At 66.0% G+C, this 57,186-nt stretch carries 53 protein-coding genes and 3 tRNA genes (1 of these 56 only partly in view); 32 read left to right on the top strand and 24 right to left on the bottom strand.

From position 1 onward, the window contains the following. The 10 genes from KF715_14970 to rfaD all read left to right on the top strand — a co-directional run. The coding region (locus tag KF715_14970) for a hypothetical protein (protein MBX3737996.1) at positions 1-465 on the top strand (465 nt) is incomplete at its 5' end. 144 nt (positions 466-609) lie between these two features. Further along, positions 610-858 carry a hypothetical protein gene (locus tag KF715_14975; protein ID MBX3737997.1) on the top strand — a complete coding sequence of 83 codons (249 nt, stop codon included), beginning with the start codon at positions 610-612 and terminating at the stop codon, positions 856-858. A gap of 194 nt (positions 859-1,052) precedes the next feature. Continuing rightward, positions 1,053-1,358, top strand: a complete 306-nt coding sequence (locus KF715_14980) for a hypothetical protein (GenBank protein ID MBX3737998.1) — start codon at positions 1,053-1,055, stop codon at positions 1,356-1,358. 148 nt (positions 1,359-1,506) lie between these two features. Further along, positions 1,507-1,851: a hypothetical protein gene (locus KF715_14985; GenBank protein MBX3737999.1), complete on the top strand. Its 345-nt coding sequence runs from the start codon at positions 1,507-1,509 to the stop codon at positions 1,849-1,851. A gap of 168 nt (positions 1,852-2,019) precedes the next feature. Beyond that, complete coding sequence (locus KF715_14990) at positions 2,020-2,745, top strand: ABC transporter ATP-binding protein (GenBank protein ID MBX3738000.1); 726 nt, start codon at positions 2,020-2,022, stop codon at positions 2,743-2,745. Positions 2,746-2,952: 207 nt separating this feature from the next. Further along, a complete protein-coding gene (locus KF715_14995; GenBank protein MBX3738001.1) occupies positions 2,953-5,316 on the top strand; it encodes an FtsX-like permease family protein in 2,364 nt (787 codons plus the stop codon). Between the two features lie 128 nt (positions 5,317-5,444). After that, positions 5,445-6,665: an HlyD family efflux transporter periplasmic adaptor subunit gene (locus KF715_15000; GenBank protein ID MBX3738002.1), complete on the top strand. Its 1,221-nt coding sequence runs from the start codon at positions 5,445-5,447 to the stop codon at positions 6,663-6,665. A 303-nt stretch (positions 6,666-6,968) separates the two neighbouring features. After that, positions 6,969-7,385 carry a hypothetical protein gene (locus KF715_15005; protein ID MBX3738003.1) on the top strand — a complete coding sequence of 139 codons (417 nt, stop codon included), beginning with the start codon at positions 6,969-6,971 and terminating at the stop codon, positions 7,383-7,385. 125 nt (positions 7,386-7,510) lie between these two features. Beyond that, positions 7,511-8,317, top strand: a complete 807-nt coding sequence (gene proC, locus KF715_15010) for a pyrroline-5-carboxylate reductase (GenBank protein MBX3738004.1) — start codon at positions 7,511-7,513, stop codon at positions 8,315-8,317. A gap of 149 nt (positions 8,318-8,466) precedes the next feature. After that, positions 8,467-9,468 (top strand): ADP-glyceromanno-heptose 6-epimerase, encoded by a 1,002-nt coding sequence (gene rfaD / locus KF715_15015; protein MBX3738005.1) that lies wholly within the window; start codon positions 8,467-8,469, stop codon positions 9,466-9,468. Positions 9,469-9,489: 21 nt separating this feature from the next. Here the strand turns inward: rfaD and KF715_15020 are convergent, their stop codons facing one another. From KF715_15020 to KF715_15030, 3 genes are all read right to left on the bottom strand, one after another. Next, positions 9,490-10,275 carry a hypothetical protein gene (locus KF715_15020; GenBank protein MBX3738006.1) on the bottom strand — a complete coding sequence of 262 codons (786 nt, stop codon included), beginning with the start codon at positions 10,273-10,275 and terminating at the stop codon, positions 9,490-9,492. Between the two features lie 121 nt (positions 10,276-10,396). Next, a complete protein-coding gene (locus KF715_15025) occupies positions 10,397-11,203 on the bottom strand; it encodes an inositol monophosphatase (protein ID MBX3738007.1) in 807 nt (268 codons plus the stop codon). A gap of 71 nt (positions 11,204-11,274) precedes the next feature. Continuing rightward, the gene (locus tag KF715_15030) at positions 11,275-11,928 is read right to left on the bottom strand and encodes a hypothetical protein (GenBank protein MBX3738008.1); all 654 of its coding nucleotides are present in this window, start codon (positions 11,926-11,928) and stop codon (positions 11,275-11,277) included. A 143-nt stretch (positions 11,929-12,071) separates the two neighbouring features. Here KF715_15030 and KF715_15035 point away from each other — a divergent pair. Together KF715_15035 and KF715_15040 are read left to right on the top strand one after the other, a co-directional pair. Beyond that, a tRNA-Arg gene (locus KF715_15035) sits at positions 12,072-12,148 on the top strand. A gap of 96 nt (positions 12,149-12,244) precedes the next feature. After that, positions 12,245-12,321 (top strand) — tRNA-Pro (locus KF715_15040). 59 nt (positions 12,322-12,380) lie between these two features. On the opposite strand, the gene KF715_15045 is transcribed toward KF715_15040, so the two are convergent. From KF715_15045 to KF715_15060, 4 genes are all read right to left on the bottom strand, one after another. Next, positions 12,381-13,214: a tyrosine-type recombinase/integrase gene (locus KF715_15045; protein MBX3738009.1), complete on the bottom strand. Its 834-nt coding sequence runs from the start codon at positions 13,212-13,214 to the stop codon at positions 12,381-12,383. A 357-nt stretch (positions 13,215-13,571) separates the two neighbouring features. Further along, positions 13,572-13,775 carry a helix-turn-helix domain-containing protein gene (locus KF715_15050; GenBank protein MBX3738010.1) on the bottom strand — a complete coding sequence of 68 codons (204 nt, stop codon included), beginning with the start codon at positions 13,773-13,775 and terminating at the stop codon, positions 13,572-13,574. 509 nt (positions 13,776-14,284) lie between these two features. Further along, positions 14,285-14,815 carry a hypothetical protein gene (locus KF715_15055; GenBank protein MBX3738011.1) on the bottom strand — a complete coding sequence of 177 codons (531 nt, stop codon included), beginning with the start codon at positions 14,813-14,815 and terminating at the stop codon, positions 14,285-14,287. After that, a complete protein-coding gene (locus KF715_15060) occupies positions 14,815-15,060 on the bottom strand; it encodes a hypothetical protein (protein ID MBX3738012.1) in 246 nt (81 codons plus the stop codon). Before KF715_15060 ends, KF715_15055 begins: the two co-directional genes overlap by 1 nt. A 306-nt stretch (positions 15,061-15,366) precedes the next feature. Between KF715_15060 and KF715_15065 the strand changes: the two genes are divergently transcribed. Further along, complete coding sequence (locus KF715_15065) at positions 15,367-17,466, top strand: sensor histidine kinase (protein MBX3738013.1); 2,100 nt, start codon at positions 15,367-15,369, stop codon at positions 17,464-17,466. After that, a complete protein-coding gene (locus KF715_15070) occupies positions 17,463-18,098 on the top strand; it encodes a response regulator transcription factor (protein MBX3738014.1) in 636 nt (211 codons plus the stop codon). Before KF715_15065 ends, KF715_15070 begins: the two co-directional genes overlap by 4 nt. A gap of 155 nt (positions 18,099-18,253) precedes the next feature. Here KF715_15070 and KF715_15075 read toward each other — a convergent pair whose 3' ends face one another. From KF715_15075 to KF715_15090, 4 genes are read right to left on the bottom strand one after another with little or no spacing between them, the layout of a single operon-like run. Beyond that, positions 18,254-19,684, bottom strand: a complete 1,431-nt coding sequence (locus KF715_15075; protein ID MBX3738015.1) for a glycoside hydrolase family 30 protein — start codon at positions 19,682-19,684, stop codon at positions 18,254-18,256. A 4-nt stretch (positions 19,685-19,688) separates the two neighbouring features. Beyond that, positions 19,689-20,600 (bottom strand): DUF1501 domain-containing protein, encoded by a 912-nt coding sequence (locus tag KF715_15080; GenBank protein MBX3738016.1) that lies wholly within the window; start codon positions 20,598-20,600, stop codon positions 19,689-19,691. Then, positions 20,587-21,957, bottom strand: coding sequence for a beta-glucosidase (locus tag KF715_15085; protein MBX3738017.1), 1,371 nt, complete (start codon positions 21,955-21,957; stop codon positions 20,587-20,589). The genes KF715_15080 and KF715_15085 overlap by 14 nt, the downstream gene beginning before the upstream one ends. Then, positions 21,954-24,044 carry a glycoside hydrolase family 2 protein gene (locus tag KF715_15090; GenBank protein MBX3738018.1) on the bottom strand — a complete coding sequence of 697 codons (2,091 nt, stop codon included), beginning with the start codon at positions 24,042-24,044 and terminating at the stop codon, positions 21,954-21,956. The genes KF715_15085 and KF715_15090 overlap by 4 nt, the downstream gene beginning before the upstream one ends. A gap of 241 nt (positions 24,045-24,285) precedes the next feature. Here KF715_15090 and KF715_15095 point away from each other — a divergent pair, with 241 nt between their 5' ends. Beyond that, positions 24,286-27,357, top strand: a complete 3,072-nt coding sequence (locus KF715_15095; protein ID MBX3738019.1) for a TonB-dependent receptor — start codon at positions 24,286-24,288, stop codon at positions 27,355-27,357. 638 nt (positions 27,358-27,995) lie between these two features. Continuing rightward, positions 27,996-29,456 (top strand): hypothetical protein, encoded by a 1,461-nt coding sequence (locus KF715_15100; protein MBX3738020.1) that lies wholly within the window; start codon positions 27,996-27,998, stop codon positions 29,454-29,456. A gap of 31 nt (positions 29,457-29,487) precedes the next feature. Here KF715_15100 and KF715_15105 read toward each other — a convergent pair. Further along, positions 29,488-29,563 (bottom strand) — tRNA-Ala (locus KF715_15105). A gap of 183 nt (positions 29,564-29,746) precedes the next feature. On the opposite strand from KF715_15105, the gene KF715_15110 reads away from it, so the two are divergent. Next, a complete protein-coding gene (locus tag KF715_15110; protein MBX3738021.1) occupies positions 29,747-30,148 on the top strand; it encodes a hypothetical protein in 402 nt (133 codons plus the stop codon). A 27-nt stretch (positions 30,149-30,175) separates the two neighbouring features. Here the strand turns inward: KF715_15110 and KF715_15115 are convergent, their stop codons facing one another. After that, complete coding sequence (locus KF715_15115) at positions 30,176-30,814, bottom strand: DUF374 domain-containing protein (protein ID MBX3738022.1); 639 nt, start codon at positions 30,812-30,814, stop codon at positions 30,176-30,178. Between the two features lie 236 nt (positions 30,815-31,050). On the opposite strand from KF715_15115, the gene KF715_15120 reads away from it, so the two are divergent. After that, entirely contained in the window at positions 31,051-31,536 is a 486-nt protein-coding gene (locus KF715_15120; protein MBX3738023.1) for a hypothetical protein, read from the top strand. 176 nt (positions 31,537-31,712) lie between these two features. Here the strand turns inward: KF715_15120 and KF715_15125 are convergent, their stop codons facing one another. Continuing rightward, positions 31,713-31,946, bottom strand: a complete 234-nt coding sequence (locus KF715_15125; GenBank protein MBX3738024.1) for a ferredoxin — start codon at positions 31,944-31,946, stop codon at positions 31,713-31,715. Between the two features lie 221 nt (positions 31,947-32,167). Here KF715_15125 and KF715_15130 point away from each other — a divergent pair, with 221 nt between their 5' ends. From KF715_15130 to KF715_15185, 12 genes are all read left to right on the top strand, one after another. Beyond that, positions 32,168-32,539 (top strand): NADH-quinone oxidoreductase subunit A, encoded by a 372-nt coding sequence (locus KF715_15130; GenBank protein MBX3738025.1) that lies wholly within the window; start codon positions 32,168-32,170, stop codon positions 32,537-32,539. Next, on the top strand, positions 32,536-33,204 hold the full coding sequence (locus tag KF715_15135) for an NADH-quinone oxidoreductase subunit B (protein ID MBX3738026.1): 669 nt from the start codon (positions 32,536-32,538) through the stop codon (positions 33,202-33,204). Before KF715_15130 ends, KF715_15135 begins: the two co-directional genes overlap by 4 nt. 3 nt (positions 33,205-33,207) lie before the next feature. Then, positions 33,208-33,879, top strand: a complete 672-nt coding sequence (locus KF715_15140; GenBank protein MBX3738027.1) for an NADH-quinone oxidoreductase subunit C — start codon at positions 33,208-33,210, stop codon at positions 33,877-33,879. Beyond that, a complete protein-coding gene (locus KF715_15145) occupies positions 33,876-35,048 on the top strand; it encodes an NADH-quinone oxidoreductase subunit D (GenBank protein MBX3738028.1) in 1,173 nt (390 codons plus the stop codon). The genes KF715_15140 and KF715_15145 overlap by 4 nt, the downstream gene beginning before the upstream one ends. Positions 35,049-35,050: 2 nt before the next feature. After that, positions 35,051-35,776 carry a 4Fe-4S dicluster domain-containing protein gene (locus KF715_15150; protein ID MBX3738029.1) on the top strand — a complete coding sequence of 242 codons (726 nt, stop codon included), beginning with the start codon at positions 35,051-35,053 and terminating at the stop codon, positions 35,774-35,776. After that, the gene (locus KF715_15155) at positions 35,773-37,077 is read left to right on the top strand and encodes an NADH-quinone oxidoreductase subunit H (protein ID MBX3738030.1); all 1,305 of its coding nucleotides are present in this window, start codon (positions 35,773-35,775) and stop codon (positions 37,075-37,077) included. Before KF715_15150 ends, KF715_15155 begins: the two co-directional genes overlap by 4 nt. Further along, positions 37,074-37,577 (top strand): NADH-quinone oxidoreductase subunit J, encoded by a 504-nt coding sequence (locus tag KF715_15160; GenBank protein ID MBX3738031.1) that lies wholly within the window; start codon positions 37,074-37,076, stop codon positions 37,575-37,577. The genes KF715_15155 and KF715_15160 overlap by 4 nt, the downstream gene beginning before the upstream one ends. A gap of 121 nt (positions 37,578-37,698) precedes the next feature. Further along, a complete protein-coding gene (gene nuoK / locus KF715_15165) occupies positions 37,699-38,010 on the top strand; it encodes an NADH-quinone oxidoreductase subunit NuoK (GenBank protein MBX3738032.1) in 312 nt (103 codons plus the stop codon). Positions 38,011-38,013: 3 nt separating this feature from the next. After that, on the top strand, positions 38,014-40,047 hold the full coding sequence (gene nuoL / locus KF715_15170) for an NADH-quinone oxidoreductase subunit L (protein MBX3738033.1): 2,034 nt from the start codon (positions 38,014-38,016) through the stop codon (positions 40,045-40,047). Between the two features lie 121 nt (positions 40,048-40,168). Next, complete coding sequence (locus KF715_15175; GenBank protein ID MBX3738034.1) at positions 40,169-41,686, top strand: NADH-quinone oxidoreductase subunit M; 1,518 nt, start codon at positions 40,169-40,171, stop codon at positions 41,684-41,686. Next, the gene (locus KF715_15180) at positions 41,686-43,206 is read left to right on the top strand and encodes an NADH-quinone oxidoreductase subunit M (GenBank protein ID MBX3738035.1); all 1,521 of its coding nucleotides are present in this window, start codon (positions 41,686-41,688) and stop codon (positions 43,204-43,206) included. Before KF715_15175 ends, KF715_15180 begins: the two co-directional genes overlap by 1 nt. Then, entirely contained in the window at positions 43,203-44,678 is a 1,476-nt protein-coding gene (locus tag KF715_15185; protein MBX3738036.1) for an NADH-quinone oxidoreductase subunit N, read from the top strand. The genes KF715_15180 and KF715_15185 overlap by 4 nt, the downstream gene beginning before the upstream one ends. A 10-nt stretch (positions 44,679-44,688) precedes the next feature. Here the strand turns inward: KF715_15185 and KF715_15190 are convergent, their stop codons facing one another. Both KF715_15190 and KF715_15195 read right to left on the bottom strand, forming a co-directional pair. Further along, positions 44,689-46,227 carry a hemolysin III family protein gene (locus KF715_15190; GenBank protein ID MBX3738037.1) on the bottom strand — a complete coding sequence of 513 codons (1,539 nt, stop codon included), beginning with the start codon at positions 46,225-46,227 and terminating at the stop codon, positions 44,689-44,691. A 467-nt stretch (positions 46,228-46,694) separates the two neighbouring features. Continuing rightward, positions 46,695-46,925, bottom strand: coding sequence for a DUF2934 domain-containing protein (locus tag KF715_15195; protein MBX3738038.1), 231 nt, complete (start codon positions 46,923-46,925; stop codon positions 46,695-46,697). 125 nt (positions 46,926-47,050) lie between these two features. Between KF715_15195 and KF715_15200 the strand changes: the two genes are divergently transcribed. Beyond that, positions 47,051-47,572: a peptidylprolyl isomerase gene (locus KF715_15200; GenBank protein ID MBX3738039.1), complete on the top strand. Its 522-nt coding sequence runs from the start codon at positions 47,051-47,053 to the stop codon at positions 47,570-47,572. A gap of 86 nt (positions 47,573-47,658) precedes the next feature. Here KF715_15200 and KF715_15205 read toward each other — a convergent pair whose 3' ends face one another. The 3 genes from KF715_15205 to ald all read right to left on the bottom strand — a co-directional run bounded on the left by KF715_15205 (position 47,659) and on the right by ald (position 52,378). Next, positions 47,659-49,533: a hypothetical protein gene (locus KF715_15205; GenBank protein MBX3738040.1), complete on the bottom strand. Its 1,875-nt coding sequence runs from the start codon at positions 49,531-49,533 to the stop codon at positions 47,659-47,661. After that, positions 49,530-51,128 carry a hypothetical protein gene (locus KF715_15210; GenBank protein MBX3738041.1) on the bottom strand — a complete coding sequence of 533 codons (1,599 nt, stop codon included), beginning with the start codon at positions 51,126-51,128 and terminating at the stop codon, positions 49,530-49,532. Before KF715_15210 ends, KF715_15205 begins: the two co-directional genes overlap by 4 nt. Before the next feature lie 155 nt (positions 51,129-51,283). After that, positions 51,284-52,378 (bottom strand): alanine dehydrogenase, encoded by a 1,095-nt coding sequence (ald, locus tag KF715_15215; GenBank protein MBX3738042.1) that lies wholly within the window; start codon positions 52,376-52,378, stop codon positions 51,284-51,286. Between the two features lie 151 nt (positions 52,379-52,529). Between ald and KF715_15220 the strand changes: the two genes are divergently transcribed. Beyond that, positions 52,530-53,021 carry a dihydrofolate reductase gene (locus KF715_15220; protein MBX3738043.1) on the top strand — a complete coding sequence of 164 codons (492 nt, stop codon included), beginning with the start codon at positions 52,530-52,532 and terminating at the stop codon, positions 53,019-53,021. Here KF715_15220 and KF715_15225 read toward each other — a convergent pair. The 5 genes from KF715_15225 to floA all read right to left on the bottom strand — a co-directional run. Then, positions 53,018-53,218 (bottom strand): DUF2892 domain-containing protein, encoded by a 201-nt coding sequence (locus KF715_15225; GenBank protein ID MBX3738044.1) that lies wholly within the window; start codon positions 53,216-53,218, stop codon positions 53,018-53,020. The two genes, KF715_15220 and KF715_15225, sit on opposite strands and share 4 nt — an antisense overlap. A gap of 98 nt (positions 53,219-53,316) precedes the next feature. Beyond that, entirely contained in the window at positions 53,317-53,859 is a 543-nt protein-coding gene (locus KF715_15230; protein ID MBX3738045.1) for a gamma carbonic anhydrase family protein, read from the bottom strand. Between the two features lie 317 nt (positions 53,860-54,176). Then, a complete protein-coding gene (locus KF715_15235) occupies positions 54,177-55,436 on the bottom strand; it encodes a hypothetical protein (protein MBX3738046.1) in 1,260 nt (419 codons plus the stop codon). A gap of 128 nt (positions 55,437-55,564) precedes the next feature. After that, complete coding sequence (locus KF715_15240; protein MBX3738047.1) at positions 55,565-56,179, bottom strand: hypothetical protein; 615 nt, start codon at positions 56,177-56,179, stop codon at positions 55,565-55,567. A 21-nt stretch (positions 56,180-56,200) separates the two neighbouring features. Then, positions 56,201-57,186: the 3' portion of a flotillin-like protein FloA gene (gene floA, locus KF715_15245; GenBank protein MBX3738048.1), read on the bottom strand. 19 nt of this gene lie beyond the right edge of the window; 986 of the gene's 1,005 nt are visible here — the last part of the coding sequence; the start codon falls outside the window, past its right edge; its stop codon occupies positions 56,201-56,203.

Raw genomic sequence — 57,186 nt, forward strand, 5'->3', positions numbered from 1 at the left:
GGGCAAAACATGAAGCCACCGTTTCCAACAAAGGAAGACTTCATCGAAGCGTGGATCACGATGTCGAAGTTCCAGCATGAGTCGCCCGAACACAAAGAGGCGTTTTGGGCATTTCAGCACATGTATGACCTCATCCACGAGCAGCCGGACGTCGCGTTCGGGTTGATCCTGGAGATTTGGTCACGTGATCAGTCGTGGACAGTGATCCAGAATCTGTCGGCTGGCCCACTCGAGGATCTGCTCACCACCCACGGACCCGAGATGATCGGTCGTGTGGAAGAAGAAGCGGCGAGGAATTCTAGCTTCAGAAAGCTGCTCGGGGGCGTCTGGAAGAATGCCATGCACGATTCAGTATGGGCGAAAGTCCAAGAGATTTGGGATCGGCGCGGCTGGGATGGAATTCCGGAAGATGAAGCCCAACCAGACGGCACAGACAACTCCGGGGCTGCGTCCCGTCGTGTCTGACCTGAACCGATCGGCGGAAGAAATGAGCACACCGACATCTTCAGAAAAAGGAAGAGCCGTCATGTCCGCGCTGATAGCGGCGGTGGTAACGAGCGAGATCTATTCGCTGGCGATAGATCACCTTTAACGATCGCCGGAAGAAAGATGAGCACCCTCGAGCCTCCCAAGTTTCGCCTACTCGCTGGAAGCCTATGGAAGAAGATCGTCGGCAGCGGGGCACTCGCGGTTTTCGGATATTCTGTGTGGGAGGTGATTGCCTTGAAGAGCGGAGATCGCGTTGCCGCGATTCTGTTGCTCGTCTCTTTCGGCGTTATCTTTGCCCTCAGCCTTTCGGATGCTTTTCGTCATCGTCGCGAGACTCGCGAGTGGATGAAGAGCCGATCCAGCCACTAGAGACAACGCGCGGGAAGTGACCGTAATTCGCATGGCCCAGCTCCGCTCAGCATCTCCCGTTTTTCAGAAGGGCTCACTGCACGCTCGCCCGCGCGTGTCTCACCGTTAACGTTGGGCGAAACATGGCATCGGAAGTAATATCTCTAACGCCGCGAGGTTCGCTGTTCCGCGCTCTCTCTTATGATCTTCGCTGCATGCGGCAGCGTCCGATCGAGACAAAAGAAGGAAGAGAAGCTTGGTATTTCGAGATTCAGCAGTTTCGAGTGAAGCTTGGGACGACCTACGCGAGCATCTACGATTCGCTACCGCACGAGTTGGAGCACTATTTGGACGACGCTGATATTCGAGCCAAGGATGCCGGCTATCGGAAGAAGCAGGAAGAATTCATGGATGATTTTCTCGATTTCATCTCTGCCGAGATTCGGAAAGAAGTTCTGAAAGAGCCCAACCAGGCATCAGAGCCAACGTCCGGGCTGGCGCCCGGCCGTGGCTCACTTTGAACGTTCGGCAAATGTCACGTATCCGCAGCCTACTTGTCGCGACAGCCATCATCCTGCCGATTGGCGGTTGCGCTTGGCTCATCAAGGAAGCGCTCGACCCGAATATGCGCGGTCCTCGCGGCTATTATACCCGGCAGCGACGATCATCATGGAGACCGGCACGCATTCGCCGTGGGTCTCGCGCCTGCTCGATCAGCAGGGCCATCGCGTGATCGTCGCCAACGCCCGCAAGCTCCGCGCCATCTGCTCGCCGTTCCGCCCGCAATGGCGGGCACCCGGACCGGCTCGCCCTTCGCTTCGGGCTGCGCCCTCTCCGCGCTGCCGCGCTCCGTCCGCCAGCCACACCAAGAACGACGCCGAGGACGCCCGCATGCTCGCCCGCCTCGGCCGCGCCGATCCCGCCTTGCTCAGTCCGATCCAGCACCGCAGCGAACAAGGCCAGCGCGCGCTCGTGCGCCTCAAAGTCCGCGAAGCCCTCGTGCGCTCCCACTGAGCGCACCCGCCGGGAGGACCGCGGTTTTCGCGCCGACTGACGATCGAACGGGCCAGAAACCGTCACCCGCCGGCCTGCTATTAGCCGCGACCCCGTTAGCCGATAAGTCGCGCGGCCCCGCCCCCGCGCCTTTGACTTCACCGCCGCGCGCCGCACGATGCAGCCCGCATGTCGCCCGTCGCTGCCTCTGCCGAACAAGTCTTCCACGTGCGCGGCCTCACCAAGGTCTACGGCGAAGGCGCCGCGCAAGTCCGTGCCCTCGACGGCGTCGACCTCGACCTCCGCGCCGGCGAACTCGTCGTGCTCCTCGGCCCATCCGGTTCCGGCAAGACCACGCTCCTGAACCAGCTCGGCGGCCTCGACCTCCCGACCTCCGGCGAGCTCCGCTACCGCGATGTCGATCTCACGCACGCCACCGAAGAGCGCCTGACGCTCTACCGCCGCGCGTCCGTTGGTTTCATTTTTCAATTCTACAACCTCATCCCGAGCCTCACCGCCCGCGAGAACGTCGCCCTCATCACCGAGATCGCCGCGCAGCCGCTCGCCCCCGAGACCGCGCTCGAGATGGTCGGTCTCGCCGCGCGCATGGACCATTTTCCCGCGCAACTCTCCGGTGGCGAACAACAGCGCGTGGCCATCGCCCGCGCCATCGCCAAGCGCCCCGAGGTTCTCCTCTGCGACGAACCCACCGGCGCGCTCGACGTGAAGACCGGCATCGTCGTCCTCGAAGCCATCCAGCGCGTGAACCGCGAACTCGGCACCCTCACCGTCATCATCACCCACAACGCCGTCATGGCCGACATGGCCGACCGCGTGATCCACTTCATGGACGGCAAAGTCCAGAGCGAACACCGCAACGCCACCCGCGCCGCGCCGAGCACTTTGCGGTGGTGATCGCCCACGGAACACACGGAAGACACGGAACCACGCCGCCATGAATTTCCCTCTCCCGGCATTTCACTCCGAAAGTAGGGCGCGGGCTCCGCTCCGCGCCGCCCTTTCGTGTGCTTCGCGTGTTTCGTGGGCCGCCGCTTCCGTGTTTTCCGTTTATTCCGTGGGCCGCCCGTCCTCCGCTCTCCGCTCTCGATCCTCCGCCTCGTGATCAGCCACCTCGACCGCAAGCTCCTCCGCGACCTGCGCCGCCTCAAGGGTCAGGCGACCGCGGTGACGCTGGTCATGGCCTGCGGTCTCGCGATGCTCATCATGGCGCGCAGCCTCATCGCCTCGCTCGACGGCACGCGCGCCGACTATTACCGGACCAATCGCTTCGCCGAGGTGTTCGCCTCGCTCAAACGCGCGCCCAACTACCTCGCCTCGCGCATCGCCGACATCCCGGGCGTCGCCTCGGTGCAGACCGACATCGCCGTGCAAGTCACGCTCGATCTGCCCGGCCTCGACGAACCCGCCAGCGGCCTCGTCCGCTCCGTGCCGGACCACACCGACGCCGAACTGAACCGCCTCTTCCTCCGCCGCGGCCGCTGGCTCTCGCCCGGCGCACGCGGCGAAGTGCTCGTGGGCGAGGCCTTCGCGGACGCCAACAAGCTCCAACCCGGCGACACGCTCGCGATGCTCCTCAACGGCCGCCGCCACGAGTTCCGCGTCGTCGGCATCGTCCTCTCGCCCGAATACATCTTCGAATCGCGCCCCGGTGCCGCGCTCCCCGACAACCGCACCTACGGCATCTTCTGGATGCCCTACAAGGAAGTCGCCACCGCGTGGGACCTCTACGGCGCCTTCAACCGCGTCTCCCTCACGCTCGAGCCCGGCGCACGCGAAACCGCCGTCATCGCGGACCTCGACGCGCTGCTGAAACCCTATGGCGGCTTCGGTGGCTTCGGCCGCAAGGACCACCCATCGCACATCCGCGTGACCGACGAGATCCGCGTGCTCGCGATCCTCTCGATCGGATTTCCGGCCGTGTTTCTCAGCGTGGCCGCGTTCATGACCAACTCGGTCCTCACGCGCCTGCTCGCCCTGCAACGCGAACAGATCGCCATCCTCAAGGCCTTCGGCTTCACCAACGCCCAGATCGTCGTGCACTACCTGAAATTCGCCGCCGTGATCGCCATCGGCGGCGCCGTGCTCGGCACGCTCGGCGGCATCGCGCTCGGGACCAAGCTCGTGCACATGTATACGCTGTTCTTCCGGTTTCCCTCGCTCGCGTTTCAGCTCGATCGGGACGCCGTGCTGATCGCCGTGAGTGTCGGCGTCGGCGCCGTCGTGCTGGGCGTGTTCGGCGCCGTGCGCCGCGCCGCGAAGCTCCCGCCCGCCGAGGCGATGCGTCCCGAGCCGCCGGCCAACTACCGCCCCTCGCTGCTCGAGCGCGCCGGCATCGGCCGGTTGTTCGGCACGTCGTTCCGCATCGCCGTCCGCAACATCGAGCGCCGTCCCATCCAGGCGCTGTTCACCGTGGTGGGCCTCGCACTCGCCACCGCCCTGCTGATCCTGCCCAACACCTTCAAGGCCGGCATCGCCGACATCATCGATTTCCAATGGGACGTCGTGCAGCGCCAGGACCTGAATCTCGGCCTCGCCGAGCCGTCGAGCGGACGCATCGTCCACGAATTCGAACGCCTGCCCGGTGTGGTGAACGTCGAGCCTTCGCGCTCCGCCGCCGTGCGCGTCCACTTCCAGGGGCGCAGCCGCCAGATCGGACTGCGCAGCCTCGAAGTCGGCGGACAACACAGCCGCGCCGTGGACGTGCACCAGCGCGAAATCGTCCCGCCCACCGAAGGACTCATCGTCTCCGCCAAACTCGCCCAGGTCCTCGGCGCCCGCCCCGGCGACGAACTCATCGTCGAAGCCCTCGAAGGCAAGCGCCCGATCCGCGCCGTGAAACTCGTCGCGCTCGCCGAGGATTTCACCGGCATCGCCGCCTACATGGAGCGGCACGCCCTGAACCGTTTCCTCGAGGAAGGCGACGTCGTCACCGGCGCCAGCATCACCCTCGACACCGCGCACCGCGCCGAATTTCTCCACGCCTTGAAAGGCATCCCGCGCGTCAGCTCCGTCGCGATCAAGGAGTCGTTGCGCCAGGCGTTCCGCGAGACCACCGCGCAAAGCATGGGCCTCATCCAGACGATCTACCTCACCTTCGCCGTCATCGTCGCCTTCGGCGTCATCTACAACAACGCCCGCATCTCGCTCGCCGAGCGCGCGCGCGAGCTCGCCACGCTGCGCGTCATCGGCCTCACGCAGGGTGAAGTCGGCGCCATCATCGTCATCGAGCTCGCGCTTCTCGCGCTCTTCGCCCTGCCCCTGGGGCTCATGATGGGCACCGGCCTCGCCAGCGGCATCATCCAGTCGGTCAACACCGAGACGGTGCGCCTCCCGCTCGTGTTCACCAGCTACACCTACACCTTCGCCATCGTCATCGTGCTCGCCGCATCGACGTTCTCCGCCTTCGTCGTCCTCCGCAAACTCAAGCAACTCGACCTCATCGGCGCCCTGAAGGCGCCCGAGTGAAAAGAGCCCTTCAAAAACCACGAATGAACACCAATGAACACGAATCCCGGCACGCCCGCATCGTTTGTCTTCATTCGTGTCTATTCGTGTCCATTCGTGGTTAACCTCCTGCCTTTGCCTTTCATCGAATGAACTCCGCCCCCTCTCCCGCGCAAAAACGTCCCTCCCGCCGCTGGCTGCCTTACGTCATCGGCGCCGCCGTGCTCGCGTTGATCGCCCTCGGCCTGCGCCCCAAGCCCGCGCCCGTCGAGACCGCGCGCGCCGCCTACGGCCCGCTGCGCGCCACCGTCAGCGAGGAAGGCAAGACGCGCATCAAGCAGCGCTACGTGGTCGCCGCGCCTGTGACCGGACAGCTGCGCCGCATCCCCTTCAAGCCCGGCGCCGAGATCGAGGCCAACGCCACCATCATCGCCACCATCGACCCGCTGCCCGCCTCGCCGCTCGACGCCCGCAACCGCGCTCTCGCCGAAGCCCGCCGCGACTCCGCGCGGGTCGTGCTCGAGAAAAGCCGCACCGCGCACGCGCTCGCCCAGAGCGAGCTGCGCCGCATCGAACAGATGTTCTCCGCCAAGACAGTTTCGCCACAGGACCTCGAAAGCGCCCAGATGCGCGAAACCGCCGCCGCCCGCGACGTAGCATCCGCCGAAGGCGCGCTCGCCCAAGCCGAGGCCGAACTCTCCGCCTCCCCCGACCCCACGATAAAAGGCTCCGGATCGGCGCGCGCCGCCGACCCCGCGCAACCCGTCGAAGTCCGCTCGCCCGTCAGCGGCCGCGTGCTCCATGTTTTCCAGGAAAGCGAGCGCGCCGTCACCACGGGCACGCCGCTCGTCGAGATCGGCGATCCCACGGATCTCGAAGTCGTCGTCGAAATGCTCTCCCGCGACGGCGCCGCGATCCCGCCCGGGGCTAGCGTGCTGCTCGATCAATGGGGCGGCGTCACGCCGCTCGCCGGCCGCGTGCGTCTCGTCGAGCCCGCCGCTTTCACCAAGATCTCCGCCCTCGGCGTCGAGGAGCAGCGCGTCAATGTCGTCGTCGACATCACCACGCCGCTCGAACAGCGCCGTTCGCTCGGCGACAATTTCCGCGTCGAGGCCCGTGTCATCGTCTGGGAGGACGCCCGCACGCTGAAAGTGCCGTCGTCCGGCCTATTCCGCCGCGGCAGCGACTGGGCGGCCTTCGTCCTCCGCGACGGCGTCGCGCGCCTCGTGCCGGTCAAGGCCGGCCGCAGCTCCGGCGCCGAGACGCAAGTGCTCGACGGCCTCAAGGAAGGCGATGAGGTCATCCTTTACCCCGGCGACCGCATCGCCGAAGGCCAGCGCGTCGTGCCGATGCCGGTCACCGCCCGCTGAGATATTCGGTCCCCTTCCCGTAGCGGCGAGCTCGCAGCGAGCCGACGCACGCCCCTGCTCCGTATTTCTTCCCCCAAGCGCCCGCAGCGTTCATTACGTAATACGTAATAATGCTCACCGCGTGCCCCGCGCTAAACTCGCCGATGGAAGGAGTGTTTCGTTCCACCAGCAAATTCGCCCGGTAACCACCGGCGCGCATCAGCGCGTGTTTTCAATCGCTCGTGAAATCGAGCTCCGCACCGCGCCGCCCGCCCGGGCAACAATTGGCTGGCGCGCGCGCGCCCACGAATCTTTATCGGAAACATGAATCTCGTCGACGCCCGCACCGCCGTTGCCGCCGCGCTCGCGCGCATGAACGCCACCTACGGCGACACCGTCTTCAACGAGTGGGTGCTCGTCTCGCTCCGCGCCGACCGCAACGCCATCCTCGCCTACGAGGGACCGCGGCCGGAGAAATACAAGCAGCACTTCACCCTCGACCTCGCCTCGATGCTGAAGGAACTCGCCGGCCAGAAGCTCGGCGTGGGCGATTTCGCCTTCGCCGCCGACGCCGCCGGCACCCACTACGACGCCTGCATCCGACTCGGCGACACGAGCTATCTTTTCTGCAACGACACCCTGCGCACGATGACGCAAATCCGGCAGAGCCCGCATTGGCTCAGCGCGCAGAAACACTGGGCCGAGCTCAGCCAGAAGTTCGCGGCCGACCCGCTCGAGTAAAGGAGCCGGAGCGTCCAGCTCCCGCGCTTGGACCGCCGCGGTGAAACGGGAGCTGCAAGCTCCCGCCACTTGGCGTGACTCACGCCACGCTTGCCGGCCCGCACTGCGCGCGACATCAACGCGCCGTGGCACACACCCTCGCCTTCCTCGGTTCCGGCCGCCTCGGCTCCGCGATCATCCGCGGCCTGCTCGCGCAAAAAATCCACGCGCCCGCCGCCATCGCCTGCACGAGCAAATCCGGCGCCACCGCGCAAAAGCTCGCCGCGGAAACCGGCATCGCCTGCGAACCCGACCTCGAGCGCCTGCTGGGGCCCGCCGACATCGTCGTCGTCGCCTTCAAGCCGCAATCGCTCGCCACCGCCGATCCGCGGCTCGCCGAGCTCACCGCCGGCAAGCTCGTCATCTCGCTCCTCGCCGGCAAACGCCTCGCACGTCTCGCCCAGGTCTTCCCGCGCGCCCGCAATCTCGTGCGCACGATGCCGAACACCCCTGCCGCCATCGGCGCCGGCATCACCGCCTACTGCGCGCAAGCGCCGCTCACCGATGCCGACCGCGCCACGGTCGAGCGCATGCTCGGCGCGCTGGGCGAGTTCGTCGCGCTCGACGAAAAGTATTTCGACGCCGTCACCGCCGTCGGCGGCAGCGGCCCGGGCTTCGTCTTCGAGTTCATCGGCGCGCTGCGCGACGGCGGCATCGCCGCCGGCCTGCCGCCCGAAGTCGCCCAGCGACTCGCCACCCAGACCGCACTCGGCTCGCTCAAGCTCCTCGCGCACTCCGGCGCGACACCCGAAGCGCTGCGCGACCAGGTCGTCTCGCCCAACGGCACGACCTACGCCGGCCTGCAAGTGCTCGCGGGCGCCAAGTTCCGCGACCTCCTGCGCGACACCGTCCAAGCCGCCACTCGCCGCGCCGACGAACTCTCGCAGGATTGAGGTGGCCCGACCTCTCCGAGGGCGGGTGCTCCCGCGCCCGGAGGTCGCGGGCTACCTGTCTCCGCACGCGCCACGCGCGTTTTTTCCGTCTGGCTTCCGTCCACCCTCGGCTCTGGACTCTTCGCTCCAGACTCTAGACTTTTCCGCCCATGTCCTCCCCGCTCTCAGGTCGCATCCTCGTCACCGGCGGCGCCGGCTTCATCGGCAGCGCGCTCGTCTGGGCGCTGAACCGGCGCGGACTCACCGACATCGTCGTCACCGACATCCTCGGCTCGGACGAAAAGTGGAAGAACCTCGTCCCGCTGAAATTCGCGGACTATGTCGAAGCCGCCGATTTCCGCGCCCGGCTCGCCGCGAACGACAAGTCCTTCGGCCGCTTCTCCGCGATCTTTCACCTCGGCGCGAACTCCGCGACGACGGAGCGCAACGCCTCGCACCTGATCGACAACAATTTCAACTTCACCAAGGAACTCGCCGCGTGGGCGCTCGCGCACGAGACGCGCTTCATCTACGCCTCCTCCGCCGCCACCTACGGCGACGGCGAGCGCGGCATGGACGACAAGTCCGAGGACCTCGCCGCGCTCCGTCCGCTCAACATGTATGGCTACTCGAAGCACCTCTTCGATCTCCACGCGCAGCGGCAGGGTTGGCTGAAGCGCATCGTCGGCGTGAAGTATTTCAACGTCTACGGCCCGAACGAGGACCACAAGGGCGACATGCGCTCCCTCGTGAACAAGGCCTTCGCGCAGATCTCCGCCACCGGCCAGCTGAAGCTCTTCAAGAGCGAGCGCCCCGACTACCGCGACGGCGAGCAGAAGCGCGATTTCCTCTACGTGAAGGACGCCGTCGAGATGACGATCCACTTCGCCGAAAAGAACCCGGTCGCCGCCGGCCTCTACAACCTCGGCTCCGGCGAAGCCAACACCTGGCTCGCCCTCGCCCACGCGATCTTCTCCGGCATGGGCCGCAAGCCCAACATCGAGTTCATCGACCTGCCCGAGAATCTCCGCGGCAAATACCAATACTTCACCCAGGCCGACACCGCAAAGCTCCGCGCCACCGGCTACGACCGCCCGATGACCCCGCTGCGCGACGCGGTGCACGACTACGTGCAGAATTACCTGACGCCGGCCAAAAAACTCGGCGAGTGAGCACCGGCGCGCGCCGCGCCATCAACTCGCGACCGGCACCAGCGCCAGCAGCGCGTTCCAGCGTTCGCCGCTGGGATCTTCGTCGCTCGGGAAATGCACTTCGCGCCGTGTCGTCATCCGCTCGCGGCCGTCCGCACTGTCCCAGTAACGCACGGTCCGCGAGACCTCGACGTTCGCCGACCCGCGCGCCGGATCGCCCGTGACTTCGAGCGTCTGGGCGCTCACGCCGAAACCGGCGAAGCTGCCTTCGAAGCGGTGCGCGAAAGCCTGCGTGACTTCCGTCGCCGCGTCGCGGCCGAGCCCGCGTTCGAGATCGGCCATGAATTGTCGGCGCAGCTCATCGCCCGCCGCCGCGTAGGCCGGGATGTCGATGCGGTAACGCCCCGGCGCGATCTCGGTCGCAGTCGCGATGGTCGCCTCGAAATTATGCCGCACCGCCTGCGCCTGCACGACCGCCGCGGCGAACGCCTGCCATTGCTTGGTCGTCAGATCGAGGTCGAGATTCATGTCCGTCGCCGCGAGCTGCAGCTCGATCAGCGTCGCAAACTGGGCGCTCTCGCTCGCGGGTAGTTGCTCGACGACCCGCGCCGCACTCAAGCCGCTCGCCCCGTCCGTGTCGGCGACCGCTGCCGGTGTCTCGAAAACCACGATCTTGTCCGCCGCGAGCCCGGACGCCGGCGCACCCGCCGCACGCGGCACGCTGGTCATCGCCGGCATCGCCTGTCGCGCCCGAATCGCCAGCCCGAGCAACCCGACGACGCCCAAGGTGGCGACGATCAAGAGCGGACGCTGAAAGGACTTACGCACGGCGCAGTCAGGGAACAGCATCCCCGCCGCACCCGCGACAAAATTTTCGCAGAATTTCCTAAAGTTTTCCGCCGTTGAGCCGACACCCCGGCGCGCCCGCACCCGTGCCCCTCGCGCCGCCTCACCGCACCGAGGCGAGCACGCCCAACATCGCAGCGTGGATGCGGCCGTTGCTCGCCACGTAGCGGCCCCGGTCAGCGCGCTGCGGATTCGGCTCGCCGTCGTAGTCGGTCACCCGGCCGCCCGCCTCCGCCACGAGCAGCACGCCCGCCATCGCGTCCCACGGGTTCAGGTAGTTTTCCCAATAGCCGTCGAGACGCCCGGCGGCAACGTAAGCCAAATCGAGGGCGGCGGAGCCGAGTCGGCGTTCGCCGCGGATGTGTTTTAGAAAGGCGGCCCACTCGCGCTCGTTGTTGGCCGGGTTGGTGTGCTTGTCGTAGGGGAAACCGGTGGAGACCACCGCATCGGTCAGCTCCTCGATGGTCGTCACGCGCAACGGCTGGCCGTTGAGCTGCGCGCCGCCGCCCCGAGTGGCGGTAAAGAGCTCATCGCGCGTCGGATCGTAGATCACGCCAAGCAGCGGCTGCCGATCGGGCGTTGTGAGCGCGATGCTGGTGCAGAAATGCGGGAGCTTCGCCGCAAAGTTCACCGTGCCGTCGATCGGATCGACGAACCAGTGAAACGGCGCCGTCGCCGCCGGCGCGCCCTGTCCGCCGCCCTCCTCGCCAACGATGTGATGCGTCGGAAACCTCGCCAGCAATTCGCGCACGATGAACGCCTCCGTCTCGGTGTCCGCCGCCGTGACGACGTCGGAGCGCGTCGACTTGCGCGCCGCGATCGGGATCGGCGCCGCGAAGTGGCAGCGGATGATTTCACCCGCCCCGCGGGCGATGGCGGCGATATCGGGAAGGAGTTCGGCCGGTTGCATGCCTCCACGCTCAACCCAATGCGGGTTCGGGGTCACCACGAAACGAGCCGGACCGAGGGGTCGCCTCGCGCTCACTTCGGACGCGTGGTCATCAATTGCAGGTAGAGTTCGCGCAGCTCCTTGAGCGCTTTTTCGTCCTCGCCGGCGACCGCGCCGAGTTGAAGGGCATCGGCCACTTCACCGGCCCCGCGCGCGAATCGCTCGCGTTGCTCGGCGCCCGCCGCACGCGCGCCCGCCGAGCCCGGCAGCGCCGTGCCGAGGGAAAACTTGTTCAACGCACGATCGAGCCCCGAGAGATGCTTCTTTTGCAGGCGTGCGCGACGCTCGCCGGGAGTCAGGTAGGGATCGGCGGTGTTTTCGCCCGGGCGCAGCGCTTCGGGTGCCGCGACCCGAGGCAGGTGCACGACCGGCAGGTCGCGACGCCCATGCACCGTGAAGGGCTGGAGTTGCACCACTTGCGGATCGGCCGCGGGCGGTGCGGGAACGGCGGGCTCGGCCGGCAACGGCGGCGCGGGAGCGTTCAACACGGGGGAGCGGTCGCCCGTATTCCGTCTGGCTTCCCGCGCGCGCTCGGCGTTCGCCCGTTGCGCGGGATCGTAGCGCGGCAACGAATCGCGGATGGCCTGCGCGGCTTTCTCGCTCGCACCGCCCGCGCGCGCGGCGCCGGGCAGGCAAATCGCCGCCGTAGTCAGCCACCCAATCAGCAATCGGGGTAATGCGCGCATCGTTTGGCCCACCGTTGCGACCGGTCCGGCTCGGGGCGGTTCCGGACGTGCGCCAGCCACTGCCGCCACATGCCCGGTCGCGAACATGGAATTTCGCCGCGCTGGACAAGCGCAGCGCGCCTGCGCAAAGTGCCGCCACGGTTGTCCCCGTAGCTCAGCTGGATAGAGCAGCGGTTTTCTAAACCGCTGGTCGCGTGTTCGAGTCACGCCGGGGACGCCATACTTCGCTTCGGGCGAGCGGCCGGAAATCGCCCCTGAAAATAATGACTTGCCTCGCCGGAAGCCGTGGGGCTTCTTGGCCCTTCCGATGAATCATCGGGCTGTAGCGTAGCCTGGTAGCGCGCTTGCATGGGGTGCAAGAGGTCGTGAGTTCGAATCTCACCAGCCCGACCATTTTCCCCGAAACGCACATGGGCGACTGTGTGCGTTTCTTCGTGTCTAAATGCGACACGCTAAGCTGATTGCAAGATTCCATTCGGATGACTGCTCGCGACAGCAGATGACGCCGCACGACCGTTTGCGGCCTCAACTTGTGTGTCTTTTTGTGTGTCGTCTTCCGACCACTTACGCTGCGTAAGTGCGGGCATCTTCGCGATGCCGGCAGCGAGCGGAAGTTGCGAGGCATCGGTATAGAGGCGCGTGGTCAGGCGAATGTCACTGTGACGCATGAGCTGTTGCACCACGCTCGGATGGACGCCGCTCGCGAGGAGCAGAGTCCCAAATGTCACGCGCAGCGTGTGGAAATCCGCGCGGCGTCCCTGCTCGTCTCGCAGAGGAATCCCCGCTGCCAAGTAGTCCTTACGCACGGTCTCGATGCGCGGCACGCGATGACGAAACGGACACGCGAACGGCGAGAAGTTGCGCGGACGATACGCACGCAGCGCGCGCGAGAGTTCCGGCGACATCGGCAGGCGTGCGTCAGTGCGATTTTTCGACACTGCCGCCGGAATGAAAACGGACGGCTCGCGAGCATCCAACGCGAAGAAGTCCCATTGCATCGCGTTCAGTTCCTTCCGCCGCAGACCCGTGTGCAGCGCGACCATGTAGGCCATCGCACGCTCGAGCGGCGCGACACTCAAGAGGCGTGCCGCTTCATTCGCCGACAACGCGCGCCGGCATTGCTTCGCGCCGCGTGTGTCGATGCGCTCCACATGCTCCAACGGATTCGCTTGCGCGAGACCTTGCGCGACGAGCCAACGAAAGAACGTGCAGAGATTCGCGAGCAGATCGTTTACCGTCTTTGCGCTCAGTCCGCAGTGATTCCGCCACTGCACGAACGAGCGCACGGTTACACTGCGTAACTCCGACCAGCCGAGACGTTGCAGCGCAATCCGCAACGTGCCGCCGTATTTCGCAGCGTGCCCGGTGTGCGGCCTCGCGTTTCCATGTCCGCAAGAAAGTCGTCTAGGAGGCCCGCCAAGGGCTTTCTGTGCGCTTCCCTGACGCTCCGAGGAGGCAGGAGGCCCATTGCCACCTTTTCCTCTTCTAACGCGATTTCACGCAGCTTGAGAACGGCAACGCGCTTGTCTGTTGTGTGCAGCGCGTAGGTTTTCGACTTCGCCCAAGTGTTGAGTTTCACACGCCCCGAATAGCAGGGCGATTCTTGAACAACGCCACCACGACGGCGGCGCGGCTTGAAGACGTTACATTGCACGGAGCAGGGCCGGGCGTTCGCTGCGCAGCGCGGCAACGTAGGCTTGCACGTCCGATTCCGGCACGCGCGAGGAACGCCCAATCTTGAGAGGTTTCGGGAATCGTTGCGCGGCAATCTCGCGTTCAAGCGTGCGCTTGGAAATCGCAAGGCGCTTCGCCGCTTCGTCTATGGTGAGGAGAACTTCGGTGCTCATGGTCTCGCGATTCTATCGCACGCACCAAATTTTTCCGACGTTTTGGCCAATAGCCCAATTCAGCCGACTTTTCGGGAAAGTTCTCTGCGCGGCTTTAGTGCCGCTAATGGCCCTCCTCGACGATTTCGCGAAATCCCGTCGAGGCCATAAGCGCGGCTTCCTTCCGAAATGTCGGCTGAATTGGGACATTACTACAACAAGGTTAGGCGCGCACGCGGGCGGGTCGCGCCGTGCGCGGCCTGCGGCCGCGCAACGGCGCTCACCCGCCGCGTGCAGCGCGGACCGCTGCGGGAGTCGCATCCCAACCCCCACGCCCCTTCCCCCGCCCCCAGGGGCGGGGAACCCTCCCGCTGTGCGCGCGCCTGCGAACGTCCGGCATGCGTGCGAGCTGCATTGCGGCGCGTGCTCGCTCCGCCATTCAGCCCCAAACCGGAAAAGAAAGCGCGGGGGTCTTCCGACCCCCGCGCCGCGATTGCGCGCATCGCGTTTCCGCGTGGCAACGCACGGACTCACGCGAAATCCCCTCCCGCCAAACCAAGTTTGCGGTCAAAGTCCGCCATCTCTCGCGCAGCGTCTCGCGCCTCCTCACGTCGACGCTCTCTCACTCGCAAATACAGCGAACGCGTCTTGATTAACTCACGCCGATAATCGGCATTCAACATACGCCGCTCGCTCGACATAGCGGGGCGCGCATAACCACCGCGCAGCGTTGGAAACTCCTCTCTGACTTGCGCGACCGCACGCTTCAACCCCTGCTCAGTGTCCCGAATCTCGTCAGCAAGTTCTCCGTAAGAGCAACCGTTCACAAGGTCCGGACGAACGACCACCAGCAACGCCACCGCCCGCGCGGCAACGTTTCCAAGCGATAAGCCGTCAGCAAGGAATCGCAGAAGAGCGCCGACAACCTCAGCCGCTTCTTCTGAACGGCTCCCGGTCGATTCACGGTGGGACTCTTCCCACGCACGCACGGCCTCACGGTCAAGCTGCGCACCTTGCCAAAACTCGATGCGTTCGCCTGCGTCGAGAAAATCAGCGCTCATCAGCGGACCCTCCGAAGCTCGGCAATGAACGCGTCGCGTTGCTCGACGGGCAGCAACTTGGCGGCGCGATAGGCGACCGAATAGCGGACCAATTCGCGGCGCGTCATCTCGCCGAATGGGCCGCGCGAGAAGCCGGTAAGCATCTTCGCGAGTGACGTTGCGTCGCGTTCAACAGCCGCCTCCGAGAGCCGAAGGAAGCCGGGTTTCTGTGCGTGCGTGTGTGTGTCTTTTTGTGCGTTGGCCATTTTGCGTTTTCCCTAGTGCGTTATTGCGCCCTTAGTTGGGAACGCGGCCCGGTGAGTTCGAATCTCACCAGCCCGACCATTTCAAAACCCAGGAGTGGTTCCTGCGTGGCGGCATCCCTCTTTCGAGGGGGGCAAAGAAGCCTTGGAATCGCGCGTGGCGGACGATTCGCTCGGGGCATCGACCCCGCTGTTCACCCCTTCCGTCCGCTGCGCCGCGCGGCTCTCGCGCTGCTGGGAGCCTGCCTTTTGCTCTCCGGCGGGCGGGCTGAGGTCTCCCCGCCTCCACCGCTGCGTTCCGCAGCGGAAGTGCTCGCCCTCACCCCCGAGGCCGCGGCGAGCGAGCTCCCGGTCGCCGTCCGCGGCGTCGTGACGGCCGCCGAGCCCGACTGGAACGGCAAATTCATCCTGCAGGACGCGAGCGGCGGCGTGTTCATCAGCCATGTCGGCGTGTCGCCGACCGCGGGCGAGATCATCGAAGTGACCGGCTTCAGCCGACCCGGTTCGTTCGCTCCCGTCGTGCGCGCGGTGAAGCTCACCAAGGGCGGCCTCGCTTCCTTGCCGCCTGCGCGCCAAGTGAGCGCCGAGCGCCTGCTCGCGGGCGTGGAGGACGGGCAACGCGTCGAAATTTCCGGCCTCGTCCGCGCCGTGGGTGTCACGCCGACGCGCAAGCTCCAGATCGAACTCTCCGTCGGCGCGTATCGCGTCCGCGTGTTTCCGAAACTCCCGCCGCAAGTCGACCCGCAATCGCTCATCGCCGCCAAGGTCCGCGTGCGCGGCACGGTCACCATGGCCTTCAACGCTGCGCTGCATCAGCTGACCGCCGTGAATCTCTTCGTGCCCACCGCGGAGGATTTTCTCGTCGAGCAAGCCGAGACGCACCCGCCGTTCAGCCAGCCGGCGGTCGCCATCCGCGACATCGCGCGCTACCGCGCCGACGCGAGCCTGGGCGAGCGCATCCATGTGCGCGGCGCCGTGACGCTGCAACGCTTCGGGCTCGATCTCTTCGTGCAGGACGGCACCGGCGGGCTGCACATCCAGACCAGCCAGCCGCAGCAGCTCCCGCCGGGCCGCATCGTCGAGGCGGTGGGATTCGTGGAGTTCGTCGACTACCAACCCGTGTTGAAAGACGCCGTGCTGCGCCCGGTCGACGGCAACGAGCCGCCGCTCGCCGCGCGCGAGATTCCCTTCGAGGAGCTGCGCAACGGCCTGCATCCGGCCGAATTCATCCTCCTGCGCGGCCGCCTGCTCGCGCGCAGCGTGCGTCCCGTGCAGCGCGAGGCCGGACCGTTCTCCGGCGTCCGCGTCGTGTGCACGATCCAGAACGCCGACGCGACCTTCACCGCCGAGTGCGAGACGCCGCAGGAATCCTCCGCGCTCACGCTCGTCCCGCTCGGCGCCACGGTCGAACTCGCGGGCGTCGCGAAATACGACACCGGCGACGACGGCAAGATGCGCACGCTGAACCTGCTCCTACCCAATCCCGGCAGCGTCCGCGTGCTCACCTATCCCAGCTGGTTCACTGCGGAACGGATGATCGTGGGCTTCATCATCATTTCCGTCGTCCTCGCCGGCGTCGTCGCCTGGCTGCTCACCATCGCCAAGAAAAACGCCATGCTCAGCGCCGCGATCGCCGAGCGTGAAAAGGCCCAGCACGAACTCCAGGCCGCGCACGACCAGCTCGAGCAGCGCGTGCAGGAGCGCACCGAACAGCTCCAACACGAGATGGGCGCGCGCAAGGCCGCCGAGGTCGAGTTCCGCGCCGTGCTCACCGAGCGCACGCGCCTCGCGCAGGAGCTGCACGACGGCCTCGAACAGACGCTCACCGGCATCGCGCTGCAACTCGACACCGCCGCGCGCCTCTTCGCCACCAAGCCCGCCGAGGCGCGCCCGCCGTTGGAGCTCGCGCGCGATTTCCTGCGCCAAAGCCAGCTCGAGCTCCGCCAGTCGCTCTGGGCCCTCCGCTCGCGCGAGCTCGACCAATTCGACCTCGCCGAAGCCATCGCGATCACCTGCCGCCAGGTCGCCGCCGGCAGCGCCGTGACGGTCGAATGCGAGACACTCGGCGAGCGCCAGCGCCTGCCCGAGATCGTCGAGGAAAACCTCCTCCGCATCACCCAGGAAGCGCTGACCAACGTCATCAAGCATTCCGGCGCCACCCTTGCGCTCGTGCGCCTCGCCTTCACGCCCGACCAGGTGACCCTCTCGATCAAGGACAACGGCAGCGGTCTCGCCCCCGACCGCGTCGCCGCGAACGGCGACCGCCATTTCGGCCTGCTCGGCATGAGCGAGCGCGCGAAACGCTTCGGCGCCCGCCTAGACATCTCCGGACCGCTCGGCGAAGGCACCACCGTGCAGGTCACCCTCAAACTCTCCGCCGCCGCCCCGCGCGACGCCGCCGTGCTATGAGCACCACCGCCACCACCGAAGTCCGCATCCTCGTCGCCGACGACCATTTCATTGTCCGCATGGGCCTCGTCGCGCTCATCAACACCGAGCCCGGCCTCCGCGTCGTCGCCGAGGCCGACGACGGCGACAAGGTCGTCGCGCTCTACGAACAGCTCCGTCCCGAGCTTGTGCTCATGGATGTGCGCATGCCCGGGCGCAACGGCCACGACGCGCTGCGCCAGATCCGCCGCCTCGCCCCGGACGCGCGCGTGCTCATGCTCTCCGCCTTCGACGGCGACGAGGAAATCCACACCGCGCTCGAAGCCGGCGCGCAGGGCTACGTGCTCAAGAGCGCCACCGACAAGGAGCTCATCCCCGCCATCCACGCCGTCGCCGCCGGCCGGCGCTGGATTCCACGCGACGTCGCGTCGCGCCTGAAGTCGCGCCAGCTCTACGAACAGCTCACACCGCGCGAGATCGACGTCCTCAACGCCCTCGCGCGCGGCCTCGCGAACAAGGAAATCGCCGACCGCCTCGGCATCAGCGAATACACGACGAAGGACCACTTGAAGAGCATCCTCGCCAAGCTCCGCGTCGCCGACCGCACTCAAGCCGTCACCGCCGCGCTCCAACGCGGCATCATCCATCTCTGAGCCCGACTCATGCCGTTGCGCGCGGGTCGCGACTCTAGCGATCCGCACTGAAAGGTGGTCGTCGCCGTCCCCGGCGACGACTGGCGTCGGCCTGGACGCCGACGCCCACTTATTACCTGATCTCAGCTGAACGGTCCGGTTCGGCGCGCCACAGGCTACGTGCCCGCCGGCACGACGAGCGTCATGATCGAGTGCGCGGGACTGTTCGTCGCCGCGACCTCGCCTCGGCCGAGACTCAGCATGAACGGCTGCGCCTTGTCGCCGGTGTTGAGCACCACGATGGCCGTGGTGCCGTCCGGATTGACGAACGCCGTGCTCTCGAGCGCATCGGTGGTCGTCGAGGCGATCACGCGCCGCGCACCGGGCCGGATGAATTTCGAGAAGTGGCCGATGTAGTAGAACGAATTCATCCAGAGCAGCTCGCCGGTGCGCGTGTCGCCGTGCACGGGCGCATAGCAGAAATTCTGCACGTGGTTGGGCCCGCCGGTCTCGTCGAGCAGGATGTTCCAATCCGTCCAGCCCTCGGCGCCGTTGTTCAAGTCGCGCAGGATCGACGTGCCGTAGCGCTCGCCCCAGTGCCACTCGTTCATCTTCGCGCGATCCCACGGATAAAGGCAGGCCTCGGTCAGCATCAGGTGCGTGTTCGGGAAGGCCTCCTGCACGCGCTTCACGTTCTCGAAGGAGTCGTTGACATACCAATGGAAGCCGACGCCCCAGACGAATTTCGCCGCCGCCGGGTCCTCGAGCATCACGCGCGCGCGGTCATACATCAGCGTGCGGTTGTGGTCCCAGACCATCAGCTTGCGGTCGCCCAGGCCGTGCCGCGCAAGCGTCGGCCCGAGATGGTCGCGCACGAAATCGCGTTCCGCCTCCGCGGTGAAGATGCACGATTCCCACTTCTGCACCGCCATCGGCTCGTTCTGCACCGTGAGGCCCCACACCGGCACGCCGGCCGCCTCGTAGGCCTGGACGAACTTCGCCAGATACTCCGCCCACACCGCCGCGAATTCCGGTTTCAACGTGCCGCCGTGCAGCATCTCGCCGTTGCTCTTCATCCAACCCGGCGGGCTCCACGGGCTCGCGTAGAGCGTGAGCTTGCCGCCGGCCGCCGCGATCGCGTCGCGGATGAACGGCAGGCGGTAGCGCTCGTCGTGGGCGAGCGAAAACGTCTTCAGCTCGCGGTCGGCGTCGGCCACGTAGGTGTAACTGCCGCTCGAGAAATCGCAGGAATGGATGTTCGTCCGCGCGAGCGTGTAGCCGATGCCGTCGCGCGGATCGAAATACGCCCGTAGCAACTCGCGGCGCTTCGCCTCGGGCAATTTGGCGTAGGTTTCGGCCGCGGCGTCGGTCAGCGCGCCGCCGATGCCGACCATCGTCTGGAACTGCTTTGCCCGATCGACGAACACGTAGGCCGTCTTCTCGGTCATCTCCGCCGCCGCGTGCAGCGCCAGCGGCTCCTGCCGCGCGAGCCGCGACCCGCCTTCCTGCGCCGTGAGATAGACCTCCACGTTCGAACCGCTCGCGAACGCGAACGGCGCGTGGCCCAAGGTGAGTGCGGCCGCGAGGCCGAGGAATGAGGAACGCATAAGATCAGGTGAGCCGCGGCAGCGGCGCGAATCCGGTCCGCGACGGCCAGCCGAGCCAATTTTCGCCGGTCGCAATCACGCGACGATGGTCGACGGCGGGCATCGCCGCCAAGGAATCGATCGGGTCGCGCCAGCCTCCGCGCACCGTCTTGCCGATGAAATAACACTGCCCGAGCGGCGCGTGGTCCGTGCCACCGAACTCGTTTTCCGCGAGCGTCCGACCGAACTCCGAAAACGCCACCGTCAACACCCGGTCCGCCACCCCGCGCCGCGCGAGCGTGCGCTGGAGTTGCGCCACGCCACACGCGAACTCGGCGACGGCCGCATCGTGCGCCGCGCGTTGGTCGAAGTGCGTATCGAAGCCCTCGAGCCGCACGAAGAACACTTCGCTCCGGTCGCGCGCCGCGGCCTCGGCGCCTACACGGACGAGCGCCGCCGAAAAATCGCCGCGCAACTCGGTCACAGCGGCATCGCCGCGCGCGAACCACGGCGTCGTGACCACCTCGTCCGGCGCGCTACCGCCAAGCCAAATCTGCGTGGCGCGATAGTGGCTGAGACTCAAGGGAGCGAAACCGACCCGCGGCACGACGCCGAACTCGCCGCGCTCGAACAGCGGCGCGAGGTCGCTCGCGGCGCGGTTCAGCCAGAGCGTTTCGTCGAGCCGGAGCAGATCGGAGCGGCGCAGCGCCAGCGTCGGCCGCGCGCGATGGTAGTCGTCGGAATCGACCGGCACGAACGTGTTCCAGCCGTCGTGTCCGCCGGCGAGGTGAATCAGCACCAGCGTGCGCGGGCCGCGCGCCGACGCGCGGAACACGCCCGCGTTCACGAGCGGCGCGGCCGCAGCGGCAGCGCCGGCGAGGCCGAGCGCGCGCACGAAGGCGCGGCGCGAAATCGAGGCGGCGTCAGACGAGGGCATTGGCTTTCATCACCTCGCGATACCAGAGCGCGCTGGCTTTCGGCGTGCGCTGCTGCGTCATGAAATCGTTGTAGACGAGTCCGAACCGTCGCTCATAGCCCTCGGCCCATTCGAAGTTGTCCATCAGCGACCACGCAAAGTAGCCGAGCGCGGGCACGCCGTCGCGAAGGCCGCGGTGGAGCTCGCCGAGACAGGCGCGGATGTATTCGAGGCGGTGCAGGTCGTTCACCTGCCCGTGCACCGGCGGCGTCTCGTCGTAGCCGGCGCCGTTTTCGGTGATGACGACCGCCTTCGCGCCGAACACCTCGACCGCGTGCCGCGGTCCCCAGTAGAGCGCACGGGCGTTCCAGCGCAGCCACGGGCTGTCGGCGACCGGATAATGCTCGGGGACGCGCACGGACTCGGGCTCGCCGTGCGCGCCGGCGCGCACGAAATCGCCGGAGTAGATGTTCATGCCGAGGAAATCCGTCGGCGCGGAGATGAGCGCCATGTCGCCCGGCGCGATCTGCGGCAGCCAGCCCTTCGTGTGCTTCTGGTAGATCTCGCCGTAGGCGCCGGTGAAGATCGGCTCGAGGATGCGGCAGTTCTGCCGCGCGAACGCGACGCGCGCCGCGGCGATGTTCTCGGGCGTCTCGCTGACCGGCGTGATCGCGCGCGAGTTGTCGGTCAGGCCGACGCGCGCGTCCTTGCCGCCGTGCTCGCGCACCGCGCGCACGCCGTGGCCGTGGCACAGCACGGCATGATGGAATGCCTGGTGCACCGTTGCGAAATCCTCTTTCCGTCCCGGCGCGTGGCGGCCGATCGAATAGCCGTTGTCCACGAAGACGGCGATTTCGTTCAGCGTGATCCAGTTCTTCACGCGATCGCCGTAGGTTTTCACCAGCGTGTCGGCGTAGTCGGCGAAGGCATCGACGACCTGCCGCGTGGGCCAGCCGCCTTTGTTTTCGAGCGCCTGCGGCAAGTCCCAGTGAAACATCGTCACCCACGGCGTGATGCCGCGCGAGAGCATCGCGTCGAACAGGCGCGAGTAGAAATCGAGTCCGCGCCGGTTCAGCGTGCCGACGCCGTCCGGCATGATCCGCGGCCACGCGATCGACAGGCGGTAATGTTTCACGCCGAGGTCGACCATCAGATCGAGATCGTCGCGCCAGCGGTGGTAGTGGTCGCACGCGACCGCCGGGGTGTCGCCGTTTTTCACCGCGCCAGGACGGCGGGCGAACACATCCCAGATCGACTCGCCCTTGCCGTCCTCCTGCGCGGCGCCCTCGACTTGGGCGGACGCGGAAGCGGCGCCCCAGGCGAAATCGGCAGGGAACGGACGGGCGGCGGACGGCGCGGCGAGCGAGAGCTTGGTCATGGGGTGGGGGGTTTCGCGGGGAGACAGGTGAAGGTGATTTCGTCGGACAACGCACCGGCGCGCACGACGACCCGGTGTTCGCCGGGGGCGAGTTCGACCGGCCAGCGGAAGCGGTGCTCGGCGTTCTCGACCGCGCCGAGCGAACGGCCGTCGAGCCAGAGTTCGACGCGCGCGGCGTTCGAGTAGGCCTTCAGCTCGGAGCGGCCCGCGGGGCGCTCCGTCCAGCGGCGGCTCGTGAGGTGCAACACCAGCTCGTCGCTCCAGTTGGCTTTATACCAGAAGAACGCGTCCTTTTTCACTCGGCGGTCGTAGGTGACGAGGCCCTTGTCGTTCATGCCCGGCGTGCTGCCTTCGTTTCGCGAATCGATCGCGAAGTCGAACATGTTCCAGATGAATTTGCACCAGAGGAACGGCCGGGCACGGAGCGCCAGCCAGTGCGTCTCGTGATAGACGTTCTGGTATTCCTCGGGATGCCACGGACCGGCGTGCGGCGGCTTGCGCGCGGGCCACTCGTGCTGCGCGGGATTGGCGCCGGCGCCGTATTCGCTGATGCCGAAACGCAGCGCCGGGTAGCGCTGGTGCGCGTCGTCGAGCCAGCCGCCGATCTCGTCGGCGCGCCCGTGATACCAGCCGTAGTAGCGATTGAAGGCGGTGACCTCGGTGTGGAAATTTCGCGCGTCCTCGGCCGGGTGATTCGAGGCGTAGACGGACGGGCGCGTGGGATCCTCGGCCTTGGCGGTTTGGGCGAGCGCGGCGATCACGCGGTTCGACTCGACGCCGTTGACGCGGATCGGGCCGCCGGATCTTTCGCCGTCTTCGCGGGTCTCGTTGCCCACGCCCCAGACGACGATCGCGGGACGGTTGTAATTCTGGCGGATCAACTCGCGCAGCTGCTGGCGGGCATTCTCGAGGTAGTGCGCGCCGGCGGGCACCTCGTTGACGACGGGAATCTCGGCCCACGCCACCAAGCCGCTCTCGTCCGCGAGGTCGAACCACAACGCCGACTGCTGGTAATGCGCCACGCGGATCGCGGTCGCGCCCATCTCGCGGATCAGGGCGAAATCCTCGCGCTCGTCCGCCGCGCTGATCGCCCAGCCTTTGCCGGCGCGGTCCTGATGGCGGCTGACGCCGTGCAGGTCGAGCGGGCGGCCGTTGAGAAAGAAACCCTTGTCCGCATCGACGCGGAACGAACGCACGCCGAAGCGCTGCTCGAGCGCGTCGCGCGCTGCGCCGTCGGCGTGCACGACGACGCTGGCGCGGTAGAGATGCGGATCGCGCTGGCCGTCCCAGAGGCGCGGGTGCGCGAGCGTGAAATCGAGGCTGTTGTGCGCCGTGGTCGCCGCGGGAAACTCGGCGGCCTTGCGCGCGGTGCCGACGACGTTGCCCGCCGCGTCGCGGAGCGTCACCTCGATCTCGCCACGCACGTCGTGCGCCGCGTCGTTGCGCACGAGGACGACAACGCAGACATCGGCGCTTTCCGCCGTGATGTGCTGCGCAGTGACGTAGACGCCGGACGAGGCGTGATCCAGCAGCTCGACGTGGAGCCCGTCCACGCCGACGAGGCGGACGCCGCGATAGAGACCGCCGAAGAACGTGAAGTCTGCGCTGAACGGCGCGGTGCCGTCGGGGGCGTTGCTCACCGCGACGGCGAGGACGTTTTCGCCGGCGCGGTCCAGCGCGGGCGTCGCGTCGAAGCGGAAGCGCGCGAAGCCGCCGACGTGTTCGCCGAGCAGCTGGCCGTTGAGAAACACCTTCGCAGCGCGGCTGGCGCCGTCGAATTCGAGAAACACCCGCTTCGTCGCCCACTCCGGCCCGAGCGTGAAGCGCCGCACATACCAGCCGGTGCCGCGCGCGTAGTCGCCGCCGCCATCGGCGCCGTCGCGCGCGTTCCACGTGTGTGGCAGCGCGACTTCGCTCCACTGCGCGGCGTCCGCGAGGGCGGGCGTGGCGGGCAGCTCGCCGAAGCGGAAGCGCCAGGCGTCCGTCAGCTCCTGCGTGAGGCGCGCCGGCGTCGCGGCGCACGCGAGCGAGACGATGAAACAGGCCGCGCCCGACCAGGCGACGCGACGAAGAAACCGAAAGGGCATGGGGAAAAGCACAGCAAGCCGCGCGCAGAAATCGTTCCGCCCACGGACCGAGCACTCTACCGCAGCGGACCGTGAACGCCATCCCTCATTGGAGGGACGTCCATTCGCGCACTCTCCCTCCAACGAGGGATGCGGCTCGCCGCGCCGCGCGATAATCTCCGCACGCTCGCACGCACCCCAATGGCGCGTCCGCCACGTCGAGCACCGCCTCTACCCGCGGCCTCATCCCCCTAGCACCTCCATGAAACGATCCCTACCCATCCGGGCGCTTGCTGCGCTCGTCTCCCTCGCCTGTGCGGTCGTCGCGTTCGGCCAGAACGCCACCGGCACGATCGCCGGTCACGTCTACAACGCCGTGACCAAGGAATATCCCCGCGACGCCGTCGTGCGCGTCGAGGGCACCGAGCTCTCGACCGTCTCCGAGACGAGCGGTTACTTCTCGCTTCCCCGCGTGCCGGCCGGTGAGGCGACGATCACCGTCACCTACCTCGGCCTGCCGCCGGTCTCGATGAAAGTCACCGTCATCGCCGGCGAGACCACGAATCAGGAAATCGAGGTCGGCACCGCTCCGAAGACCGAGAGCGTCGTGCAATTGCAGGCGTTCACCGTCACCGCCGAGAAGGACGGCAACGCCAAGGCCCTCTCGCGCCAGAAGAACTCGATGAACATGAGCCGCTCCGTCGCCTCCGACGCGTTCGGCAACATCACCGAGGGCAACGTCGGCGAGTTCCTCAAGTTCCTCCCCGGCGTCGAGCTCGAATACGTCGAGGCCGACACGCGCGGCCCGCGCATCGGCGGCATGAGCTCCGAATACGCCTCGGTCACGCTCGACGGCAAGAACATCGCCAGCGCCGACTCCTTCGGCCAATATGTCGGCTTCGAGAACTCCGCCTCCGGCACCGCGAACCGCTCCTTCGGCTTCGACAGCATCTCGATCAACAGCATCGAATCGATCGAGCTCAACCGCGTCACCAGCGCCGCGATGGATGCCAACGCGCCCGCCGGCAACATCAACCTGAAGACGAAAAAGGCCTTCGACCGCAAAGGCCGCCACTTCGGCGCCACGCTCTCCACCGTGCTGAACTCGCAGGAATTCACGCTCGGCGCCACGCCCGGACCCGGCGACCGCATCGGCCGCAAATGGCGCCCGAACTTCAACGGTTACTACTCCGACATCTTCCTGAACAACCGCCTCGGCGTCATCCTCAACTTCCAGGAATCGAATCTCTACAACGAGCAATACCGCGTCGACCACACCTACAACCGCACGCCCACCGCCACCGACACGCGCCCGCAAGTGCTCACGCAGGTGCTCCTGAAGGACGGCCCGAAATGGACCAACCGCGGCAGCTACACCGCCACGTTCGACTTCCGCGCCACGCCGAATCTCACCCTCTCGCTCAACGCCCTCTTCAGCCGCTACCACGCGCAATTCTACAACCGCCAGGTCACCGCCATCGCCGGCGGCACCCGCGCGACGGTCCCCGGCGACGGCGTGCTCTCCTACGGCTCCTCGCCCACCAATCTCGGCAGCCTTCAGTTCGGCGGCGGCAACGGCGCCAAGTTCACCAATACGCTCACCTTCTCGCCCAGCTTCGAATACCGCCGCGAGAACCTCCGCCTCGACGGCTCCTTCACCACGTCGCATTCGCGCAACGACTACGACAACCTCGCGCACAAACTCGTCGCCAACACCCCGGTGAACAACGTCACCGGCATCGGCTTCACCGCCACGCGCTCCGCCCCCGACGCGGCCGATTGGCAGATCACGCAGACCGGCGGCAACGATTGGACCAACCTCGCGCTCCAGACCAACCCGCGCATCTCCGACGACAACCGCCAGAACACGATCGACATCAAGTCCGGCGACGTGAACGCCCGCTACACGCTGCCGTTCCGCCTCCCGTCCTTCCTCCAGTTCGGCGCCAAGCGCACCCGCAACTACCAGTGGGCGCGCAACTCGAACGACTCCGACAAGTGGCTCTACGTCGGCCCCGGCGGCGGCACCACCGGCTCCTTCGGCAACTACCCGTCGCCCTTCGTGCTCTTCCAAAGCGGCAACCAGCCCGGCGTCACCTTCACCTCGATCAACGGCGGCGGCGCCCCGGCGTTCCCCGACCGCGACACGCTCGGCCACCTCTTCTCCGAGCACCCCGAGTATTTCGTCCGCACGCTCCCCACCAGCGCGACCGGCTCGTCCACCTCCGGCATCAGTCTCGCGAACTACGAATCCGGCACCTATCTCAACCAGCCGACCTACGACGTGAAGGAGACCGTCACCGCCGGCTACCTCATGGGCAACACGCGCATCCAAAAACTCATCCTCCAAGGCGGCGTGCGCTACGAGCTCACCGAGATCGACTCCACCGAACTCGATCCGTATTCCAACCAGCAGGTCGCCGCCGCCGGTTATCCGGTCACCGCCGCCGGCGCCCCGAACAGCACCGCGGCGATCGACTACAAGTATTCCCGCCCGCGCGTGCAGCGCCACGGCGACTACGCCGACTACTTCCCCAGCGCCACGGCCAAATACGCCATCCTCCCGAACCTCCTCTTCGACATCGGCTGGGGCAAAACCATCCGCCGCCCCGACCTCGGCAAGATCAGCGGCACGCGCCAGATCAACGACGACGCGCTCCAGATCAACACGCCCAACCCGAACCTGCTCCCCGAGCGCTCCCAGAAAATGGCCGCCTCGCTCGGCTACTTCTTCGGCAGCACCGGCGTGAACAACCTCCAGCTCGTCGCCAGCCGCAACAAGGTCACGAACAAGACGCTCCAAAAGACGCTCACCTCCGAGGAATACGGCAACACCGACCCGAACTACGACGGCTACGACTTCATCAGCTACACCAGCGCCCCGCTGCCCGTCACCTACAGCTCCCTCGAATACTCCTACCAGCAATACCTGAACTTCCTCCCGCGGTTCATGCAAGGCACCTCGCTGACCGCCTCCTACACGCGCACCTACGTCGAGACGCCGCCCTCGCAAGTCATCCTCGGCGTCATCCCGCACACGCTCAAAGGCACGCTCGCCCACCGCAACAAGTGGTTCAACGTCAGCTTCAGCGCGATCTGGCAGGACGACTCCGGACCGTATCAGGCCGCCAACCGCTACCAGAAGCGCAACACCAAGTGCGACCTCAGCGGTGCCATCATCATCAACGAACGGCTCCAGTTCTTCTTCGCCGGCCGCAACATCTTCGAAGCCCCGCACCTTCTGATGGAAAAGAGCGCCGGCAACCCCGACGTGCTCTTCCGCTACGAGAACTACGGCACGAACTGGACGTTCGGCATCCGCGGCACGTTCTAACCCTTCGGGTCGAGCCCTGCCGCGACAGAGCAGTCGGCGGCAGGCTCGGAGGCGAGCGGGGGCTCGCCATCCCTCCCGCGGGCCGGCAGCAATGCCGGCCCGTTTTCTTTTTCCCGCAGGCCATCGCGCCGCCCGGAAAACGACCCGGCCGCCCAACGAAAGTCGGCGGCCGGATGCGTTTTAGGAAATTTGGTGGAGCACAAGGCCGTTTAGCACGAACGGTGAGGTGATAAACTTATTCTGCGAACGATTTTGGGGAGTGCTAAACTTGGCTCCTGGGACGGGGCTGAACATTGTCGCTTCAGTGTTAAACCACACCAAGCCTGCCCAGAATCCCGGGGTTTCCAGTTGCCCAGATCGCCTCGGTTTCTAGGATCGTCCTTGGCGGAACCGGGGCCACGGCGATGCTGATATCCAAGTGATTTTAAGCCCCAGACTAAAATTCTTATCGGGCTGGAAGCATCGCAACGATACGCGTCGCATGCGCCCATTGCTTGCCACCAAAATGGTCAACTGACCTAGCGATGACATTGCCGAATCTATTTTCTCAGCTCGGATGGATGGCTCTCCTTTGTCCGGCGATAGGCGTGGTGCTGTGCTTCCGGTTTAGAGCGCGACCGTGGGTGGTATTCGCTTGGATGCCTACCGTGCTGTTTTTGGCCTACACGTCATTTTGGGCGTTCTCCAAAATGGCGGCCCTCGGGCACATCCGGGGGCCCGACGCGATTGGCGTGGAGTTTGCCATGCTTTTTCTGGGCGGGATGATGGGCGCGGCTCTTGTTGGGCTGGTTCTGTGCTATCTTGCCCGACCGAAGAAAGAAGCTTGGAAGCTCGCGACAGCTCTGCCCGCGGCAGCCTTGTGCGTGGGGTTATCCGTCCTCGTCTACTCCCCACAAGGCTCACTCCTTGCGGGTAGGATTACCGACCTGCATTTCATCGTCTCTGACGTGGAAGGGAAATCCTTGCCGGGAGTGGCAGTCAAAGTTGTCGTCTACGAGGAGGGTGTAGGTGCTGGTGGCAGTGGGTTGACGACCGGAACTGAAGGGCAATTCATGGTCCGGCTGCGAGAGGCGCAATCGGCGCGCATAGAACTACGCCACCCGTTTCCGCCCTCGAACATGTTGTCGGCTATGCCCACTTTTTGGGATATAGACGTCCAGATGCCCCGTAAAGGTGAACGCGAAGTGGTGATTCGCCATTCATGGCAACGCACCCTCGGGGGGCATACATTCAACGAGGCCTTTAGCGAGCGAGTCCCGGAATCAAACAATCTGGATCTTCGCGTGGTGCTCCCAACTCACTCCGGACTCGGGGGCCGCCTGCTCAAGGAGAAGCTACATGCCGCCATGATCAACGATTACGGCTGTAGAAGCATCGAGGCGGTCGACTTTCTCCCATGGCTGATTGAAACGTATCGAAACAACCCCGTCAGCCGACCTCGCGTTATCCAGGGAATAAGCCAGGTAGCGGCGATCTTGTCTGAATTGGACACCGCCTGCGGGCACTTGGAGGATGTTGCGGCGCGTCCTAGACAACACAACAAGAGCTACCTCGACGGCGAATTCAGCTACGAGGTTGCTTCGCTCACAGCTTGGGCAGGAGTGAATGGCCCCGATCGCGAGTCAGCTTTAGCCCGGGCAAGAGCAGCGATCGCCGAGCGGGCAAAGATTCTGGCCGAATTTGTGATAGCTGAAGCTCCCGTAAACGAGATGCTCGTTGGAGCGTATGGGGAATTGGGGCGCTTGGGCCTTCCTTACCTCCCCGCCTTTTTCGCAATGCTCCGCGAGCATCCTCCGCAAAAGGAGCGCACCTGCCAGACTTGGGGCCATTCCCTTTGGATGGTTGTGGCACGCGAGGATAAATTAGAAATACTCCGTCCGCTCTTCGACTCGCGCGACCCAGCATGCGTCCTCATCGCATGCGAGGCCATGGGCAATCAGGTGGACTCGGTCGGCCCAATGATCCTGAAATCACTGCAGGAAGTCTGTGATGCAACTCCGGATTCAGAGGTGCGCCGCCGGCTGTCATGGCGCATCAACTGGATCAAAGAGGATCTCGCCAGAGATGCGGTTTTACGCGAACGAGCGAAAAAGAGGTAGCCGCCTGACTTTCCGCCGTTCGATACCAAAGTGGTGGAGCAGATCGGGATCAAACCGACGACCTCGTCGTTGCGAACGACGCGCTCTATCAACTGAGCTACTGCCCCGAGGGGAGGTGTTTTTTTGCAGGCCGATTTCCCCGGAGTAAATCAAATTTTTTCGGTCATCGCGCAGATGTTGCCGTAAATCTACCGACCCCGCTCCGGGTCTGGCCCTGAATTTGCTGTTGCACCTCCCCACCAGCGGCGGGAAACAGACCCTCCGCCAGTCGCATCACTCCCATTTAAACCATGAAGAAGACCACCAAGAAGGCTGCCGCCCCCGCGGCCGCCGCTCCAAAAGCCACCAAAGCGCCCGCCAAAGCCCCGGCCAAGAAAGCCGCCGCTCCCGCCGCCGCCACGCCCGCCGCTCGCCGCAAATCCGAGCAGCCCGCGCCGCCCGCCACGGTCATCTCCGCGCGCCTCGACATCGGCTTCGGCAACCACCTCTACCTCCGCGGCGAAGGCCCGGGCCTCAGCTGGGACCACGGCGTCGCCATGGACTGCATCGCCGCCGACGGCTGGGCCGCCACGATCAAGGACGCGACCGCTCCCGTCGTGTTCAAGGTCCTCATCAACGACGTCACTTGGTGCACCGGCAACGACTACGTCGTCGAACCCGGCCAGAGCGTCACCGTCACGCCGACCTTCTGAGCGAACGCTCAGTCGCCACCGCCGCGATCAGTCCACATCAGGATTGATCGCGCACAACGCAGCGCGGACATCCTCCGCGCTGATTTTTTCTCCGTCCGCGCGCACCGGCTCGAGCACCGTGCAGCGCAATTTCACCCGCGAGAACGGCCACGGGACATAGAGCCGGTCCCAGCTCCGCAACCGCTTCGCGCGCGTGAACTCCGCGCCGAGCAGCACCATCGGCGCGTTCAGCCGCCGCGTCACGACCAGCACGCCCGGTTCGACCACATACATCGGACCGCGCGGACCATCCGGCGTGATGCCGATGTCGTGCCCGTCCCGCATCCGCTCGATCAACAACCGCGCCGCCTCACGCCCGAGATTGCTGCTCGAGCCGCGCACCGGATGGATGCCGATCATCCGATAAAAAGCCGCCAGCCACGCACCGTCCTTGCTCGCGCTGACGAGGCCGTAGACGCGCCGCTGCGTGCGGAATCGCCGAAAGAACTCCGGCGAGAGAAACAGCCGGTTGTGCCACAGCACGATCGCCGCCGGCACGTCGGACTTCGAGAGGCGCTTCGCCGTCTCGGCATCTACTTCGTAACGCAGCGTGCGCACCCACACGCGCAGCAAAGTCGCCACGCACCACAACGCTGCGCGCCGCCAGCCGCGCACTTCGTTGATCAAGTCTGAGGTCTGTTCTTCCAGAGCCTCCGTTATGCGCGGAGCGGGGCCCGCCCGCCAAGCTCAACTTCGCCCGCGCCGGCTACGCCGAATCTTTCTCTTTATCTTTCTCTTAATCTTTCTCTCTGTCTGGCGCACATGCCACACCGCGCCGGAGAGAAAGAGAAAGATTAAGAGAGAGGAAAGATGTGACCCACGCCCTCCCGCCCTGCCCGCACCTGCCCACGCCGCCCGCGGCCATGGACGCCGCCGCGCTCACGGCGCACGGCGAGGCGCGCGGCGCGGAGTTTTACCTCACCGCCCTCACCTACGGCCACTACCTCTGGCAACGCGGCCTCGCGGCGCGCGCCACGCTCTGCCTCGATCGCGCGTTGGGCGCGGACCTGCGGGGCGACGAGCCCGTGCTGCACGACTGGCCGTTGCCCTACGCGGCGATGCGCTGGTTTCTCGCCCACACGCCGCCGGACATCTTCATCGGCAATCCTCGCGTGCATTTCCAACACCTCGCCGACCGGATGAACGAACCGCGCCGCGACCAACGCCGCTGGCGCGCCTGGGCCTGCTGGGCCATCGCCCGCACGACTCGTCCCGAGTGGCCCGGCGACGCGAAACACCGCGTCGTCGAGCCGTCGCTCGACGAGATCGCCGCGCAGCTCGCGCGCCACGGCATCGCCGGCGAAGTGGAGCTCTGGCGGAGTAGCGCCAGTTTCCCGGCGGCAAAGTAGCGGGAGCTTCCAGCGCCCGTTCTTCCCGCTCCCGCCACTTGGGATGTTCCCCTCTCTGCGCTGGCGCGCACCTCGCGACGTCAAAGCAAGGGCTGAAGCCGACCCCTATAAAGCGTAAACCGGCCCGGCGCTAAGCGCCGCGGCCGGTTGAACACACGAACTAACACACAAATTGGTTACGCGCCGTCGTCGCCGATCGAGGCGGTGGCGCAGGAATCGATCGCTTCCTTGCACTTGGCGATCTCTTCGTCGGTGACCGGCTGCTTCACCACGAACGACGTGCCGGTGTCTTCGTTGCGCCCGAAATGATCCGGGGCGATGACGCGGCACTGGTCGCAGTCGATGCAGCTCGAGTCGACATAGAAGCGACCCGCGACGTTGTAGGAGAGACGATCAGTGAGAGTGGCCATGGTGGAGGGAGTGGAGTTACGCGCTCACTTTAGCGTGTCATCGCGCACCCCGCTCGCCACGCCTTGCCGGGCACTTCGCGTTTCTTGGCGGAGTGATATTAGTTGCACCGCCCCTAATCGCGCGCCCCAGCCAACGGATGATTAGCTTCTGACAATTAACGGAACGGTTCCGGCGTTGAATAGAAGTTGGCAGATTCCGAAGCTGGCTTTACTCAAAAAACATGAACGGCCATCCCCACGCATTCCTGGCCCTCTTCCTTGGCGTCGCTGTCGCCTTCCCGCTTCTGCTTTTGGGTGTCGCCCAACTCTGGGTGCGGTTCTTCCAGCCCGCCAAGCCGAACGCCCTCAAGAACGCCGTCTACGAGTGCGGCCTGCCACCGCAGGGCGAATCCTGGATCCAGTTCAAGGCGCACTATTATCTCTACGCGATTCTCTTCCTGATCTTCGACGTCGAGGTGCTGTTCCTCCTGCCCTTCGCCGTCGCCTTCACCGGCCTGCCCGCGGGCGCGTTGCTCGCGATGCTGGTGTTCATCCTCCTCCTCGCCGAAGGCCTCGTGTGGGCCTGGGCCCGCGGCCACCTCAACTGGAAATGAGCGACGCTCCCTCCACGCCAACTCCGACGCCGTTCCCGGCCGCCGGAAACATCTCCGACGCGGAACGCGAAGAGCTCCGCCGCCACGGCATCCTGCTCACCTCGCTCGAGGAGCTCTACAACTGGGGCCGCGCCAACTCCATCTGGCCGCTGCAGTTCGGCCTCGCCTGCTGCGCCATCGAGATGATCGCCGCCGCCACGGCGCGCTTCGACATCGCCCGCTTCGGTGCCGAGATCTTCCGCCCGTCGCCGCGCCAGGCCGACCTCATGATCGTCTCCGGCACCGTCACCAAGAAGATGGCGCCGAACGTCGTCCGCCTCTGGAACCAGATGCCGGAGCCGAAATACTGCATCGCCATGGGCGCGTGCGCGATTTCCGGCGGCCCCTTCAAGCAGGGCTACAACGTCCTCAAGGGCGTCGACCGCTTCATTCCGGTCGATATCTACATCCCCGGCTGCCCGCCGCGCCCCGAGGCGCTGCTCAACGGCCTGATCGAACTCCAAAAGAAGATCCAGACGGAGAAGGTCGCCGGCCCGCAGGCCGCGAAACACCTGCGCTCCGACGTGCAAAGCGAATTTCCGGTCCCCGAATACGGCGAGCACGACATCGTGCCCTCGAAAAATCCCGACGTGTGGTCGCCGCCGTCGCTCCCGCGCAAGGCCTGAGCCATGGAAACGCTCGAACAAATCCGCGATCGCATCGCCGCGCGCTTCCCCGGCGCCAAGGTCTCAATCCAGCTCAACCCCGGTGCCGCCGCCGAGCACTCGCTGCTCATCGACTCGAAGCTCGGCCGCGAGATCGCGCTCTTCCTCCGCGACGACGCCGCGCTGCAACTCGACTACTGCTCCAACGCCACCGGCGTCGACTGGCTCGACAAGGAAATCGTCGACGTGAAGAAGACCACCGTCGCCGATCCCGCCGGCGGTCCGGCCAAGGTCGTTGAAGAGAAAACCAAGCGCACCGAGCCCGGCTACCTCGAGGCCGTCTATCACCTTTACTCGATGGCGCTGCGTCACGGCCCGGTCGTGATCCGGATGCGCACCGGCAACCGCCGCGACGACGTGAAACTTCCCTCGCTGACGCCGGTGTGGAAATCCTGCGATTTCCAGGAGCGCGAAATCTTCGATCTCTACGGCATCGTCTTCGAGGGCCATCCCGACCTGCGCCGCCTGCTCATGTGGGACGAGTTCAAGGATCACCCGATGCGCAAGGACTACGTCTCGCCGGACGACTTCGAATACGAGCCGACCCCGCACGACGCCGTCCTCGCCCGCGCCAAGGCCCACTATCCCGCTCCGCCGCCTGCCGCACCCGCGACGCAACCGGAGGTGAAGCCATGAGCCTCTCGCAATTTTCCAACTTTACCTCCCACCAAGGCCCGACCGTCCGCGCCGTGAAAGACCCGTTCCACGGCGACCTCCTCGAGGTCTCGATGGGACCGCAGCACCCGTCCACCCACGGCGTGTTCCGCATGGTCGCGACGCTCGACGGCGAGCAGATCGTGAAGCTGAAGCCCGTCTTCGGCTACCTGCACCGCAATCACGAGAAGATCGCCGAGGGCACGAGCTACCTCGCGACGATGCCCTACACGGACCGACTCGACTACCTCTGCTCGATGTCGACCAATTGGGCCTACGCACTCGCCGTCGAGAAGCTCGCCGGCCAAACCGTCCCCGACCGCGCGCAATACCTCCGCGTCATCCTCGCGGAGATGACGCGCCTGGTGAACCACACCTGCCTCGTCGGCTTCCTCTTCAACGACCTCGGCACCTCGTTCACGCCGCTGCTCTACGGCTTCCGCGAGCGCGAGAAGTTCCTCGACCTCTTCGAAGCGCTCAGCGGCTCGCGCATGATGTGCAACTACCAGCGCTTCGGCGGCTGCCGCGTCGACCCGACGCCCGAGTGGATCGCCGCCGCCCAGAAGCTCGTCGCGGATTATCCGCGCTTCCTCGACGAGTGGGAGCAGATGCTCACCGGCAACGAGATCATGCTCGCCCGCACGCAAGGCATCGGCGTGCTCGACGCGAAGAAGGCCATCAACGCCGGCATCACCGGCCCGTGCCTCCGCGCCTCCGGCTACAACTACGACCTGCGCAAGGTCGACGGCTACGGCTTCTACCCGCGCTTCGACTTCCGCGTCCCGCTCGGCGAACACGGTGACACCTACGACCGCTACATGCTCCGCATTCTCGAAATGCGCGAGTCGGTCAAAATCCTCGAGCAAGCCTTCCGCGATCTCCCCGCCGGCCCCGTCATGGACCCGAAGGCGAAGATCCGCGGCTTCCGCCCGAAAGCCGGCGAGGCCTATGGCCGCATCGAAGGCCCGAAGGGCGAACTCGGTTTCTATCTCATCAGCGACGGCACGCCGAATCCTTACCGTTACCGCGTCCGTCCGCCGACTCTCATCAACCTGACGCTGCTCGAGGAGATGTGCCTCGGCCACACCATCGCCGACTCCGTCGTCATCCTCGGCAGCATCGACATCGTCCTCGGAGAAGTGGACCGCTAACCATGCTCGGCACCGGACTCCTCAAAGGCCTCGCCGTCACCGCGAAGAACTTCGTCGGCAGCTACACCACGCCCGAGCGCATGGTGACAGTTTCCTATCCCGAAGAAAAAGCGCCCATCGGCGAAAATTACCGCAGCTTCCCCTTCCTCGTCTGCGAGACGCCGGACGACCCGATGGGCACGCTGCGCTGCGTCGCCTGCCAAATCTGCGAGAAGGAATGCCCGCCGCAGTGCATCTACATCGAGAAATCGAAGGACAAGAAGCCCGACGCCACCGGCAAGCAGCAGTTCTATCCCGCGATCTTCGACATCGACACGTCCGTGTGCATGAGCTGCGGCATCTGCGCCGAGGTCTGCCCGTTCGACTCGATCAAGATGGACAAGGTCTTCGAGGTCGCGCCGTCGAACCGCTTCGAAGGACTCCTGCTCAAACGCGAGCAGCTCGCCAAGTCCAACGCCTACTACAACGAGATCCGGCCGGCCGAAGCCTCCGAGGTCGACACTCGCCTCGCCGCCGACCGCAAAGCCGCCGAAGAAAAGGCGGCAGCAGCCGCTGCGGCCGCTGCCGCCAAGGCCGCCGCCGCGAAGGCTGTGCCCGCAACTCCGGCGACCCCGGTTGGCGCCACTCCTCCTTCCACCCCCGCGCCCGTCGCCCCCGCCACTGCTGTTAAACCTCAACCCGCCCCCGCGCCCAGCGCGTCGGCCCCCCAGCCGCCCGCCGCCTCATGAGCGTTCTCGGTCTCTCAGCTCTCAGCTCTCAACTCTCAACTGCGGCGGCGCCCGCCGTCGCTTCTGCCGACGGCGCCTTCCTCGAAGTCCTGCCGCTCATCGTGCGCGACGAGATCGTCGGCTGGTTTCCCGACTCGTTGCAGTGGCTCGTTAGCTCGCTGATCACGATCATCGTCATCCTGACCGTCTTCGGCGTGTTCTTCGCCTTCACGACGATCGCCGAGCGCAAACTTCTCTCGCGCCTGCAAAACCGCCTCGGCCCGAACCGCGCCGGTTTGCCGAAGTTTACGCGACTGCCGATCCCCCACCTGAAACACCGCCTCTGGGGTCTCACGCAGCCGTTCGCCGACGCCGTCAAGGCGCTCACGAAGGAGGACGTCGTGCCGGCCACCGCCGACAAGCTCCTGCATTTCCTCGCGCCGGTCACCGTCGTAGCGTTCTCGCTGCTCGGCTACGCCGTGCTGCCCTTCGGCCGCCACATGGTGCCGGTCGATCTCGATGCCGCGGTGCTCTATTTCTTCGCCGCCGGCGCCGCGACCGAACTCGCGATCTTCATGGCCGGTTGGTCGAGCCGTAACAAATACTCGATTCTCGCCGCCATGCGCGCGCTCGCGCAGCTCATCAGCTACGAGCTGCCGCTGATTCTCTCCGTCGTCCCCGCCATCCTCATCGTCGGCACGCTCTCGACGCAACAGCTGGTCGAAGCACAGGGCGGCTGGTTCCTCGGCTTCCTCCCGCAATGGCACGTCTTCACGCCGTGGGGCTTCGCGGGCTTCCTCATCTTCCTCGTCGCCGCGCTGGCCGAGAGCAACCGCTCGCCCTTCGACTTGCCCGAAGCCGAGTCCGAGCTCATCGCCGGCCACCTCACCGAATACTCCGGCTTCAAATACGCGCTGTTCTTCATGGCCGAATACTTCGGCCTCTTTGCCCTGAGCGGCCTCGGCATCACGATCTTCCTCGGCGGCTGGCAGGCGCCGTTCCCCGCGCTCGAAGTGATCCCCTCTTACCTTTGGTTCATGATCAAGCTGGTGCTGATGGTGATCTTCTTCATCTGGATCCGCGGCACCCTCCTGCGCCTCCGCATCGACCAGCTCACGCGCCTCGCCTGGCAATTCCTCCTGCCGCTCGCGCTGATCAACATCGCCAACGCCGCGTTCTGGGCGCTCTCCGCCCACGTCTCGCCGGTGATGGACGTCGCCCGCTGGCCGATCTCCGCCGCGATCATCATCGTGCCCTTCCTCGTGATCAGCCGCCGCCTCAACAAGGGCCGCGCTCCCCGCACTTACCGCTACGCGTCATGACACCCGCGCTGCTCCTCATCGCCTTCGTCACGCTCGCCGCCGCCGCGGTCGCGATGGCGTTGCGCAACCTGATCCACAGCGCGTTGCTGTTCATCGCCAGCTGGGCCGGCCTCGCCGCGCTCTACCTCTGGTCGGGCGCGCAGTTCGTGGCCTTCGCACAGATCCTCGTCTACGTCGGCGCCATCTCGATGGTCGTGCTCTTCGCCGTGCTGCTCACCAAGCAAGGCGGCGACCTCGGCCCGGTCGAACCCGCCGGCCTCTCGCGCGCCATGCTCGCGATCATCGCCGCCGGCGGCGTCGCGGGCGTGCTGATCGGCGCCATCCTCGGCACGCCGCTCGACACCGCGCAGGCCGCTCCGGCCTCCTTCACCGTCCGCCAGCTCGGCGAACAACTCATGGGCAAGCACGCTGTCTCGCTTCTCATCACCGGCCTCATCCTCACCGTCGCGCTGCTCGGCGCCGTGGTGATCGCCGCGCAGGACAAGGAGGACGCGTCGTGAGCTTGGCTACAATCCATCAAATACAGAGGACGCAGAGAGCACAGAGATTGGACTCTGCTGCTCGGCCTTTCCTCTGTGCCCTCTGCGACCTCTGTGTTGAAAAAGCCTTAGGAGGTGCGTCGTGAGTCCACTCCAAATCTGCCTCGTCATCTCGACGCTGCTCTTCTGCGTCGGCCTGATTGGCGCCCTCTCGCGCAGCAACAGCATCCTCGTGCTCCTCGGCGTCGAGCTGATGCTGAACGCCGCGAACCTCAACTTCATCGCCTTCTGGCGCTACGGCCCGCATCCCGAACTGGGCACCGGCGCGATCTTCGTCCTCTTCTCCATCGCCGTCGCTGCCGCCGAGGCCGCCGTCGGTCTCGCCCTGGTCATCGCGATTTATCGCCACCAGAAGAGCATCCGGCTCCAGGAAGCCGCTCAACTCAAAGGCTGAGCCATGACACTCTCCGCCCAATATCTCTGGCTCATCCCGGCGCTCCCGCTCGCTTCCGCCGCCATCGGCTCACTCACGCCCCGCAAAGGCCGCGCGATCGCCGCCGGCGCCGCCATCCTGTCGATGGCCGCGGCGTTCGTCGTGTCGTGCTTTGCGCTGAAGGGCGCGCTCGCGCACCCCGCCGCGCACCAAGTCTACAACTTCGAGTGGTTCGACCTCGGCACCGGCGCGCTGCGCCTCGGCTTCCTGCTCGATCCGCTGACCGCGTTCATGTGCGCGATGGTCACCTTCGTCGGCCTGCTGATCTTCATCTTCAGCACCGGCTACATGAAGGAGGACGCGAACTTCAAACAGTTCTTCTGCTTCCTCAGCCTGTTCGCCGCCGCGATGCTCGGCCTGCTCGTCGCCAACAGCCTGCTGCTGCTCTTCATCTGCTGGGAGCTCGTCGGCCTCGCCTCGTATCTGCTCATCGGCTTCTGGTTCCACAAACCGTCCGCCGCCGCCGCGGCGAAAAAAGCCTTCATCACGACACGCATCGGCGACCTCGGCTTCCTCCTCGGCATCCTCTGGCTGCAACACGCCGGCGGCACGCTGCTGTTCTTCGACGCCGGCAAGGGCGCGCTCGAGTCCTCCGTGCTCCAGACGCTCCTCGGCCAACAAGTCTGCGGCGGCCTCGCGCTCTCGACCGCCATCGGCCTCCTCATCTTCTGCGGTGCAGTCGGCAAGTCCGGCCAATTCCCGCTGCACGTCTGGCTCCCCGATGCGATGGAAGGCCCGACACCGGTCTCCGCGCTGATCCACGCCGCGACGATGGTCGCCGCCGGCGTGTTCCTCATCGCCCGCGTTTACCCGTTGATGGCGATCGACCAGATGCTGGCCAACGTCCCGGTGCATGCGCTGACCGTCGTCGCCTTCATCGGCGCCATCACCGCGCTCATGGGCGCCGTCATCGCCGTCGCGCAAAACGACATCAAGCGCATCCTCGCCTTCTCCACCGTCTCGCAGCTCGGCTACATGATGCTCGCGATCGGCGTCGGCTCGTGGACCGCTGCGATCTTCCACCTGCTCACGCACGCCTTCTTCAAGGCCCTGCTCTTCCTCGGCGCCGGCTCGGTCATCCACGCCGCGCACCACGAGCAGGACATCCGCGCGCTCGGCGGCCTCTCGGGCAAGATGCGGACCACGTTCTACACCTTCGCCATTGGCACCATGTCTCTCGTCGGCGTGCCGCTGTTTTTCTCCGGCTTCTGGTCCAAGGAAGCGGTCCTCCACGCCGCGCACTCGTGGGACGTTTCCCATCTTCCCTTCTACGCCGCTCTTATCGGCGTCGTCCTGACCGCATTCTACAACACCCGCCTTATGGCCGAGGTTTTCTTCGGTAAACCTCGCTCGCACGCCTCCGAGCAGGCGCACGAGAACGGCTCAGCGATGACCATTCCGCTCATCATCCTCGCCACCTTTGCCCTGACGCTCGGTTTCCTCGGCACGCCCGCCTACCCGTGGCTGCAAGCGATCCTGCAAGGCCAGCACGGAGCGCACTTCAACTTTGACCATCTCTTCGAAGGCGCCGGCCTCATGGGAGCGTCCGTCGTCCTCGTCGCCGTCGGCATCGGTGCCGGCTGCGCGATCTACGCCCGCCGCCCGCGCGCCGACGCTGCCGCTGCTGATCCGATCGAGAAACGTTTCCCCGGCGTCTTCGCGGCACTCGGTGCCCGTCTCGGCTTCGACGAACTCTACGCCGCCACCGCCTTCAAGGCCAACGCCGCCCTCGCCGCGTTCTCCGACTGGACCGACCGCTATGTCTGGGACGGCGCCGTGCGCCTCCTCGCCGGACTCGGCGAGTTCACCGGCGTCGTCAACCGCGACACCGATGAACAGGGCCTCAACGGCGGCTTCAACTCCGCGGCGGAAAGCCTCCGCGCCACCGGCATCGCTTACTCGAAGCGGCAAACCGGCAGCGCCCACGGCTACCTGCGCACGCTGGTCCTCGGTTTCGTGATCGTCCTTCTCGTCGTCATCTTCGGAGGTGCGCGATGAAAAACCGGATTTTCAACACAGAGAGCACAGAGCACACGGAAAAACGCTCCGGCTCCCAGCCTCTCTGTGTCCTCTGCGACCTCTGTGTTAAACCTGTCTTTCTGTTCGGAGGATTGAGCGCATGAACTCCCTCCCGCTCCTCTCGCTCATCATCTTCGTGCCGTGGGCCGGCGCGCTCCTGCTCGCGCTCCTGCCCAAGCTGCCCGCCGGCCCGACGCGCCTCATCGCGCTGTTCGTCAGCCTCTCGACTCTCGCGCTCGGCACGACCGTCCTCTCCGGCTTCGATCCGGCCGCCGGCCTGCAATTCGTCGAGAAACACGCGTGGATCTCCGCGCTCGGCGTGAACTACCACCTCGGCGTCGACGGCCTCAGCCTCGTGCTCGTGCTGCTCACCGGCATCATCGCGCCGGTCGCGCTCTTCGGCACGATCCGCATCGCGAAACAGCCGTCGCTCTACGCCGCGCTGTTCCTCTTCCTGCAAGGCGCGGCGCTCGGCGTGTTCCTCGCGCTGGATTTCTTCCCGTGGTTCATCTTCTGGGAACTGAGCCTCGTGCCGGCCTTCTTCCTGATCAAACTCTGGGGCGGCCCGGGCGCGACGCGCGCGGCCTACCAGTTCGTGATCTACACCATCGGCGGCAGCGCGTTCATGCTGATGGCGTTCGCGGCGCTCTTCGCGGCCGCGGGCACATTCGACTTCGTGCAACTCGCCGCGCTTGCCAAGTCCGGCGCGCTCGCCGCGAAGCTCGCCGCGGTCGGCGGCTACTGGCCGCACCTCGTTTTCCTCGGCGTGTTCCTCGGCCTCGCCGTCAAGGTCCCGCTCTTCCCCTTCCACACCTGGCTGCCTTCGGCCTACGCCGAGGCGCCGACGGGCGCGTCGATGTTCCTCACCGGCGTGATGTCGAAGATGGGCGTCTACGGCTTCCTGCGCATCCTCTGGCCGATCTTCCCGGCTGACCTGCACGCCGCCGCGCCCTGCCTCATCTGGCTCGCCGTCGCCGGCGTCGTCCTCGGTGCTTACGCGGCGATCAAGCAGACCGACCTCAAGCGCATGGTCGCCTACTCGTCGGTCAACCACTTGAGCTACTGCCTGCTCGCGCTCTTCGCCGTCGCCCTCGCCGGCAAGCCCGGTGAAGCCTCCGCTTCCGCCCTCAGCGGCGCGATCCTCCAGATGTTCAACCATGGCCTCTCCGCCGCCGCGCTGTTCTTCTGTGTCGGTGCGCTCGAAAGCCGTGCCGGTGGTCGCCGCGGCCTCGATGACTTCGGCGGCGTGCGCACTGCGGCCCCGGTGTTCGCGGCGCTGTGCGGCATCTCGATGTTTTCCTCGCTCGGTCTCCCCGGCCTGAACGGCTTCGTCGGCGAGTTCCTCATCTTCCGCGGCGTCTTTGGCCTCGCGCCGATGACCGCGGCGGTCTCGACGCTCGGCCTGCTGGCCACCGCGCTCTTCCTCCTGACGTTCTGGCAACGCGTGTTCCATGGCCCGGCCAAGGGTGCCGGGACTAACTTCCGCGAACTCGACACCACCGAGAAGCTCACGCTCGTGCCGCTGATCGCGCTGATGTTCGTGCTCGGTCTGCTCCCGCAGCTCCTCGCCGGCCTGTTCAACCCGCTCGTCACCACGTGGGTCTCTCATCTTCCGTAATGAACGCGCTTCCCTGCACCATCTACGTGTCCTTCGCCGGCGCCGCGCTCGCGCTGCTGGCTGGCGCGCGCTCGGCGCAACTGGCGCGCATCGTGGCCCTCGTCACCGCGCTCACCGCGTTCGGCCTCGCGCTCTGGGCCGGCGCACATTTCACGCCGACCAACTCGCTCCAGACGCTCGTTGATGCACCGTGGATCGCCGAACTCGGTGTCCGCTATCATCTCGCGGCCGACGGCATCAGCATGACGCTGATGGTGCTCACCGGCCTCGCCGCAACGGTCGGCGTGCTGTTCTCCTGGAACATCGAGGAGCGCGTCGGCGAATTCTTCGCCCTCTACCTCGCGCTCATCGGCGGCGTGTTCGGCGTGTTCCTCAGCGCGGACGCGTTCGTGTTCTTCGTCTTCTACGAGATCGCGATCGTCCCGAAGTATTTCCTCATCGCGAACTGGGGCTCCACCAACCGCGAATACGGCGCGATGAAGCTCGTGCTCTACTCCTTCGCGGGCAGCGCGCTCGTGATGGCCGGCCTGCTCTGGGCCTACGCCGCGTCGGGCGGCTCGAGCTTCGCGCTCTCCGACCTCGCGCTCGCGGCCACGCAGTTCACGCGCTTCGAGCAGCTCGGCATGTTCGCCCTCGTGTTCACCGGCTTCGCGGTGCTCGCGGGCATGTTCCCCTTCCACACGTGGGCGCCCACCGGCCACGTCGCCGCCCCGACCGCCGCCTCGATGCTGCTCGCCGGCGTCGTGATGAAGCTCGGCGCCTACGGCTGCCTGCGCGTCGCGATGGCGACGTTCCCAACCGGCCTCGCGTATTTCGCGCCGGTCATCGCGTGGCTCGCCATCATCGGCATCGTCTACGCCGGCCTCATCGCGCTGGTGCAGGAGGACTTCAAGTTCGTCATCGGCTACTCGAGCGTCAGCCACATGGGCTTCGTGCTCCTCGGCCTCGCCGCCGCCAACTCCGTCGCCGTCAGCGGCGCGGTGCTGCAGATGTTTTCGCACGGCATCATCGCCGGACTGCTCTTCGCGGTCGTCGGCCGCATGGTTTACGAGCGCACGCACACGCGTAAGCTCGCCGACCTGCGCGCCATGCCGCTGCACAAGCTCCTGCCTTTCGCCGCCGTCGTTTTCGTCATCGCCGGCCTCGCCTCGATGGGCATGCCGGGCTTCAGCGGTTTCCCCGCCGAGCTCACGATCCTCGTCGGCACGTGGAAAACCAAGCCGCTCTGGGCGCTCGTCGCCGCGACCGGCGTTCTCATCGCCGCCGCCTTCACGCTGCGCGCGATCCAAGTCTCCTTCTTCGGCAAGACCGACGCGACGCCGGCGTCCGCTCCCGCACACGGCCACGGCGCGCACGCGCATGAATTTCCGCCCATCACCTGGGCCGAGAAAGCCGGCGCGATTCTCCTGATCGCGGCGATGGTTTATCTCGGTCTGAATCCCGACGCGCTGCTCGACTGGATCCGGCCCGCGCTCGAATCGCCGCTTTTCCGCGCGGCGCTGACGGGAGGTGCGTCATGAACGGCTTGAGCTACGCTGAACTCTTCCGGGCCTTCCTGCCCGAAACCGCCCTCACGCTCGGCGCACTGATCGTGCTCGGCTTCGATCTCGCCACCGGCCGCGGCAAGGACACCGCCGCGCGCCTGCGCCCCGCCGTTTTCATCGGCATGCTGGCGATCGTCGCGGCGCTCTACGGCTCGCTCCAAGCCGGCATCGACACCACCGCCTTCGGCGGCGTCTTCTCGCTGGACCGCCTCACACTCGCCGCACGCCTTGGCGTTCTCCTGCTCGCGTGGCTCACGCTTGGACTGCTGAACGACGTCGTCACGCTGCGTCACCCCGCCGAATACGTCGCGGTCCTCCTCCTTGCCACCGCCGGCTTCACGCTCATGGCCGGTGCGCAACAACTCCTCGTCGCCTTCCTCGCGCTCGAACTCGCCAGCATCTCGCTCTACGTCCTCGCGGGCTGGGACAAGTCGTCTCCGCAATCCGCCGAGGCCGCGCTGAAATATTTTCTCTTCGGCGCGATGTCGGCGGCATTCCTCCTCTTCGGCTTCAGCCTGCTCTACGGCGCCACCGGCTCGATCGACCTGCCGGTTATCGCGATCCACATTTCGCTCCAAGGCATGACGCCGCTCGTGGTCGTGGCGCTGGCGATGATCATCGTCGGCTTCGGCTACAAGGCCGCCGCCGCGCCGTTTCACCTCTGGGCACCCGACGCCTACCAAGGCGCGCCGGCCTCCTCCGCCGCGCTCATCGCCTCCGCGTCGAAACTCGCCGGCTTCGCCCTTTTCTTGCGCCTGCTCTGGCCCGGCCTCGGCTTCACCGCCGGCCGCATCAGCGAACTCCCACTCGTCGTCGGCTGGACGCCCATGGTCGCACTCCTCGCGCTCGCCTCGCTGCTCGTCGGTAACTTCGGCGCCCTCGCCCAATCCAACGTCCGCCGCCTCCTCGCCTATTCGGCCATCGCCCACGCGGGCGCGATGCTACTCGGCGTCGTCGCTGCCGGCCGCGCGGGTCCGGGCCCGGTCTTCTACTACGCTGCCACCTACGGCCTCGCGACCGTCGGCTGCTTCGGCGTCGTCGCCATTGTCGAACGCGCCGGTCGCTGCCAGGACCTCACCGATCTCGCCGGCCTCTACAAGCGTTCACCGCTGCTCGCCGGCTGTCTTGCGGTCTTCGTGCTCTCGCTCGCCGGCGTGCCGCCGCTGGCCGGCTTCTTCGGCAAATTCTCGGTCTTCGCTTCCGCGCTGAAACTCTCCGGCCTGAACGGCCCGACCGGCTGGCTCACGCTCGCCGCGATCGCTCTCAGCGCCGTGGGCCTCTACTATTATTTGCTCATCCTGAAGCAGGCGCTCGTCGCCGCGCCGAAGGAAAACGCCACCGCCAAGATCAACGTCCCGGTCCAAGCCGGCCTCGCGCTCCTCATCGCGAGCACGCTGATCGTCCTCTTCGGCCTCTTCCCCTCGAAGATCCTGCAACTCTTCGGCTGAGTCGGGACGCCTAGTGCGTCACCGGCAGTAGAAACAGAATCGCCGTGAGCAAGTGGCACGTGCTGCCGCCGAGCACGAGCGCATGCCACGTGGCGCGGTGGAAGCGCAGCCGCTGCCAGAAATAGAAGATCGCACCCACGCCGTAACACGCGGCGCCCGCGACAAGCAGCCACAGCGCCGCCGGCGGCAGCGTCGCGATCACGCCGCCCATCGCGACCAGGATCGTCCAGCTCACAAACAGCCCGGCCACGATCGTGACGAGCCGATGCCGCGCACCGAACACCAGACTGTAGACCGCCGCCGCGCCACAGAGTCCCCAAATCGCGCCGACGAACAGCCAACCCGTTCCGCCGCGCAAATTCGAAAAAAGGAACGGCGTGTAAGTGCCGGCGATGAACACGAAGATCGCAGGCTGATCGAGGCGGCGGAACAGCTCCTTGGCCCGACCGCTCCGGAACGCCTGCCGCAATACCGCTACGGTGCTCAACCCGAGCAGCGTCAGGCCGAAGATCGTGAAGCTGACCACTTCCCAAGCACTGCCCCGCAGACTCGAGAAAACGATGAGCAGCGTCAGCGCCGCGACGCTCACCGCGAGCCCGATCCCGTGGGTCACCCAGTGCGCGATCTCCTCGCCCCGCGTGTAGACACGCGAATCGGCGCTCTCCGTCGGCACTCCGTCCGCCGCAACGTCGCGACGGCGCTGAATCGCCGTTTGCGCCCACGCGTCGAGCGCGCGGATCGGGCGGCATGGATTCGGACTGGCGAATTTCTCCGGCGTCGCCTCCTCGCCTTCCGCGTAAGCCGTCTGCGGAATCACGCACGTCCCGAACACCCAGTCCGCCACCGGCAGACCGAACCAGCCCGAAACCGACTCGTTGCAATCGGTGACCGCATGGTGGCGCAGATGAAACGCATAGACCGGCTGCCAGAACCAGCCCCACCGACGATGCGTGATCAACGGCGCCCACGTCTCGAACGGCCAGTGGTTGATCGCGTGCAACACTTCGTAGAGCACCAGCGACGACGCGATCGCCGCGTAGCCGCCGAAAAACCACGGGAACGACGGCGCGAGCCATTGCAGCAACGCGAAAAGCGGCGTGAGCAGCAGAGCGAACACGGTCAGCGAATACCACGGGAAGAAGGACGCCTCACCTTGCTCCGGCTCGATGATCGGAAACTTGTTTTCGATGAAAAGAATCCCGCGTCCGTCGCGCGCCGGCCGGCGCGTGATCCGCGTCAACGCGTGGTGCAGGGTGTGCTGGCGATAAAGACGGCTCAGGAACGGGATCGCCGGCAAGTGCAGCACGTAGCGATGGAAGAAGAACTCCATGAAACAGTTGACGAGGCTGATGAGGGCGAAGGCCGCGAAGAACTTCCACGCCGGTGCGAGCCATTGGAGGTCCCACACGCTGGGAGCCGCCAGCCACAGCAACGCGCCCAGTCCGCCCAGCGTCACCAGGACGGTGAACGCGAACAGGGGCAGCGACAGCTCTTCGTGATCGTGGTTCTGGCCGGAATCGGCCGCGGTGGATTCGGAGTCTGATTGCATGGAAATGAAATTGAGGCCGCCGACCAACGCCCACGGGGCGGTCGCGCTCGAGCGAGTCGCTTCGTCCTCAGCCGCGAGACTCCTTCTTCGCCCACGCCGAAGCCACCGCCACGAATGAACGTATCATCGGGGTCGCAAAAATCCGGCGCGTGGCGTGGAAACAAGGGCGCATCGATCGCAGCGAAGGCTCCACCAAAGGGGAAGCCCGAGAAAAAGCCAGCGCAGGATTTGCCGAGCCTCCTCGCGTCTCCGCCGACCGCGTTCTTCGCAGAGGATCGCACGGCACAGACTGCGATTCCGCCGCTGCACACGAAGGCAAGCCCACCCGGCGCGCCCATCCGCGACGCGCCTCAGGTGCCCAAAACGTGACTCGATTCACCGGCACGCACAGACGCACTACCCCGCGCCGTTCGCGCACGGTGCGTCGACGGCGACACGAGACAGCGGCGCAGCGCGCGCGACCGATCTCAATTCGGCGTCACGAGCTGTTCGGTTGGGCGGATTTGGTCTTCGCGCGCATCGTCCGGGGCGTGTCGCGCGTGGTGGCGATGGCGCACCTTTTCCTGTGCAGCCAGCCAGTGGTCGAGCTCATGGCCGTCGGGGCAGCCATCCTGTTGCCAGAGCAGATAGGCTTCGTGGCGGATCTCCTCGGTGAGGTCGCCGCGCGGCCGCTTTTCACGGTGTTCGCGGGTTTTCATGAGGCCTCCTTGGTTCGACGATAGTGTAGCACCGTTTCGCGATTCCGCCGCGTAATTTTGCGGAAAAAGACGCGCATCTTTTGGTTCTTGCGGACGGGCGGGCGGCGGGGCTTCTTGGCCCTTCCATGAGCAACGAGAACGCCTCCACCAACGAAGTCGCCGTCATCAAGACCAGCTACGGCGAAATGACCATCGCCTTCTGGCCCGACGTCGCGCCGAAGACCGTCGAGAATTTCAAGAAACTCGCCCGCGAGGGCTTCTACGACGGCACGGCGTTCCACCGCATCATCAAGGGTTTCATGATTCAGGGCGGCTGCCCGAACACGAAGGCCGGCGAGACCGGCATGCCCGGCACCGGCGGCCCCGGCTGGAAGGTGAAGGCCGAGTTCAACGCCAAGGCGCACGTTCGCGGCGTCATCTCGATGGCCCGCTCGTCGCATCCCGACAGCGCCGGCTCGCAATTCTTCATCTGCCACGGTGACGCCCGCTTCCTCGACCGCCAATACACCGCCTTCGGCCAGCTCGTGAAGGGCGATGAAGTCCTCGAGCAACTCGCCAACGTCCCGACCAAATCCGGCGGCGGCGGCGAGAAGAGCACGCCGATCGACCGCGTGGCCGTCGAGAGCGTGAAGATCGTCGCGGCCTGAGCCGCGCCGGTCGGATGCCCAGACGCAAGGCCGGCTGCACGCCGGCCTTTTTCTTTTCTCTTCGCCGTTGAGCGAAGCCGCGCGAGCTACTTGGCGAGAAGCCCCAGCAGGCGCTTGGCTTCGTTTTTGTCCCGCGCTTCGGCATTGGACTCCACGACCTCTCGCAGCAGCTGGCGGGCGGCGTCTTTTCGGCCGGCATTCGCATGCTCGACCGCACGGGACAAACGGTCGGCTGCCAGCGCCGTCCGACGATTGATCTCGAGCATCGACCGCAAGTGCGGCTCGGGGAACTTCGCGCGCACCTCATCGATGCGGGAGACGATCCGCGCATAGCTCGATTTCGCAAACAGCTCGTTCAACTCGCGCTCCATATCCTGCCAGTCCTGCGCATGCAGGAGGCGCCGCGCAAATTGCTTCAAATCGCCTGTGGCGTGAGGATCGACCAGCGCGAGTTCCAGTCGCTGCCGGCCGCGGCGCTCGTTTCCTTCCCGGATGTCGGCCACGCCGAGACCCACATCGATCGCCACATCGTCCGGCGCCAGCCGCGCTCCCTGCTCCAACAACTGCCGGTCCGCCGGCTCGTAGACCTCGAGCGCCGAGACCACGCCGGCAAGACCCTGGTAGGCCGGCACGAAACGCGGGTTCAATTCGAGCGCCTTCCGCATTGCCTTTGCCACTTCGAGCGCCAGCACCGGACTGAAATTCTCCTCCGTGACGTCGCTGGCCTGCATCTTCGCGACGGCATAACCGTAGTGCGCGTAGTAGCTGCGCGAGCCCGCGGCAATGGCTCGGGCAAAGTGCTCGGCGGCCAGCCGGTTGTTTTTCGCCATCGCGTGCGCTTCCGCGAGCGTCTGCCACGCGAGCGGGTCGCTCGGCGCCAGTTGCGTCGCTCGCTGCAAATACGGCAGCGCCGCCGCGGTCTCTCCACGTCGCGATCCGAGCAACAGCACGCCTTTGGTCCGCTCGACTTCCGCCTCACTCGCCGGCCGCACGATGAGCTTGGCATCGATATCGGCGAACGGCACGCGGAAGCGCTGCAGCGCGTAATGCCCCTCTTTCAGGTATTCGGCCAGCTTCCGGCCGAACGTCGCGTAATCCGCGCCGAACGCGTCGCGAAACGCTCCCTCCATATCCGGGCGATGCGCCACTCCATCCAGGTAGCGCGCGACTGCCTCGCGTCCAGGCGACCCGCGCCCGTAGAGCAGGTAGTGCGACATCAACCACGACCGCGCATAGAAGAGCGTCGCCCGATTGCCCTCGTTGAACTTGATGCCCTCGCGCGGAGTCGTCACCAACCGCCCGACATCGACGCCTTCTCGCAGCAGCAGTCGCAGATGATCCGGCATCAACGCTCCGAACGAACACACGTCGCCCTCGGCCCGAAACGTTGAGTAGACCTCGGCCACGCCCTCCTCGAGCCACGCCGGAAGTGCCTGGTCGGCCGAAGCGCTATACCAATGCACCGCCTCGTGAAACACGAGCTGCCGCGCGGTCCGCTCGTCGTAATCCAGCGCCAACGCGAGCGCGTGCGTGCCGCCGACGTGGACGAAAAATCCTCCGATCTCCTCCGGCTTGCCGTTCTCCAACGGTTTGAACGGCTTCAAATCCCGATCGCGCGGAAAGAGCAGCACGGTGACAGGCTGCAATTGCCGCTCCGGCACGGACACCACGGCCTGCATCGCGCGCCGGAACTGCTCCAACTCCACCGCCCAGCGCCGCGCCGTCGCTGCGGGAGCCGGAGTCAACACGGTGAAGAGCGGGCTTTGCACGGCGATCCACTTCTCCGGTTTCGCGGCCAGCATTGCCGGCATCACGGCCAGTAGAATCGCGACCACCGCGCGCACGATCGCGAACCCAAGTCCACAGTTGGCGGACCAGGGAGAAGCGGCACGGGCGGCCGCGCGGCCGCGGAAACGTCGCGCTGAATTACTCGGCGGCGTGACGAAGCGGATCGAATTCATTGCGGGGCTTCGCTCATCGGCTTGATCTTGATCGGTGGAGTGAAGGCAGGTGGCTTCGGCCGCGTCCCTGGTTTCTCACGCACGGGCTTGCGGCCCTCGATCTTGGCGCGGAGCGTCTCGGCGGCCTCGCCGCTCCAGGAGTCGGGCGCGAGATCGGGCAGCTGATCGAGCAACTGCAACGCCTCGGCGTCCTTCCCCAAGTGGTGGCGCGCACAGGCGAGCGCCACCAGTGTCCGATCCCGCGCCTTCAACTGGCCGAAGCGGCGCTGCACAGTGTTCAGGTTCGCCACGACCGGCTCCGGCGCGCTGGCCTCGATCCACGCGAGCATTTCGTAGGCGCGCGATTGCTCCGGCGTCGCCGCGATGGACCGCAGGAGGCAGCTGCGCAGCTCCTCCCCGAGTTCCGCCGGCATGCGGTAATAGGGATCGAAACGCGCGAACAGCTGTCGCGTGCGATGCTCTACGTATTCCTGCGCCACGGCGGGATTCGGTGTCTCGGCCGCCAACGCCTTCTGCCAGCGTTCCTGCATCGCCACCATGTCGCCTTTGTAGCGCGCGAGCGTGCCGAGGACTTCGCTGGCGCGGGTATCTCCTGCGCCGGCCGCTTCGAGCAACGCAAACTCCGCCCGCGGGTCCTGCCGCGTGCGCACCAGCACCTCGGCGAGACGCAGGCGCATCGTCGCCGGCGGCACGTCTTCGACCGTGTAGGTTTTCGCCTCGGGCACCGGCGGCGGCGGCGCACTGCGCGCCTGATAGCGGCCGGCGGACGCATAGGAATTCAGCTCCTTGGTCAGACGGGCGAGATCCCAGCCGAGGAGCTGCCGGCTCGCCTCTCGCAGCAACGCGGGATTGTCGTGCACCTCGGGCGAGCGAGCGACGGCGAGGAAGCGCAGGCGGTTTTCCAACGGAATGTCGACGGCGCCGAAATGGCAGAAATGCACCAACAGCCACGACTGCGCATAGAAGATGCCGGTGTGGTCGTTGCCGCGATAGAGCGCCGATTCGCGACCGGTGGCGACGAGTTGCTCGAGCGGCATGAGTTTCTCCTGCTGCAAGGCCCGCAACCGGCCGAGCGGCGGGCGACCGAACATCAGCTTCCCGCGCTCAACCGCAACGGTGGAATAGAGCTCGGCCATGCCCTCGTTGAACCAGACGGGCGGATTCTCCTCCGCCACGCGAAAGAGGTGGTGCACGAACTCATGCCGGACGACCAAAGGAGAGCTCGCTTCGTTGTCGGACGGCGTGAGCAGGATCGTGGTGCGGTCGGCTTGCGGCAGATGCAGTCCGCGCAGGCGATTCTCGCGATTCACCGTCGTGGGCAGACATGCCTGAAAATCGCTTTCGTCGGCGAAGAGAAAAACTGTCACAGGAATCGGGCGATGCTCGCGCAAGCGGGCCTGCTCGAGAAAAAACGCGCGGAGCAATTCGAGGTCGCCCAGCGTGTCGACGGCGCGCCAGCCGCTGTCATTGGTGTAGAGCTCGAAATGCGGCGAACGATGAAGCCGCCAGCGCGATTTCCCGCCCGGGAAGCCACTGTCGGCCGCCGCGGCCGGCTGCGACGATGCGATGAGGAGCGCCGCCATTCCGAACAGCACGCCGCGAAGACAGGAACGTAGATTACCCATTGAGATCGGCCCGCGGCGGCACAATGGCGTGCGCAGCAAAAGACCAGCAAACAAAAAGCCCGGCGCGGTGAAGCGCCGGGCGGGAAGCGGGACAAGGTCGGGCGCGCCGGAGCGGCGCGGCGAGCTCAGGCTTGGTCGAAGCCGACGGCCTTCGCGACTTCGTCGTAGACGATGCGACCGCCGCGGGTGTTCACGCCCTTGGCGAGGCCCTTGTGCTCGTTCAGGGCGCGCTCGACGCCCTTCTGGACGATCATCGCGACGTAGGGCTCGGTGGCCTGCGTGAGACCCAGCGTCGAGGTGCGGCCGACGAGCGCCGGCATGTTCGGCACGGCGTAGTGGTTGACGCCGAATTCCTGGTAGGTCGGCTTCTCGTGCGAGGTGTATTTGATCCCCTCGATGCAGCCGCCTTGGTCGATCGCGATGTCGACGATGACGGAGCCCGGGCGCATGTTTTTCACCATCTTCTTCATCACGACGGTGGGCGCCTTGGCCGCGGGAATGAGCACCGCGCCGACGACGAGATCGGCCGAGGCGACCTCGGCCTCGACGTTGGCGGGATTCGAAACGAGCGTGACGACTTTGCCGCGGTATTCCTGGTCGATGATCTCGAGCTTGCGCGTGTCGAGGTCGAGCACGGTCACACGGGCGCCCATGCCGGCGGCCATGCGGACGGCGTGCGCGCCGGAGTTGCCCGCGCCGACCACGACCACGTGACCGGGCATCGTGCCGGGGATGCCGCCGAGCAGCACGCCCGAGCCGCCGACCTGCGACTGGAGGAAATACGCGCCGACCTGGATCGAGAGGCGGCCGGCGATGTGCGACATCGGCTTGAGCAACGGGAATTGCCCATCGCTGCTCTCGACCGTCTCGTAGGCGATGCCGAGGATGCCCTTTTTGCAGAGCTGCTTCGCGAGTGAGGCACCGGCGGCGAGGTGCAGGTAGGTGAAGATCGTCTGGCCCTGCTGCATGAGGTCGAACTCGGCCTCGAGCGGCTCCTTCACCTTGAGAATCATGTCGGCGCTCTTCCAGACCTTGGCCGCGGAAGTCGCGAAGGTCGCGCCCGCGGCCTTGTATTCATCGTCGGTGAAACCGGCCGTCAGGCCCGCGTTCTTTTCCATGATGACCTTGGCGCCGAGCGTGGTGACGCGGCGGCAAAGGCTGGGGGTCATGGAAACACGTTTCTCACCGATCTTAATTTCTTTGGGGACACCGATAATCATGCGGACCGGGATACCGCGCGCCTCCGCCAAGACAAGAGCGCAACCGGCATCTGGGCCGGTAGTGGGGGGGCTTTCCCCCGTCCAACACCGCCTAATCCCCGAGGGAAAGCGCTTGCGGCCGAGCGACTGCGGGCGGTTAGTTCCCGCCCGCATGCCAAAGCCGATCAATCTCATCGTCGCCTGCGCGGCCAACCGCGTGATCGGTCGCCAACGCCGGCTGCCTTTCGACATTCCGGAGGACAAGGCGTGGTTCCACGAAAAGACCGCGGGCACGACGGTGGTTCTCGGGCGGATTTGCTACGAAACCTGGCCGCGCGTGCGACAGGATGGCCGCGTGCCGGTCGTGATCACGTCGGATACCGCCCTCGCCCGCCCCGGCATCCACGTCGCCTCTGATGTGACCGCGGCGCTGGCCATCGCCCAATCGCTGCCCGGCGAAATCATGGTGTGCGGCGGCCAGCGCATCTACGAGGAGACGTTGCCGATCTGCGACCGGTTGCTCCTCACGCTCGTGCACGCCGACGTGCCGGGTGACACGTTTTTCCCCGAGTGGCGCCACCTCGCGTGGCGCGAGACGTGGCGCAAGGAAAGCGCGGACGCGAACTACCGCTACACGTTCAGCGTCCTCGAACGTGCGCGTTAGTTGGCGACGTGGTTATCCGGCGCCGTGGTGTCGATGTGGAACAGGCAGTAGGCCGGGCAGAACGCGACCGCCGCGGTAATCAACGGCAGCAGGGCGACGAAGCCCCACTTGTTGCCCGTATGCACTCCCCAGATGACGATCAACCAGCCGAGCACGTAGCGAATTCCTGCATCGTAGGAGCCGACATTGTGTTTCATGGGACCTCCTTGGTTGGCCCAACTCTAGCCGACACCCGCGCGGAGGTCTGCGCATCCGTTGTCGAAAGGCCGGCCGATCCCCTCGGCGCGCGCCGGCTTCAACCGTGGCGCGGACCGCCAGAGCGCGCCGCGTGCGCCCAGGCGACCTCGATGTATTTCAGCGCCCACTTCTTGATGCTGCTGCGTTCCTCGGGCGTGAGCGCGCGCACGACTTTGGCGGGAGAACCGAGGATCATCGATCCGGGCGGCGCCTCGAATCGTTGCGTGACCAGCGCGTTGGCGCCGACGATGCATTGGTCGCCGATCTTCGCGCCGTCGAGAATGGTCGCGCCCATGCCGATCAGGCATTCGTCGCCGATTTCGCAGGCGTGGACGATGGCGCTGTGACCGACCGTGGTATGGCGGCCGATCTTCACGCCGAAATTGTCGGCAAGATGAACCATGGTGAGATCCTGGATGTTGCTCCCCTCACCCACTTCGATCGAATTGATATCACCGCGCAGAACGCAGCCATACCAGACGCTGCTGTTCGCACCGAGTGTCACGGCGCCGAGGATCGTCGCGGTCGGCGCGACGAACGCGGCCGACGAGACGGCGGGAGTTTGGCCGAGGAATTTCGCGAGGCGTTCGTGCACGTCCATGAAGCCACACTTGCGGCGCTGGCCCTCGCCGCCAAGTGCAGAGCGTCAGGGCGTCACTTGGCCGGGCGCTCGGTCCGGCCTCCACCCAGCCAGACCGCGAGTCCGAGCAGGCAGGTGAAGCCCACCGCGACGGCCGACACGAGCGCGCCGACGGCGAGGACAATTTCGATGACATAGTTCATGGCGGGGGAATGTCGGGCTTGACGCACGAACGATGCCCATAGTTTCAGTGGACACGCAAAAGTCACGGGCCCACCAGTCCCCACGCGGGGGATTCACCCAGTGTTTACAGGCCAGCGCCCTACGGCGCGGCGGGCTCAGATCACGATGCCGGCCAAGGTCGCGGAGAGATACGACGCGAGCGTGCCGCAGAGCAGCGCCTTCAGGCCGAGCTTGGCGAGATCGGCGCGGCGCTCGGGCGCGAGGGCTCCGATGCCGCCGATCTGCATGCCCACGCTGCTGAAGTTGGCGAAACCGCAGATGGCGATGCTCAGGATCAGCAGGCCCTTGTCGGTGACGATCGGCACGCTGTGGTTGGTGAGATTCTGGAAGGCGACGAATTCGTTGATCGTGAGTTTCTGACCGAGGAGGGTCGCGACGCTGTTCACGTCCTGCGACGGCACGCCCATCGCCCACGCCATCGGGTAGAACAGTTTTCCGAAGATCCAGTTGAGCGTGAGGTTGAAGTTCGGGCTGAAGATGTGGCCGATCGAGGTGAGGATCCAGTCGAGGCATGCGATGACGGCGATGAAGCCGATGAGCATCGCGATGACGTTCATGGCGATCTTGAAGCCGTCGCCGGCACCGTGGGAGATCGCGTCGATGACGTTGGAATACTCGCTCTTCACCTCGAGCTTCACCGTGCCCATGGTCTGGCTTTCCTGCGTTTCGGGGAAAACGATCTTGGAGATCACGAGCGCGCCGGGCGCGGCCATGAGCGACGCGGTGATGAGCTTCGGAGCGAGGTCCATGCCCGCGGCCGCGCCCATGTTGGCGTAGACGACAAGGATGCCGCCCGCGATGCAGGCGAGCGAACCGGCCATCGAAGCAAGCAGCTCGCTGTTAGTCATGCCGGCGAGATACGGCCGGATCATCACCTGCGCCTCGACCTGGCCGACGAACGCGCTGGCGACGTTGCTCAGCGACTCCGCGCCGGAGACGCGCATGATGAAATTCATCGCGCGCGCGATGACCGCCACGACGCGCTGCATGATGCCAAAGTGGTAGAGAATCGCCACGAGCGCACACACGAGGACGATCGTGGCGGTGACGTTGAACGCGAAGACGAAGCCGCCGGCGAAGTAGTTGCCGATCTTGCCGCCCTGGTCGACGGCGATGCCGCCGTAGACGAATGCCGCGCCCTGCCGCGAAAATTCCTCGAGCTTTCCGATACCATGCCCCAGCAGCTGGAAAAAGCGGCCGACCGGGCCGACTTTGAACACGAGCAACGCGATCACGACTTGGAGCGCAATGCCGCTGGCGACGAGCCGGTAATTGATCCGGCGACGATTATTCGAGAAGAGGAACGCGATACCGAGGATCAACGCGATTCCGCACAGGCCTTGAAGACGGTCCATGAACGAGCGACGCTGCGGGAAACGCGCGGGAGTTCAACACCGGAGACGCCGGGAGGGTCTGGCGCGTGCGTGGGCCCGGACCCGCGCACAAAAAAGGGCGCGGCGAACCGCGCCCGAATACGGAGGACTCAGCGCAACGCCACCGGCGGACCGAGCACTTCGCGCAACACGAAGGCTCGGCGCAAGGCGCCGGTGTGGCGCAGGTCGTCGAGCAACGCACCGCGCGCCGCGACTTTGTCGGCCGTCTGCGTGTCAGCGGTCTGTTGCTCGAACTCCGTGCGGCGCACGGCGGCGGCCTTCATCAGCTCGAGCTCGCGCATCTTCTCCACCAACGCGGCCTGCTGCTCAAGGATCTCGGCGTGGCGTTGCTGTTCGAGCCGCGGCGTGGCGGCGCGAGTGGGCTCCGGCGCGCGCTCGACAACGACTTCGCGCACCAGCGGCGGCGGATTGCCGTAGGGATTTTCGGCCGCGTCGGGGACAGGCGGCGGAGCCGAATGCTGCTCATAGCCGCCCTGACCCATCGCGCGCCGGCGTTCCTCGATCTTGCGCTGGATATCCTCGCGAATGCGGCGCGTGCGCTCGGACAGCTCGGGATCCGCAAACGGCTTGTCCGCGGAGTCCGCCGGCGCGGTCGGCTCCTCGTCCTTCTGACCGCGGATCGCCTTGATGACCTGCGCGATCACGCCCGCGATAATCACGAGCGTCCACGAGTGCTTTACGACCCAGTCGAGGATTTCGTCCATGGGAGCGAACGGCGCGGCGGCTTACTTCTTGCCTTCGGGATGAGCGATGGACCCGCGCATGGCGGTGTCGGCCTGCACGTTTTCCATCTTGTAGTAATCCATGACGCCGAGCTTGCCGGCGCGGAATGCCTCGGACATCGCAAGCGGCACCTGGGCCTGCGCCTCAACGACCTTGGCCTGCATTTCCTGCACGCGGGCCTTCATTTCCTGTTCGAGCGCGACGGCGGCGGCGCGGCGGATTTCCGCCTGGGCCTGCGCCATGTTCTTGTTCGCCTCGGCCTGCGCTTCCTGGAGCTTGGCGCCGACGTTCTCGCCGACGTCCACGTCCGCGATGTCGATCGAGAGAATTTCGAATGCCGAGCCGACGTCGAGGCCGCGCGCGAGCACGGTCTTGGAAATGCTGTCCGGCGACTCGAGGACGGTCTTGTAGCTCTCGGCCGAGCCGATGGTCGTGACAATGCCTTCGCCGACGCGGGCAATGATCGTCTCTTCCTTCGCGCCGCCGACGAAGCGGTCGAGGTGCGTGCGCACGGTGACGCGCGCCTTCACCTTCACTTGGATGCCATCCTTCGCCACGCCGTCGATCGTCGTGCGGCCCTGGTCGGGATTCGGGCAGTCGATGACCTTCGGATCGACGGAAGTGCGCACGGCCTCGATGACGCTCTTGCCCGAGCCCTTCGTGGCGAGGTCGATGGCGCAGGCGCGATCCCAATCGAGCGCGATGCCCGCCTTCTCGGCGGCGACGAGCGCCTGCACGGTCGGGACGACGTTGCCGCCCGCGAGGTAGTGCGCGGCGATCTTGTCGGTCGAGACTTCGATGCCGGCCTTCACTGCGGTGATGCGCGCCTCGACGACGAGGCTGTAAGGCACGCCGCCGAGACGCATGCCGAGAAGATTCAGCACGCTGACCGGTGCGCCGTTCAGGCGGGCTTTCAGCCAGACGCCGATGAACGAAATGAAGACGCCCACGACAATGAGGACGACGACGATGATGGGGATGAGGAATA

The organism is Candidatus Didemnitutus sp. (assembly GCA_019634575.1).
In the GTDB taxonomy this organism is placed as follows: Bacteria; Verrucomicrobiota; Verrucomicrobiia; order Opitutales; family Opitutaceae; genus Didemnitutus.

Bases quoted from the DNA above. Each gene is read 5' to 3' on its own strand.
- KF715_15030 (MBX3738008.1), bottom strand. From the start codon at position 11,928: ATGCGCGCATTACCCCGATTGCTGATTGGGTGGCTGACTACGGCGGCG.
- KF715_14975 (MBX3737997.1), top strand. From the start codon at position 610: ATGAGCACCCTCGAGCCTCCCAAGTTTCGCCTACTCGCTGGAAGCCTA.
- KF715_15110 (MBX3738021.1), top strand. From the start codon at position 29,747: ATGAAGAAGACCACCAAGAAGGCTGCCGCCCCCGCGGCCGCCGCTCCA.
- KF715_15120 (MBX3738023.1), top strand. From the start codon at position 31,051: ATGGACGCCGCCGCGCTCACGGCGCACGGCGAGGCGCGCGGCGCGGAG.
- rfaD (MBX3738005.1), top strand. From the start codon at position 8,467: ATGTCCTCCCCGCTCTCAGGTCGCATCCTCGTCACCGGCGGCGCCGGC.
- KF715_14980 (MBX3737998.1), top strand. From the start codon at position 1,053: ATGCGGCAGCGTCCGATCGAGACAAAAGAAGGAAGAGAAGCTTGGTAT.
- KF715_15080 (MBX3738016.1), bottom strand. From the start codon at position 20,600: ATGCCCTCGTCTGACGCCGCCTCGATTTCGCGCCGCGCCTTCGTGCGC.
- ald (MBX3738042.1), bottom strand. From the start codon at position 52,378: ATGATTATCGGTGTCCCCAAAGAAATTAAGATCGGTGAGAAACGTGTT.
- KF715_14985 (MBX3737999.1), top strand. From the start codon at position 1,507: ATGGAGACCGGCACGCATTCGCCGTGGGTCTCGCGCCTGCTCGATCAG.
- KF715_14990 (MBX3738000.1), top strand. From the start codon at position 2,020: ATGTCGCCCGTCGCTGCCTCTGCCGAACAAGTCTTCCACGTGCGCGGC.
- KF715_15145 (MBX3738028.1), top strand. From the start codon at position 33,876: ATGAGCCTCTCGCAATTTTCCAACTTTACCTCCCACCAAGGCCCGACC.
- KF715_15095 (MBX3738019.1), top strand. From the start codon at position 24,286: ATGAAACGATCCCTACCCATCCGGGCGCTTGCTGCGCTCGTCTCCCTC.
- KF715_15185 (MBX3738036.1), top strand. From the start codon at position 43,203: ATGAACGGCTTGAGCTACGCTGAACTCTTCCGGGCCTTCCTGCCCGAA.
- KF715_15225 (MBX3738044.1), bottom strand. From the start codon at position 53,218: ATGAAACACAATGTCGGCTCCTACGATGCAGGAATTCGCTACGTGCTC.
- KF715_15190 (MBX3738037.1), bottom strand. From the start codon at position 46,227: ATGCAATCAGACTCCGAATCCACCGCGGCCGATTCCGGCCAGAACCAC.
- KF715_15000 (MBX3738002.1), top strand. From the start codon at position 5,445: ATGAACTCCGCCCCCTCTCCCGCGCAAAAACGTCCCTCCCGCCGCTGG.
- KF715_15140 (MBX3738027.1), top strand. From the start codon at position 33,208: ATGGAAACGCTCGAACAAATCCGCGATCGCATCGCCGCGCGCTTCCCC.
- KF715_15055 (MBX3738011.1), bottom strand. From the start codon at position 14,815: ATGAGCGCTGATTTTCTCGACGCAGGCGAACGCATCGAGTTTTGGCAA.
- KF715_15085 (MBX3738017.1), bottom strand. From the start codon at position 21,957: ATGACCAAGCTCTCGCTCGCCGCGCCGTCCGCCGCCCGTCCGTTCCCT.
- KF715_15240 (MBX3738047.1), bottom strand. From the start codon at position 56,179: ATGGACGAAATCCTCGACTGGGTCGTAAAGCACTCGTGGACGCTCGTG.
- KF715_15220 (MBX3738043.1), top strand. From the start codon at position 52,530: ATGCCAAAGCCGATCAATCTCATCGTCGCCTGCGCGGCCAACCGCGTG.
- KF715_15050 (MBX3738010.1), bottom strand. From the start codon at position 13,775: ATGAGCACCGAAGTTCTCCTCACCATAGACGAAGCGGCGAAGCGCCTT.
- KF715_15090 (MBX3738018.1), bottom strand. From the start codon at position 24,044: ATGCCCTTTCGGTTTCTTCGTCGCGTCGCCTGGTCGGGCGCGGCCTGT.
- KF715_15130 (MBX3738025.1), top strand. From the start codon at position 32,168: ATGAACGGCCATCCCCACGCATTCCTGGCCCTCTTCCTTGGCGTCGCT.
- KF715_15180 (MBX3738035.1), top strand. From the start codon at position 41,686: ATGAACGCGCTTCCCTGCACCATCTACGTGTCCTTCGCCGGCGCCGCG.
- KF715_15125 (MBX3738024.1), bottom strand. From the start codon at position 31,946: ATGGCCACTCTCACTGATCGTCTCTCCTACAACGTCGCGGGTCGCTTC.
- KF715_15195 (MBX3738038.1), bottom strand. From the start codon at position 46,925: ATGAAAACCCGCGAACACCGTGAAAAGCGGCCGCGCGGCGACCTCACC.
- KF715_15155 (MBX3738030.1), top strand. From the start codon at position 35,773: ATGAGCGTTCTCGGTCTCTCAGCTCTCAGCTCTCAACTCTCAACTGCG.
- KF715_15060 (MBX3738012.1), bottom strand. From the start codon at position 15,060: ATGGCCAACGCACAAAAAGACACACACACGCACGCACAGAAACCCGGC.
- nuoL (MBX3738033.1), top strand. From the start codon at position 38,014: ATGACACTCTCCGCCCAATATCTCTGGCTCATCCCGGCGCTCCCGCTC.
- KF715_15025 (MBX3738007.1), bottom strand. From the start codon at position 11,203: ATGCAACCGGCCGAACTCCTTCCCGATATCGCCGCCATCGCCCGCGGG.
- KF715_15070 (MBX3738014.1), top strand. From the start codon at position 17,463: ATGAGCACCACCGCCACCACCGAAGTCCGCATCCTCGTCGCCGACGAC.
- KF715_15160 (MBX3738031.1), top strand. From the start codon at position 37,074: ATGACACCCGCGCTGCTCCTCATCGCCTTCGTCACGCTCGCCGCCGCC.
- KF715_15005 (MBX3738003.1), top strand. From the start codon at position 6,969: ATGAATCTCGTCGACGCCCGCACCGCCGTTGCCGCCGCGCTCGCGCGC.
- KF715_15100 (MBX3738020.1), top strand. From the start codon at position 27,996: ATGCCTACCGTGCTGTTTTTGGCCTACACGTCATTTTGGGCGTTCTCC.
- KF715_15135 (MBX3738026.1), top strand. From the start codon at position 32,536: ATGAGCGACGCTCCCTCCACGCCAACTCCGACGCCGTTCCCGGCCGCC.
- KF715_15235 (MBX3738046.1), bottom strand. From the start codon at position 55,436: ATGGACCGTCTTCAAGGCCTGTGCGGAATCGCGTTGATCCTCGGTATC.
- KF715_15075 (MBX3738015.1), bottom strand. From the start codon at position 19,684: ATGCGTTCCTCATTCCTCGGCCTCGCGGCCGCACTCACCTTGGGCCAC.
- KF715_15200 (MBX3738039.1), top strand. From the start codon at position 47,051: ATGAGCAACGAGAACGCCTCCACCAACGAAGTCGCCGTCATCAAGACC.
- KF715_15150 (MBX3738029.1), top strand. From the start codon at position 35,051: ATGCTCGGCACCGGACTCCTCAAAGGCCTCGCCGTCACCGCGAAGAAC.
- KF715_15230 (MBX3738045.1), bottom strand. From the start codon at position 53,859: ATGGACGTGCACGAACGCCTCGCGAAATTCCTCGGCCAAACTCCCGCC.
- KF715_15205 (MBX3738040.1), bottom strand. From the start codon at position 49,533: ATGAATTCGATCCGCTTCGTCACGCCGCCGAGTAATTCAGCGCGACGT.
- KF715_15175 (MBX3738034.1), top strand. From the start codon at position 40,169: ATGAACTCCCTCCCGCTCCTCTCGCTCATCATCTTCGTGCCGTGGGCC.